The organism is Streptomyces inusitatus, assembly GCF_014651115.1.
In the GTDB taxonomy this organism is placed as follows: Bacteria; Actinomycetota; Actinomycetes; order Streptomycetales; family Streptomycetaceae; genus Streptomyces; species Streptomyces amakusaensis.
On record NZ_BMWG01000026.1, the window covers coordinates 46,204 to 103,721 of the forward strand.

The following is a 57,518-nucleotide window of genomic DNA, read 5'->3' on the forward strand; positions in this document are numbered from 1 at the left end:
CGGCCCGCCGCCCTCCCGCCCGCCGGGCGAGGGGCGGCGGGCCGTCCCGCGGCTGTCAGCCCGTGAGCCCCAACTCCCGGGCGATCAGCATTCTCTGGACCTCGCTCGTGCCCTCCCCGATCTCCAGGATCTTGGAGTCGCGCCACATCCGCGCCACCGGGTACTCGTTCATGAAGCCGTATCCGCCGTGGATCTGGGTGGCCTCCCTGGCGTTGTCCACCGCGACTGTCGAGGAGTAGAGCTTGGCGACCGCCGCCTCCTTCTTGAAGGGCTCGCCCCGCACCAGCCGGGAGGCCGCGTCCCGCCAGCCGACCCGGGCCATGTGCGCGCGGGTCTCCATGTCGGCGATCTTGAACTGGATGGCCTGGTTCTGGCCGATCGGCCGGCCGAAGGCGTACCGCTCCCTGGCGTACTTCAGGGACTCGTCCACACACCCCTGGGCCAGGCCCGTCGCCAGCGCGGAGATGGCGATGCGGCCCTCGTCCAGGATGCGCAGGAACTGGGCGTACCCCCGGCCCTCCGCGCCCACCAGATTGGCCAGCGGCACCCGTACCCCGTCGAAGGACAGCTCGCGGGTGTCGGAGGCGTTCCAGCCGACCTTGGAGTAGGCGGGGGCGACGGTGAGGCCGGGGGTGCCGGAGGGGACGATGACCGAGGAGATCAGCGGTTTGCCGTCGGGGGTGCGGCCGGTGACGGCGGTGACGGTCACCAGGGCGGTGATGTCGGTGCCCGCGTTGGTGATGAAGCTCTTGGAGCCGTTGATCACCCACTCGCCGGCGGCCTCGTCCCGTACGGCGGTGGTCCTGATGCCGCCCGCGTCGGAGCCCGCCCCCGGCTCGGTCAGCCCGAACGCGCCGAGCGTCTCGCCGGAGCAGAGCCGGGGCAGCCACCGCCGCTTCTGCTCCTCGGTGCCGAAGCGGAAGATCGGCATCGCGCCCAGCGAGACCGCGGCCTCCAGGGTGATCGCCACCGATGAGTCGACGCGCGCCAGCTCCTCCAGCGCGATGCCGAGCGCCAGATAGTCCCCGCCCATCCCGCCGTACTCCTCGGGGAAGGGCAGCCCGAACAGCCCCATCCGGCCCATCTCGGCGACGATCTCGTAGGGGAACTCATGGCGCTCGTAGAACGCGCCGATCTTCGGCGCGATCACCTCGTGGGCGAACGCCTCGACGGTGCGCCGGAGTTCTTCGTGTTCCACGGTGAGCCGGTGGTCCAGGGACATGGGGGTCACTCCTTGTGGGAGAGCGCGCGGACGGTACGGGAGGGGCTGGGGCGGCCCAGCCGCCCGGCGAGCCATACGCTGGTCGCGATGAGGCCGCCGAGGTCGACGCCGGTCTCGATGCCGAGCCCGTCGAGCATCCACACGAGGTCTTCGGTGGCGAGGTTTCCGGTGGCGCTCCTGGCGTACGGACAGCCGCCCAGGCCGCCCGCCGAGGCGTCCACGGTGGTGACGCCGCACTCCAGCGCTGCGAGGGTGTTGGCCAGGGCCTGGCCGTAGGTGTCGTGGAAGTGCACCCCGAGCGCGGAGAGCGGCACGCCCGCCCCGGTCACCCCGGTGAGCAGGGCGCGCACCTGGCCGGGGGTGCCGGTGCCGATGGTGTCGCCGAGGGAGAGTTCGTCGCAGCCCAGTCCGTACAGCCGCCGGGCGGCCTCGACGGCCTGGTCGACGGGGACCGGGCCCTCCCAGGGGTCGCCGAAGCACATGGAGAGATAGCCGCGCACATGGACGCCCTCGGCGCGGGCGCGGGAGACGACCGGCGCGAACATGGCGAGCGACTCGTCGACCGTGCGGTTGAGGTTCCTCTTCGCGAAGGTCTCGGTGGCGGAGCCGAAGACGGCGATCCGGCGGGCCCCGAGGGCCAGGGCGCGCTCCAGCCCCTTCTCATTGGGCACGAGGACGGGCAGCGCGGTGTCCGTCAGACCGGCGAGCCGCGGGAAGAGGTCCTCGGCGTCGGCGAGCTGGGGCACCCAGCGGGGGTGGACGAAGCTGGTGGCCTCGACGGTCCTCAGTCCGGCGGCGGCCAGCCGGTGGATGAACTCGGCCTTGACCCCGGTGGGGACGACCGTCTTCTCGTTCTGGAGGCCGTCGCGGGGGCCGACCTCATGGATCCGGACCCGGGCCGGGAGATTCGGCGCGGGCACCCGCATGGGCAGTCCGTCAGTCACGGCGGGCCTCCTCCTGTGGGGCGGCGGGGGTGACCACCGCGAGCACCTGGTCCATGGCGACGGTGGCCCCGGGGGCCACATCTAGCTCGGTGACGGTCCCGGCGTGCGGCGCGGAGATGACGTGCTCCATCTTCATCGCCTCCACGACCAGCAGACTCTGCCCGGCCGCCACCTCGTCCCCGACGGCCGCCTTGACCACGGTCACGGTCCCCGGCATGGGCGCGGCCAGGGTGTCGGCCCCCGGGCGCGCCCCGCCGCCGAGGGAGGCGGCGACCGGGTCGTGGTCGCGCACCCGCCAGGCGTCGCCGTCCCGGCCGAGCCAGTCGCCCGCGCGGTGGAAGGAGTGGGTGAGGCCGTCCACGGTGACGGTGACCGTGTCCGGGGTGATCTCGAACAGGGCGGGGGCCCGGTGAGTGACGGGAGCCGAACCCGCGATCTCCAGCGGGAAGGCGGGCGGGGCCGGTTCGCCGCCGAGCCGCCAGCCGCCGGAGGCGGAGAAGGGGTCGCTCCAGCCGCTCGCGTCCGGCACGGGGGCCAGCGCCGCCTGCCGGACGGCCGCCGCCGCCGCGTAGACCTCCTCCGGCACCCCGTCCGGGGTCAGCCCGGCGGCCTCGCGCTCCACCAGGCCGGTGTCCAGGCGTCCGGCGACGACCTCGGGGTGGGCCAGCAGTCTGCGCAGAAAGCCCGCGTTGGTGGGGACGCCGAGGGTGACCGTCTCGGCGAGGGCCGCGCGCAGCAGCCGCAGCGCGGTGGGCCGGTCCGGGCCGTGGGCGATGACCTTGGCGAGCATGGGGTCGTAGCGGCTGGAGACCTCGGTCCCCTCGCCGAGACCGGAGTCGGTGCGCACCCCGGGGCCGTTCGGCTCGCGCAGCGCCAGCACCCGCCCGCCGGAGGGGAGGAAGCCCCTGGCGGGGTCCTCCGCGCAGATCCGGGCCTCCACGGCGTGGCCGCTGAAGCCGATGTCCCGCTGGGCGAAGGGCAGCCGCTCGCCCGCCGCCGTCCGCAGCTGCCACTCCACCAGGTCCAGGCCGCGCCGCCCGGCGATCGACACGGTCAGCTCGGTGACCGGGTGCTCGACCTGGAGGCGGGTGTTCATCTCCATGAAGCAGTACGCGGAGGGGTCGCCGCCGGGGACGATGAACTCGACCGTCCCCGCGCCGGTGTAGCCGCAGGAGCGGGCGGCGCGCACCGCCGCCTCGCCCATCGCGGCGCGGGTGGCCTCGTCCAGCAGGACGGAGGGGGCCTCCTCGACGACCTTCTGGTGTCTGCGCTGGAGGGAGCACTCGCGCTCGCCGAGGTGGACCACCTGGCCGTGGGCGTCGGCGAGCACCTGGATCTCGATGTGCCGGGGGCTCTCGATCCACCGCTCCACCAGCAGGGTGTCGTCGCCGAAGGAGGCGAGGGCCTCGCGCCGGGCGGTCGCGATCTCCTCCGCGAGCGCGGACTCGGCGCGGATCAGCCGCATGCCCTTGCCGCCGCCGCCCGCGGACGGCTTGAGCAGCACCGGCATGCCGATCTCCCGGGCGGCGGCGGCCAGCTCGGCGTCGCTCAGCCCGGAGCCGGTGGAGCCGGGCACCACGGGCACCCCGGCGGCCCGGACGGTCTCCTTGGCGCGGATCTTGTCGCCCATGAGGGAGATCGCCTCGGCGGGCGGGCCGATGAAGACCAGGCCGGCCGCCTCGCAGGCCCGGGCGAACTCCGCGTTCTCCGCGAGGAAGCCGTAGCCGGGGTGGACCGCCCGCGCCCCGGTCCTGGCGGCGGCGTCCAGCAGCCGCCGGATGGAGAGATAGCTCTCGGCGGCGGCGGGCGGGCCGATCCGGACCGCCGTGTCCGCCTCGCGTACGTGCCGGGCCCCGGCGTCCGCGTCGGAGAAGACGGCGACCGAGCGCACCCCCATCGTCCGCAGGGTGCGGATCACCCGGACGGCGATCTCGCCCCGGTTCGCCACAAGGACGGTGTCGAACATCGTCATCCCTCTCGATCCCTCTCGATCCCTCTCGATCCCTCACATCCGGAAGACGCCGAAGCCGGGTTCGCCCAGCGGGGCGTTGGCGCAGGCCGTCAGGGCCAGACCCAGCACCTGACGGGTTTCCAGCGGATCGATCACCCCGTCGTCCCAGAGCCGGGCGGTGGCGTAGTAGGCGCTGCCCTGGCTCTCGTACTGGGCGCGGATCGGGTCCTTGAACGCCTCCTCGTCGGCCGCCGGCCACTCTTCGCCGCGCGCCTCGAACTGGTCGCGCTTGACGGTGGCGAGGACGGACGCGGCCTGCTCGCCGCCCATGACCGAGATCTTGGCGTTGGGCCACATCCACAGAAAGCGGGGGGAGTAGGCGCGGCCGCACATCGAGTAGTTCCCCGCGCCGTAGGAGCCGCCGACGACGACCGTCAGCTTGGGCACCCGGGCGCAGGCCACGGCGGTGACCATCTTCGCGCCGTGCTTGGCGATGCCGCCCGCCTCGTAGTCCCTGCCGACCATGAAGCCGGAGATGTTCTGGAGGAAGAGCAGGGGGATGCCGCGCTGGTCGCACAGCTCGATGAAGTGCGCGCCCTTCTGGGCGGACTCGGAGAACAGGATGCCGTTGTTGGCGACGATCCCGACCGGGTGGCCGTGGATCCGGGCGAAGCCGGTGACCAGGGTCTGCCCGAACTCGGCCTTGAACTCGGCGAACCGGGACCCGTCGGTGATCCGGGCGATCACCTCCCGGACGTCGTAGGGCGTACGGGGGTCCACCGGCACCGCGCCGTACAGCCCGGCGGGGTCGGCGGCGGGCTCCTCGACGGGCTCGACCGTCCAGGGCAGCGGGCCGCGCGCGGGGAGGGTGGCCACGATGTTCCGTACGATCCGCAGCGCGTGGGCGTCGTTCTCGGCGAGGTGGTCGGTGACGCCGGAGACCCGGGAGTGGACCTCGCCGCCGCCCAGCTCCTCGGCGGTGACGACCTCGCCGGTCGCGGCCTTCACCAGGGGCGGGCCGCCGAGGAAGATCGTGCCCTGGTTCCGCACGATCACCGCCTCGTCGCTCATCGCCGGGACATAGGCGCCGCCCGCCGTGCAGGAGCCGAGGACGGCGGCGATCTGCGGGACACGGGCCCCGGAGAGCCGGGCCTGGTTGTAGAAGATCCGGCCGAAGTGGTCGCGGTCGGGGAAGACGTCGTCCTGCATCGGCAGGAAGGCGCCGCCGGAGTCGACGAGATAGACGCAGGGCAGCCGGTTCTCCAGCGCGATCTCCTGGGCGCGCAGATGCTTCTTGACCGTCATCGGGTAGTAGGTGCCGCCCTTGACGGTGGCGTCATTGGCGACGATCACGGTCTCGCGCCCGCTGACCCGGCCGATCCCGGCGATCACACCGGCGGCCGGGGCCTGGTCCTCGTACATCCCGTGGGCGGCGAGGGGGGCCAGCTCCAGAAAGGGCGAGCCGGGGTCCAGCAGGGTGTCCACCCTCTCGCGCGGGAGGAGCTTGCCGCGCGCGGTGTGCCGGGCGCGGGCCTTCTCGCCGCCGCCGAGTCTGGCCCGCGCGAGCTTGCCGCGCAGGGTCTCGGCCAGCTCGCGGTGGGCCGCCTCATTGGCCTGCCAGGCGGCCGAGGCGGGGTCTGCCGCGCCGGTGAGCACGGGTGCCTGCTGCATCGCGTCACTCCTGTTAATGAGCGTTAACGAATGCCTTCAGGTTAACGAGCGCTAACAGGCTTGTCTAGAATCGGATTCCATGAGCACCAGGACGGATGCGCCCACCCGCCGGGAGCAGATCCTCAGGGAGGCGGCCCGGCTCTTCGCCGAGCGCGGTTTCCACGGCGTCGGCGTCGATGAGATAGGGGCCGCCGTCGGCATCAGCGGCCCGGGCCTCTACCGCCACTTCGCGGGCAAGGACGCCATGCTCGCGGAGCTGCTGGTGGGGATCAGCGAGCGGCTGCTGAGCGGCGGACGGCTGCGGGCGCGGGAGTCGGCCTCGGACCCCGGGGCGCTGCTCGCCGCGCTGATCGACGGCCATATCGACTTCGCCCTCGACGACCGCCCCCTGATCACCCTCCACGACCGCGAGCTGGACCGGCTGCGGGACGCCGACCGCAAACTGGTGCGCCAGCTCCAGCGCCAGTACGCCGAGCTGTGGGTCACCGCCGTGCGCTCGCTGTACCCCGAGGTCCCGGAGGCCGAGGCCAGAGCGGCCGTCCACGCCGTCTTCGGGCTGCTGAACTCCACCCCCCACCTCGGCTCCCGCGAGGGCGGCCCGCCCACCCGCGCGGCGATGGAATCACTGCTCCGCAGGCTCGCCCACGGAGCCTTCGACTCCCTGGCCCGCCCCTGAGCCTCCCCCCGGCCGCCCCCTGAGCCTCCCCGGCCGCCCCCGAGCGCCCGAAGCCCGCCCCGCGCCCCCGGGGCGGCGGCGGCACAATGGTGCCCATGCCGATACCGAGCCGTGCCGCCCTCGTCGACCACCTCGTCCGCACACGTATCGCCGGGAACGTCGCCACCCCCCGCGACAACAACCTCTCCCACTACCGCAAGCTCGCCAACGGCGACCGCCACTACTGGCTGGGCCTGGAGCTGGGCGACCGCTGGACCGATGAGCAGGACGTCCTGGCGGTGATGGCCGAGCGGTGCGGAGTCATCGACGACCCCGGCCACCGCGCGGGCCAGGACACCATCGACCCCGAGCTGACGGTCGACGCCCTGGAGCGGCTCGCCGCCCGGCTGCGCAAGGCCGCCGCCGGGCGGGAGCGGGTGCTCTTCGCCACCGGGCACCCCGGCGGACTGCTCGACGTCCACCGGCGGACCGCCGACGCGCTGCGCGCCGCCGGCTGCGAGATCGTCCGCATCCCCGGCGGACTGATGGCCGACGAGGGAATGGTCTTCCAGTTCGCCTCCGTCGCCGTCCTGGAGCGCGGCGCGACCCTCTGGCACACCCACTCCCCGGCCCCGATGGCCGCCATCCTCGACGGCCTGGAGCGCGAGGGCAGACCCCAGCCCGATCTGGTGGTCGCCGACCACGGCTGGGCCGGCTGCGCCGGTCAGCGCGGGCTGGACGCCGTGGGGTACGCGGACTCCAACGACCCGGCGCTCTTCATCGGCGAGGCGGAGGGCACCCTCCAGGTGACCGTCCCGCTGGACGACCATGTCACCGACCCCCGGTTCTACGACCCGATGACCGACTATCTGCTGGACGCCGCCGGTCTGCTCTGACCCGGGCTTTGGCCTCCGGGCTTCGGGCTCCGGCCCCAGGGCGCCGGCCGGGCTCCCGCCCAGGAGCCCCGGGCCTCGGTCAGGCACCCGCGCCGGGTTCCGGCCGGCTGGTCCGGGGCCGGTCGCCCGGACCGGCCGACGGGCCCCGAGCCGGGCCGCGCCGCCCCGGGCGTCGGCCAACCCGCCCGCCGCCGACGGCTCAGCGGTCCGGCTCCCGCTCAGGCCCCAGCCCCGGCGTGGGGTCCAGATACACCCGGCGGATCGCCGGGAAGCGCTCCCGGAGCTGCTCCTCCGCCTCCTCGCACGCCCACTCCACCTGCCGGGCGCTGGACGCGTCCCGGAAGTCGACCTTCGCGGCGATCAGGATCTCCCGGGGCCCCTGGATCAGTGTGGTCAGCTCCAGCACCGCCACGATGTGCGGCACCGAGAGGATCTCCTCGCGCACCTCGTCCCGCATCCGGGGCGGCAGCGGCCTGCCGATCAGCAGCCGGGCGTTGCTGCGGCCCAGCACCCAGGCCACGTACACCAGCACCAGCCCGATCAGGATCGAGGCGACGCCGTCGTACACCCCCGAGCCGGTGAGCTGCCCGCCCAGCAGCCCGCCCGCCGCCAGCAGCAGCCCCGCCAGCGCCGCCGTGTCCTCCAGCACCACCGCCTTCACCGCCGTGTCCGGGGTGAGCCGCAGATAGCGGCCCACCGGCGCGCCGAGCAGCGCCGCCTCTGCCCGCGCCTGCCGGACGCCAGTGCGCAGCGAGTACCCCTCCAGGGCGAAGGCGACGGCGAGCACCAGGTACGAGACCAGCGGATCGCCCGGCTCCTCGCCGTGGGTGAGGGTGTGGATCCCGTCGTACACGGCGAAGACCGCGCCGCCGACGAAGGTCGCGACCGACGCCAGGAGCGCCCAGATGTACCGCTCGGGGCCGTGGCCGAGGGGATGATCCTCGTCGGCGGGCCGCTCGCCGCGCCTGATCGCGGTGAGCAGCATCAGTTCGGTGACGGTGTCGGCGACGGAGTGGGCGGCCTCCGAGAGCATCGCGCTGGAGCCGCTGACGACGCCCGCGACGGCCTTCGCCACCGCGATGCCGAGATTGGCCAGACCGGCGATGACCACCGTGGAGGCGCTCTCGGCGGGCGGCTTGGGCGTGATGTCCGTTTCACTCATGGAGCGGACGGTATGCTCGCCCGCCGCCGCCAGGTCACAGCACTAGGGAGTGTCGCGGCGGGGCACCCTGATCACGCCCTCCTGGACCACCGAGACCGCCAGCCGTCCGTCCTGGGTGTGGATCCGGGCCTGGCCGAGGCCGCGCCCGCCCGAGGAGGTCGGCGACTCCTGGTCGTACAGCAGCCATTCGTCCGCCCGGAAGGGGCGGTGGAACCACATCGCGTGGTCCAGCGACGCCCCCACCACGTCGCCCACCGCCCAGCCGCCCCGGCCGTGGGCGAGCAGCACCGGGTCCAGCAGGGTCATGTCGGAGACATAGACGGCCAGCGCCGCGTGGAGCAGCGGGTCGTCGGCCAGCTTTCCGCGGGCGCGGAACCAGACCTGGGAGCGGGGCTCGCGCGGCTCGCCCACGGCCGCGTAGGGCGGGGCCGCCGCGTAGCGCAGATCGACCGCCGCGCGGGCGCTCAGCAGCCGGTCGGCCATCGCGGGGTCGCGGAAGTTCGCCGCGTACGAGGGCAGTGCCTCGGCCGCCGTCGGCAGCGTCTCGGGGTCGGGCGCGGCGGGCGGGGCGAACTGGTGCTCCAGGCCGTCCTCGTACGCCTGGAAGGACGCCGACAGATGGAAGACGGGCCGGCCGTGCTGGATCGCGACCACCCGGCGGTTGGTGAAGGAGGAGCCGTCGCGGATCCGGTCGACCGTGTAGACGATCGGCGCGCCGGGGTCGCCGGTCCGCAGGAAGTACGCGTGCAGGGAGTGCGGGGCGCGGTCGGCGGGGACGGTGCGCCCCGCCGCCGCGAGCGCCTGCGCCGCGACCTGTCCGCCGAAGACCCGGGGCACGAAGACCGGCCCCCGGCGGCCCCGGAAGATGTCCCGCTCGATCCGCTCCACGTCGAGCAGATCGAGCAGTTCGTCGAGTGCCGTGCGCAAGGCGGTTACAGACCCATGGACTTGGCGATGATCGACTTCATGACCTCGCTGGTCCCGCCGTAGATCCGGTTGACGCGGTTGTCGGCGTAGAGCCGGGCGATCGGGTACTCGTTCATATAGCCGTAGCCGCCGTGCAGCTGAAGGCACTTGTCGATGACCCGGTGCGCCACCTCGGTGCAGAACAGCTTCGCGGACGCCGCCTCGGCCGCCGTCAGCTCGCCCGCGTCGTGCGCCTGAAGCGCCCGGTCCACGACCGCCTCGGCGGCGTCGGTCTCGGCCTTGCAGGCGGCCAGCTCGAACTTGGTGTTCTGGAACGAGGCCACCGGCTGTCCGAAGACCACCCGCTCCGCCACATAGGCCTGGGTGAACCGGATCGCGGCGGCGGCCTGGGCGTACGCGCCGACCGCGATCGCCAGCCGCTCCTGCGGGAGGTTCTGGCCGAGGTAGGAGAAGCCCTTGTTCTCCTCGCCGAGGAGGTCCCCGGCGGGGACGCGGACGTCGGAGAAGGACAGCTCGGCGGTGTCGGAGGCGCGCAGCCCCAGCTTGTCGAGCTTGCGGCCGACCGCGTACCCCGGCAGCGTCGTGTCCACGACGAAGAGCGAGATGCCGTGCCTGCGGTCCTGCTCGGTGGGGGCGGCGGTGCGGGCGCAGACGATGACGCGGTCGGCGTGGACGCCGCCGGTGATGAAGGTCTTCGCGCCGTTGAGGACGTAGTGCGTGCCGTCCTCGGAGAGCTTGGCGGTGGTCCGCATGCCCGCGAGGTCGGAGCCGGTGCCGGGCTCGGTCATGGCGATGGCGTACATGGTCGCGCCGGAGGCGAAGCCGGGCAGCCAGCGCTTCTTCTGCTCCTCGCTGCCATAGGCGAGGAGATAGGGCAGGCAGAGCGCGACATGCACGCCCGAGCCGCCGAAGGAGACGCCCGCCCGGGCGGTCTCCTCCGTGATGACGGCCTGCCACTTGAAGGACTTCTGGCCCGAGCCGCCGTACTCCTCCGGCACCTCGATGCCGAATATGCCCAGCTCGCCGAGTTTGCCGTAGAAGTCGCGGGGCGCCTGGCCCGCCGCGCACCACTCGTCGTACACGGGGACGACCTCGGCCTCGATGAAGGCGCGGACGGTCTCCCGGAATGCCTCGTGGTCCTCGTTGTACACGCTGCGGCGCACGGACGCCTCCCTTGAAGTCCTGTGACCTGTGAAGTCCTGGCGGAGAAGACTGAATCGCTAAGCGCTTGCTCAGCTAAAAGTTACCCGCTGGTCATCAGGGCTGTCCAGGCTTGTCCGAACAGGGGGACGGTCCGGGCCCGGGGCTCCTCAGGTCTCCGGGGTGACCCGCAGCGCGAACCACAGCTCCATCCGTACGTCCGCGTCGTCCAGGTCCTCGTCCAGCAGCGCCGCGCAGCGCGCGATCCGCTGCCGGACCGTGTTCCGGTGCACCTGCAGCGCCGCCGCCGTACGGTCCCAGCCGCCGTGCAGCGACAGCCAGGTCCGCAGGGTCTCCAGCAGGGCGGGGGAGCCCGCGAGCGGCGCGAGGCGCAGCCGGGCGTGCGCGGCGGCCTCCTCGGGCGCCAGCAGCGCGGCCAGCCCGCCGCCCCGGTGTCTGACCAGCTCCGCGCGGGCGGCCGTGGCCCGGCGGAGCGCCCGCGCCGCCTGGGCGTCCGCCGCGGTGAGCTCCGCCGGGCCCACCGGATCGCTGACCCCGAGCGTCCACCCGGGCTGCGGGGTCACGTCCCGGTCCGCCGGGACCAGTACGCGTACGGTCCCGTCCTCCGCCGGGTCCACCAGCGCGCTGCCGAGGGCCGCGCCGAGCGCCGTCGCGGCGAAGGGCGTACGCGGGCCGCCGCGCCCGTGCACCACCGTCCACCGCTCCGTCCCCAGCGGAGCCGCCGCCTCGGCGGGACCGGCCCCCAGCAGCAGCCGCACCAGCGCCGCGCTCCGCCCGGCCCCGTCGAGCCCCTGGTGCTCCGCGGTGAGCAGGGAGAGCAGGACGACGGCCACTCCGGCCACCGTGTGGTCCCCCGCCTCCCGGGCGGGCGTCGCGAGCCCGAGCGTCAGGCCCTGGCCGCCCCCGAGCGCGTAGGCGGCCAGGCCGATCCCCTCGACGGTGTCACTGGCGGTCGCGGGCGCGCCGCCGCCGGCGGGAGCCGCCGGGGGATTCACCACGCGGGCGAGGCGCACCAGCGCCGACCCGACCGCCGCGGGCGGCCGGGGACCGGCCGCCGACAGCTCCGCGCCCTCGCGGGTCAGCAGCACCGCGCGGCCGCCCAGCCGCGCCGCCAGCTGGCCGATGACCGCCGGTACCGGATCCGGGCGGGCCGCGGCGCCCGCCAGCCCCTGCTGGGCCCGGGCCACCCGGCGCAGCTCCCGGTGGCGGGCCTCGGCCATCAGCCGCCACACCGCCCGGGCCACCGCCGTGAACGTGGTCCTCGGCGGCACTTCGAGCAGCGGCAGCCCATGCCGGTCACAGGCCTCCGCGAGGCCCGCCGGGACCCTGTCGTACACCGGTGTGACGCCGAAGCCGAGCGCCGCCGCCCGCGCCGCCACGAGCCGGGCGACATAGGCGTCCGGGTCGCGCAGCTGCACCCCCGCGCTCAGCAGCAGCTCCCCGCCGAGCAGATACGGATAGGGGTCCGCCATCTCCGAGGCGTGCACCCAGTGCACCACCGTGCCGGGCCCGCCGGTTCCGCCGGTTCCGCCGGGCCCGCTTGTCGCCGACGGTCCCGCGATCTGACGCAGCCCCAGCTCCTCGCTCTCCAGCAGCGCGGCCAGCGGGACCGGCGGGGTGGGCGGGGCCGCCGTGGCATCAGACATGGACGGACCATCCCTTTCATCCAGCATCAATGGATGAAACGTACACTTCAGCGGCGCTTTCCGGCCACCTACCGTCAGGGGGCGGTGAGACCCGGGCGAACGCGGTGACCACCGCTCTCCACCCAAACTCTGACTACAGTCGGAAAAAGCGACGAAGCGCAGGAAAGAAGGCATTCCATGAGCAGCATCGAGCAGCCGCGCGGCCCCATCGACTCCTCCCGCGTCCCCCGGTACGCGGGCCCCGCCACGTTCGCCCGGCTGCCCCGCCTCGACGAGGTCGGCCGCGCCGACGTCGCCGTCGTCGGAGTGCCCTTCGACGCCGGGGTCTCCTACCGCCCCGGCGCCCGCTTCGGCGGCAACGCCATCCGCGAGGCCTCCCGGCTGCTGCGCCCCTACAACCCCGCCCAGGACGCCTCCCCCTTCGCCCTGGCCCAGGTCGCCGACGCGGGCGACATCGCCGCCAACCCCTTCGACATCCACGAGGCCGTCGAGACCATCGAGGCCGCCGCCGACGACCTCATCGGCACCGGTGCCCGGCTGATGACCCTCGGCGGCGACCACACCATCGCCCTGCCGCTGCTCCGCTCGGTCGCCCGGAAGCACGGCCCGGTCGCCCTGCTCCACTTCGACGCCCACCTGGACACCTGGGACACCTACTTCGGGGCCGAGTACACCCACGGCACCCCCTTCCGCCGCGCCGTCGAGGAGGGCATCCTCGACACCTCCGCCCTCTCCCACGTCGGCACCCGGGGACCCCTCTACGGCAAGCAGGACCTCACCGACGACGAGAAGATGGGCTTCGGCATCGTCACCTCCGCCGACGTCTACCGGCGGGGCGCGGACGAGGTCGCCGACCAGCTCCGCCAGCGCATCGGCGACCGGCCGCTGTACATCTCCATCGACATCGACTGCCTCGACCCCGCGCACGCCCCCGGCACCGGCACCCCCGAGGCCGGCGGCATGACCTCCCGCGAACTCCTGGAGATCCTGCGCGGCCTCTCCTCCTGCAACCTGGTCTCGGCGGACGTCGTCGAGGTCGCCCCCGCCTACGACCACGCCGAGATCACCTCGGTCGCCGCGTCCCACACGGCGTACGAACTGACTACGATCATGTCCCGCCAGATAGCCGCCGAGAGGGCAGTCCAGTGACCCACGACCACGATGTGGTGCTGCGCCCCACCGCCGCGCAGACCGAGGCCGCGCTGAACCCGCCGCCCGGGCGCACCGGCGGCGACCTGGTGATCGAGACGCTCCAGGGCCTCGGCGCGACCACCGTCTTCGGGCTCCCCGGACAGCACGCGCTCGGCATGTTCGACGCCCTGCGCCGCTCCTCGCTCAGCTACGTCGGGCTGCGCACCGAGAACAGCGCGGGCTTCGCCGCCGACGCCTACGGCCGGATCACCGGCGAGGTCGCCCCGCTGCTGCTCTCCACCGGGCCCGGCGCGCTGATGTCGCTCGCCGCGCTCCAGGAGGCAGCCGCCGGATCGGCCCCGGTGCTCGCCATCGGCAGCCAGGTCCCCACCGCCGGGCTCGGCGGCGGCCGGCACGGCTATCTCCATGAACTCCGCGACCAGCGGGCGTCCTTCCGCGACATCGTGAAGTCCACCCACACCGCCCGTACGCCCTCCCAGATCCCCTCCGCGACAGCGGCCGCCTGGGAGTCGGCGCTGACCGCCCCGCACGGACCGGTCTGGGTGGAGATCCCCCAGGACGTCCTGCTCGCGCCGACCGTGCTGCCCGTGGTCACGGCCATGGACGCCACCCCCGACGACGTCCTGCCCCGCCCCGAGCTGACCGCCCTCGCCGCCCATCTGCTGGCCGGGGCGGAGCGCCCGGCGATCGTCGCGGGCGGCGGAGTCGTACGCTCCGACGCCTCCGGCAAGCTCCGCGCGCTCGCCGAGCGGATCAACGCGCCCGTCGTCACCACCTTCGGCGGCAAGGGGGCCTTCCCCTGGACGCACCCGCTCTCGCTCCAGTCCTGGCTGGAGGACCGCCACACCACAGACTTCCTGGAGGACGCCGACGTCCTGCTGGTGATCGGCTCCGGCCTCGGCGAACTCTCCTCGAACTACCACACCTTCGCCCCGCGCGGCCGGGTGATCCAGATCGAGGCGGACGCCGGCAAGCTGGAGTCCAACCACCCGGGCATCGGCATCCACGCGGACGCCCGCATCGCCCTCTCCGCCCTCCTGGAGACCGTCGACGCCCGTCCCGACGCCACCGCGCCGGAGCGGGTGCGCACCCTCCTCGCCCAGGTCCGGACCCGTATCGAAGCCCAGGACCTCACCCTGGAGCGGCAGGTCCTGGACTCGGTCCGCATGGCCCTGCCCGACGACGCCCCCAGCTTCTGGGACATGACGATCCTCGCCTACTGGGCCTGGTCCGCCTTCGACGCCCGCCGCCCCAACACCATGCACTCCGCCCAGGGCGCGGGCGGCCTCGGCTACGCCTTCCCCGCCGCCCTCGGCGCGGCGGAGGCCGACCCCACCCGCCCGGTCCTCGCCGTCTCCGGCGACGGCGGCGCCATGTACTCGATCGCCGAACTCGCCACCGCCAAGCAGTACGGCTACCCCGTGACCTGGCTCATCGTCGACGACGGCGGTTACGGCATCCTGCGCGAATACATGACCGACTCCTTCGGCGAAGCCACCGCCACCGAGCTGACCCGCCCCGACTTCACCGCCCTCGCCCACTCCTTCGGCGTCGACGCCGTCCGCACCGACCCCGACCGCCTCACCGAAGACCTCGCCAAGGCCCTCGCCACCCCCGGCCCCTCGGTCGTCGTGCTGCCCGCCCTGCTGAAGATGTTCGCCCCGACACATCTCTGACCGGACCGGGTCCACCCGTCGCGCCGGTCCCGTCTCAGCCCGGCGCGACGAACCCCGACTCGTACGCCGCGATCACCGCCTGCGTACGATCCCGCACCCCCAGCTTCGCGAGCACCGCGCTCACATGGCTCTTCACCGTCTCCGTCCCCACGATCAGCCGCTCCGCCATCTCCGCGTTGCTCATCCCCCGCGCCATCAGCCGCAGCACCTCCCCCTCCCGCTCGGTCAGCGCCGCCCGCACCATCGCCGCCCGCGCCTCCCCGCTCCCGTACTCGGCCGCCAACGCCCGCACCGCCGCCGGGAACAGCAGCGAATCCCCCTCCGCCACCAGCCGCACCGCGTGCACGATCTCCGCCGGCCTGGCCCGCTTCAGCAGAAACCCGGCCGCCCCCGCCCGCAGCGCCGCGTACACGTACTCATCGTTCTCGAACGTCGTGACCACCAGGATCTTCGGCGGCCGCTCCACCGACGCCAGCACCGCCCGCGTCGCCTCGATCCCGTCCAGCAGCGGCATCCTCACATCCATCGCCACCACATCCGGCCGCAACCCCCGCACCAACGGCACCACCGCCGCCCCGTCGGCCGCCTCCCCCACCACCACGATGTCGGACTGCGCCTCCAGCACCGCCCGCAACCCGGCACGCACCAGCGGTTCGTCGTCCACGAGCAGTACGGAGATCGCCATCCGGGCAGCCTAGGGCCGTCCGCCTGTCTCTCGGGCCTTCGAGGGTCCGGACCTTCGCGGGTCGGCCTTGCCTCCGCTACCCCGCGCCCAGGAGCTGGAGAATCCCGTTCACCGCTTCCACGATCGGCACTCCCAGCGCCCCGGCGGTCGCGGCGACGCCGGCGATGGCCATCAGGGCGTGTGTGCGGACCTGCGTCGGGACCACGGCGTCGGGGGCGAGGACCGGCAGCGATTCGTCGATCGTCCGCGCACCCGGAGGCGAGACCTCCGCGCGCAGGTCTCGGATCTGCGCTGTCAGCGCCTCTATCGCGGAACGCAGTTCAGGGCTCATGGAGACCGGAGCCGCGTTCTTCACGATGCCGGTGTTGTTGGTGCCGCCGTACATATTGACGTTGTCGCTGTCGCCGAAGTGGTAGTTGTCGCCGCTCATGACTTCGCCATCCCCACGTTGCCCGATCCGCCGTACATATTGACGTTGTCGCCGAAGTGGTAGTTCCTGGGATTGATCAGAAGCGTCTCGACCTTCACCTGGAACTCGGTCTCAGGGTTCTCGATCCAGTTCACGACCTGGTCGACCAGCTCATTGAGATGCTGGGTGTTCTTGCTGGTCACCAGGGCCGTCGAAGCACCGGATGTCTCGACGGCCAGCGCCCAGTGGGAGGCGGCGGTCAGGACCGTTCCCAGGGCCCCGACGCAGTAGACCAGCGACGCGAGGGCGCCGAACCAGACGAGTCGGGTGACCGTCGGGGAGGGGCCCCCGTCGCTGGCGATGCCGACGGCTCCGTTGAGGATCGTCAGGGCGAAGGCCACCGACAGGACGATCCCGACCCGCTTGAGGAAGAGCATGGCCGCCTCACCGCGCCGTGGGGTGAGCAGGAATGTGTACACCCGCGTGATGTTCTGGATCGGGTATGCGGCGCCACCCACCCACAACAGCCTTTTGCTGGTACGCAGTTCGACACCGCCCGCCAGATGCGGGGGGAGCGTCGGCCGGGGCGGCGGAGCGACTCGGTTGTGCCAGGGCCTGTCGCCGCCGGACGCCTTGGGCCGTAACGCCGACGGCGGTGGCTGCTGTCGCGCTGTCTCCGGGTTCTCGGGTGTGTCCATGCTCTGTCGATGCCCCCTGGGGTGTGTGACGCCCGTCACTGGGGGGTGAACTTTAGTGGGCGGAAGCGAACACCGCCGCCCCTTTCCGGGCATTCGAACGCGAGCCCGATGCCTCTCAGTTCCTCAATGGGAGTTTCGAAGAGCTTCACCGAAAGGGTGAATCTGGCGCGAACCTGACTGTGCGCAGGTGTTTGCGCGGTAGCCGCGGAGTAATCTTAGATCGTTCAACTACCCTGAAATGAAAGGGAGAGCCAAAGATGAAGATCCTCTTCGCCATCCGCGACGCGTCTTTCGCCAGGAAGAGCCTGAAGGCCAGCTCCTGGTACATCTGGTACTGAGTCGGCCGATCAGCGCCTCCGGTATCTGATCTGAACAGCTGATCCGCCTCCGCCCCCTCGCGACCTCCGCCGAGAGATCGGGCCCGGGCGGGAGCGGGGCGGGGGCGGTGACCGACCCCGGCAAAGTCTCGGAGACATCACATGACGTTCTCCCCCGCCTCCGCCCGCTCGCGAACCACCGTCCTCTCCCCCCGGCTTGAGGCCCTCCTCAGGGACCATCTGGGCAAGGACGCGGTCCGGCTCGAACCCGACACGATCGGGGTCGCCGGGCCCGAACTCATCGACCGGGTCCTCGCCGCCCGGCGCGCCACCGAGATCGAACGGCCCACCTTCAAGCCCCTCCACGGACGCTCGATCACCCGCACCGAGGCCTCCTCGGTCACACGGACGATCGGCGACGACGTCCGTGAGGCGCTGAAAGCCCCGCTGCCGCCGAACATCGACCTCTCCGGCCCCTGGCCCCTCACCGGACACCTCTTCCTGCGCGACCTCATCCTCGGCCGGGACCCCCGCCGACTGACCATCCTGATGAGCCGCAACCTCGAACTGACCCCCCTGCTCACCTGGTTGGTGATCTCCGCCGCCGCCGCACTGCCCGGCGGCCCCAGGCCCACCGACGACCTCACCGAACTCGGCAGACTCGCCGCGAAGGCAACCGGCTACCAGAACCGGCGATACGCACTCGGCATGTATCGCCGAGCCGCCGCGCCAGTCTGCTTCACCATCTCCACCCTCGTCGCGAACGCCCTCTGGCTGGGCTCCCCCTTCGACGACAGCACACCCAACCGGAACATCATCTTCGAGTCCCTGCGCCTCCTGCCCCCGTCATGGAACATCCTCCGCCGCGCCTCACCCGAGTACCCCCCACTCGACCCCCGCATCGGCCCGGACGACGACATCCTCGTCCTGCCACTCCTCTCCCATCGCGACCCCGCCCTGTGGGACTCCCCGAACGACTTCCGCCCGGAGCGCTGGGACCACCTCGACCCCGACAACACCCCCGGCTACCTGCCCTTCGGACACTCCTCCGAACGCTGCTGGGGCCGCCACATGGTCATGCCCCTCGCCGAACTGCTCCTGGACCGGATCCGCGAAGCCGGCCTGACCGTCGACCCCGGCCAGCGAACCGCCAAAGTGCCCCTGCTCGGCCTGCTCGGCGTCAGCGAGGTCCGCGTCCGTACGGGGCCCGGTCGGCGTTGAGGCGGACGAGACCGCCTTCGGCACCGCAGTCGAGATCGCGGGCACTGCCTGCCTGACTGCCGGCCGCGACGCTGCGGACGCGTTCACCGTGTCGTCCTGGGCAGCGGGAAGGGCGATTCACGCATACGGGTGCCCCCCTGCCTCGACCCGCCTGGCCGCGAAGTCCAGCGGCAGCCTCACCCGTACCCGCCACTCCCCGCCCTCCGCCCCCGCCGTGGCGCGCCCGCCGAGCAGGGCGGCCCGTTCGCGGATGCCGCGCAGCCCGCCGCCGGGGGCGGCCGGGGGCCGGGTGGTGGGGAGGGGGTTGGTCACTTCCAGGTCGAGGCGGCCGTCGGCGATCGTGATGTGTACGCGGATCGGCGCCGGGCCCGCGTGGCGCAGCACATTGGTGAGGGACTCCTGCGCGATCCGGTAGCCCTCCCGGGAGACGGGGCCCGGCACCAGGGAGAGCGGGCCGCTCACGGAGGCGTCGACGGTCGCGCCGGAGGCGCGGGCGGATTCCAGCAGCCGGTCCAGGTGGGCGAGGGTGGGGCGGGCGGGGACAGGGCCGCCGGACTCGCGGAGGATGAGGAGGACGCGTTCCAGGTCCTCCAGGGCGGCGCGGCCGGTCTCCTCGATGGCGGCCAGGGCCCGTACGGTGAACTCCTCGTTCTTCGCGGCGCGGGCGGCGCCCGCCTGGACCACGGCCACGGTCAGCGCGTGCCCGATGGAGTCGTGCAGCTCGCGGGCGATCCGGTTCCGCTCCAGCAGGAGTTCCGTGCGCTCCTCCAGCGCGGCGAGGCGCTCCGCGCCCGAAGGCCCCAGCAGCCGCCGGGCGATCGCGGTGATCAGCGCTCCGAGGCCCGCCACCGCAGCGAGCAGGGCCACCGTGGGCAGGGGGGCGAGCAGGGCGTACCACCAGTGCCCGCCCGGCAGGCTCCACGGGAGGGCGCCCATCGCGACGGGGTCGGCCCCGCTCGACGCTCGGGCGAGGGCGAACGAGAGTCCGGCCAGGGCGGCCGTGAGGTAGGCGGTGAGCAGCCCGAGGGCCAGGCGGACCTCCATCCAGAGCGCCGTGCGCCAGCGGTCGGCCCAGTTCGCGGACGGCGCGGCGGCGATCCTCGACGCGGACTCCCGGTGGCTGTCCCCGGTCAGGAGCAGCCGTGCCTGAAGGCCCTCGACCAGGCGCACAGCCGGTATCAGCCCCACCAGGCCGACGAGGGCGAAGGGGGCCAACCGCCCCTCTTCGTCGATGAATTCCCACACTCCCCAGACGACCGCGCCGATGAACAGATGCAGCCAGCGGGTGTAGGTGACCGAACGGATCAGCGGGTGCGGCGACAGGGCGGGCATCGCGCCATCGTGTCAGCGGCCCGGCGCTCGCGGCTCCCCCGCGCGGGGGAGGGGCCGTCCCCGTACGGGGGAGGCGCCGGGGGTTTTGGGGCGGCCAGGCTGCTGCCATGACCAGTATCGACGTAGCCGATCTCACCAAGGAGTACGGTCCGGTCCGCGCCGTGGACGGGCTGACCTTCGCCGTACGCCCGGGCCGGGTCACCGGCTTTCTCGGGCCCAACGGCGCGGGCAAGTCCACCACTCTGCGCCTGATCCTGGGCCTGGACCGCCCCACCTCCGGCACCGCCACCGTCGGCGGGCTGCCGTACCGCGCGCTGGACGAACCCGCGCGCCGGGTCGGCGCGCTGCTCGACCCGGGGGCCGCACCGGGCTCCCGTACCGGCCGCGACCATCTGCGCGTCCTCGCGGCGGCGGGCCGGATCCCGGCGCGCAGAGTGGCCGAGGTGCTGGAGCTGACGGGGATCGCGGGCGCGGCGGACCGCCGGATCCGGAGCTTCTCGCTCGGGATGCGGCAGCGGCTGGGGATCGCGGCGGCGCTGCTCGGCGACCCGGAGGCGCTGCTGCTGGACGAGCCGTCGAACGGGCTCGACCCCGAAGGCATCATCTGGCTCCGGGGGCTGCTGCGCGAGCTGGCGGGGGAGGGCAGGACGGTCCTGGTCTCCAGCCATCTGATGGGCGAGACGGCCGAGTTCGCCGACCATCTGGTGGTGCTCGGCGGCGGCGGACTCCTCGCCGACGCCGGGACCGGCGCGCTCATCGAGGCCTGGACCACGCCCCGGGTACGGCTGCGGACCACGGAGGCGGAGGGGGAGCGGCTGCGCGCGCTGCTCACCGAGCACGGTTACGCGCCCGTCCTCGCCGCCGAAGGCCGCTGGACGGTCAGGGGCGCACGGGTGACGGACATCGGTCCGCTCATGGCGCGGGCGGGCCTGCCCGTACTGGAACTCACCGGGGAACAGGGCACCTTGGAGGAGGCGTATCTCGCGCTGACCGCCGGGGCACCGGAGTTCGCCGCCGCTCACCCCCGGGAGGTCTGATCGTGTCCGTGTCCGTGTCCGTGTCCGTGTCCGTCACCGCCTTCACCGCTTTCGCCGCCGTGCTCCGCTCCGAGTCGCTGAAGATCCGCTCGGCGCGCTCCCTCGGTCTCACCCTGGCCCTGGTCTTCGCCGTCACGGCGGGCTTCTCGGTGCTGATGAGCACCTCGCTCGGCCCCGAGGAGCAGGCCGCGCCGGACTTCGACCCGCTGGAGTCCGCGTACTTCGGCCTCAACTTCGGCCAGGTCGCGGCGGTCTGCTTCGGCGCGCTGGCCGTCGCGGGGGAGTACCGGGGCGGCGCGCTCCGGGTCTCGCTGACCGCCGTACCGCGCCGGGGCCGCTTCTACGCGGCGAAGCTGGCGGCCGTCGCCGTCCCGTCGTTCGCGGTGGGCCTGGTCACCGGCGCGGTCTGCTTTCTGGCGGGGCAGCCGCTGACGGCCGGGGGAGGCATGGGCCCCGGCGACCCGGGCGCGGTGCGCGCCATGGTGGGCTGCGGTCTGTATCTGACGCTGATCACCCTGCTCGCGGCCGGTCTCGCGACGCTGCTGCGCGGTGCGACCGCCGTGCTGGGGCTGCTTATCCCGCTGCTGATGATCGTGCCCTTCGTCATCAGGGGCGAAGGGCTGATCGAGTACCTCCCCGACCGCGCGGGCCGGCAGATCCTCTTCCAGGACCCGGTGGGCTCCCTGGGCCCCTGGACCGGCCTCGCCGTACTGGCTCTCTGGACCGCCGCCTCCGTCTGGGCGGGGTGGGAGGCGCTGCGCCGCCGGGACGCCTGAACGCCCCGGCCCCGGCCTCGGCTCCGGCCCCAGCCCCGGCCCCGGTCAGCGGGCCTTCAGCTCCGCCCAGACCGTCTTCCCGCCGCCGCGCGCCCGCTCGCCGCACCCCCAGCGCTCGGCGAGCGCGCCGACCAGCGCGAGCCCCCGGCCGTCCTCCTCGTCGGACGCCGCCTTCCTCGGCGCGGGGCGGCGGTCGTCGGCGTCGGCCACCTCCAGGCGGAGCACTCCGTCGCCGAGGGAGATCCGTACCCCGATCCCCCGGCCGTCCGGGGAGGGGGCGGGGGCGTGGCGGACGGCGTTGGCGACCAGCTCGGAGAGGAGCAGCGACGCGTCGTCGGCGGTCTCACCCGCGATGCCCCAGTCGGCGAGCCGCTCCCGGAGCAGGGCCCTGGCCCGAGCGGCGCTCCGGGGGGAGTGGGGGAGCGGCCAACCGGCCTCGACGGTGTGGGTGACGGACACGGAAGCCTCCACAGGATCGCGGTATGGACTGACGCATCTCTAGAGATGATCCGAGTGAAGCGCCCCTCACGCTCCGGAGTCAAGTCGTCTCTAGAGATGTTCGATTGCGCGTGTCGCCGTGGAACGTCGAACAGGTTCACAGGGCCTGCCTAGGATGGGCGGAGATGATCCGGGAGGGGTCCCACATGGGAAGCCAGGGCGGCGGCCGACAGCCCAAGTACCAGCGCATCGCCCTCGAACTGAAGGCCGCCATCGAGACCGGGGAGTACGGCCCGGGCGACCGGTTGCCCGGTGAGAACGACCTGATGGCCGCGCACGCCGTCGCCCGGATGACCGCCCGGCAGGCGATCGGGGTGCTGCGGGCGGAGGGGCTGGCCGAGGCGAGGAAGGGGGCGGGTGTCTTCGTCCGCGAGTACCGGCCGATCCGGCGGCGTGGAGTGCAGCGTCTGTCGGCGGGGCTGTGGGGCGAGGGCCGCTCGGTGTGGTCGATGGACGCCGAGGGGTGGGATCTGAAGCTGGACTCGGTCTCGGTGGCCGAGGAGAGTCCGCCGGAGGCGATCAGGTCGCTGCTCGGTCTCGCCGAGGGCGTGCCCGTGTGCATGCGGCGCAGAAGGTACGCGCTCAATGGGCGGCCCGTCATGCTGGCCACCTCCCATCTCGACGCCGGACTCGTCGCGGGCACGGCGATCACCGATATCGACACCGGCCCGGGCGGCATCTACGCCAGGCTCGGCGAGATCGGCCATCGGCCGGTCCGCTTCCGCGAGGAGGTCCGCTCGCGGATGCCCGCCCCGCTGGAGACCGAGCGGCTCTCGCTCCCGGCGGGCACTCCCGTGGTCCTGGTCCGCCGCACGGCCTTCACCGAGGACGGCACCGCCGTCGAGGTCAACGACATGGTCCTCGACTCGTCCGCCTACATCCTGGAGTACGACTTCACTCCCTGAGTGAATCGAATTCCGAGCCCGCCGGAAGCCGGTCCTGTCGAACGTCCGCGCGTTCACAGGCAGGCGTGCGTCAATGGCCCTTCAACCAAGGGGGCCTCATGACACACCGGTTACCGCGCACGGCGGCACTCCTCCTCGCCGCTCTTCCGCTCGCCCCGCTGCTCGCCGCCGCCCCGGCGGCAGCGGCCCCGGCCGCTCCCCGGGCCGCTCCCGCTCCCGCCGCCACCGCCGCCGTCGCCGATGATCTGGAAGTCGCCTGCACCTCCATGGACGTGGACCTCGCCTACCGCCTGGGGCGGGACATACTTGCCGCCGTGGGTGACCGCGCCTCGACCACCGCCGTCCATGTCCACGACCGGATCAGCGACACCAGTTGCGAGGTGAGCGCGGACCGGCCCTACGACTCGGCGAGCGTCGTCAAGGTCACCGTGCTCGGCGCGCTGCTGCTGGACGCGCAGGAGCGGGGGCGGAAGCTGACGGCGGGGGAGCGCTCGCTGGCCCGGGCCATGATCACCGCGTCCGACAACGCCTCCACCTCGGCGCTGTGGCAGCGGCTGGGCACCGGCCGGGTGCAGCGGTTCCTGGACGCCGCGGGGATGCGGGCGACCACCCCGGGCGGGGGCGGTTTCTGGGGGCTGACGCAGGTGACCGCGCGTGACCAGGGCACTCTGCTCGCGCTGCTGACCGGGGAGAACGACGTACTCACCGACGCCTCCCGGCGCTATGCGCTGAAGCTGATGAGCGAGGTGATCCCGTCCCAGCGCTGGGGCACCCCGGCCGGCGCTCCCGCCGGGGCGGCCGTCCATCTCAAGAACGGCTGGCTGCCCAGGGCGACCCACGGCTGGCGGGTGCACAGCCTCGGGGCCTTCACCGGCACCGGGCGGAACTACACGATCACCGTCCTCACCGAGGACAACGCGGTCATGAACGACGGCGTGACGACCATAGAGGCCGTCTCCCGCGCCGTTCACCAGCACCTCTGACACCTCCCGTCCCATGCGGGTCACCGGTACGTAACCGTTCGGGCGGGTCCGGAATTGTCGTACAACCATCCCGTCTCCCGTGAGTCATGAGTGGTGGGTGCACATGAATGGGGCGCCCGCATCAGGCACCAGGGGATGGGGAATCCTCCATGACGCACCACCGAACAGCCGCGCCCGGGCGCGCCGTCGCCGCGGTCCTCGCGGCGGCCGTACTCCTGCCGACCGCCGTGGCCGCCGCACCCGCTGCCGCCGCCGCGCCGAAGGTCGGCTGTACGTCGAAGAAGGCGGGGCTGGCCGCCAAGATGACGAAGGACCTCACCGCGGCCCTCAAGAGCCGCAAGGGCACCATCGCCTTCCAGGTCGACGACACGGTGACCGGGACGAGCTGCGCGTACCGCGCGACCCAGAAGTTCGACTCGGCGAGCGTCGTCAAGGTCACCGTCCTCGGCGCGCTGCTGCTGGACGCGCAGAAGAAGAAGCGGAAGCTGACCTCGCAGGAGCAGAAGCTCGCCAAGGCGATGATCACCAAGTCGGACAACGCCTCCACCTCCACCCTGTGGAAGCAGCTCGGCATGACCAAGATCAAGAGCTTCCTCAGCGGCGCGGGGATGACCCAGACCACCCCCGGGGCAGGCGGCTACTGGGGCCTCACCCAGATCACCGCCCGGGACGAGCAGCGGCTGCTGGCACGGCTGACCGCCAAGAACACCCTGCTCAACGACGACTCCCGGGCCTATGCCCGCAAGCTGATGCGCGAGGTCGTCCCGTCCCAGCGCTGGGGCACCCCGGCCGGCGCGCCGGCCACCGCGACCGTGCAGGTCAAGAACGGCTGGCTGCCCCGGAAGACCCACGGCTGGCGGGTGCACAGCGTCGGGGCCTTCACCGGCAAGGGCCACGACTACACGATCACCGTCCTCACTCAGGGCAACAAGTCGATGAACGACGGGGTCAACACCATCCAGGCCGTCTCCCGCGCCGTCCACAAGGCCCTCAACCCCAAGGCGCCCGCGCGCACCGCCTTCGCGCCCCCCGCCATACCGACCGAATCCGTCCCGGCCACCCCCGAGCGCGCCGCCTCCCCCGATGCCCGGGCCTCGGTCCCGGCCTTGGACTAAACGCCACCTTTGTTAAGGCGGGATGAAATCCGCCGCTCAGCGCGTTGGTGCCTTCCGGTGGGACAGAACCGACGGGAGGCACCACGTGGCGGCTGCGAAGGCGGCGGAACGGACAGGGAGCGCGGGGAACGCCGGGAGCCCTGACGGCCCCGGTCGCGGCTGGGCACGGCGGCTGAGCGGTTACGCGTGGCGATATCGCCGCAATGTGATCCTCGCCCTCGGCTCCTCCCTGGCGGGCATGGCCGTCATGGCCCTGGTCCCCCTCATCACCAAAGTCGTCATCGACGACGTCATCGGGGACGGCACCCGCTCCCTCGCCGTCTGGACCGGTCTGCTGCTGGCCGCCGCCGTCGTCGTCTACGTACTGACGTACATACGCCGCTACTACGGCGGCCGGCTCGCCCTCGACGTCCAGCACGATCTGCGCACCGACATGTACGCGACGATCACCCGGCTCGACGGCCGCCGGCAGGACGAACTCTCCACCGGGCAGGTCGTCGGCCGCGCCACCAGCGACCTCCAGCTCATCCAGGGCCTGCTCTTCATGCTCCCGATGACCATCGGGAACATCCTGCTCTTCCTCATCTCCCTGGTGATCATGGCGTGGCTCTCGCTGCCGCTGACCCTGATCGCCCTCGCCGTCGCCCCCGCCCTCTGGTGGATAGCCGACCGCAGCCGCCACCGTCTCCACCCCGCCACCTGGTACGCGCAGAGCCAGGCCGCCTCCGTCGCCTCCGTCGTGGACGGCGCGGTCTCCGGCGTACGCGTGGTCAAGGGCTTCGGCCAGGAGGAGCAGGAGTCCGGCAAACTGCGCGCGGCGAGCCGCAAGCTCTTCGCCGGACGGCTGCGCACCATCAAGCTCAACGCCCGCTACACCCCCGCCCTCCAGGCGGTGCCCGCGCTCGGCCAGGTCGCCATGCTCGCCACCGGCGGCTGGCTGGCCACCCGGGGGCAGATCACTCTCGGCACCTTCGTCGCCTTCTCCGCCTATCTCGCCCAGCTCGTCGGCCCGGTGCGGATGCTCGCCGTCGTCCTGACCGTGGGACAGCAGGCCAGGGCGGGCGTGGACCGCGTCCTGGAGCTGATCGACACCGAGCCGACCCTCCGCGACGGCACCAAGGAACTCCCCGCCGACGCTCCGGCCACCGTCGAGTTCGACGCGGTGACCTTCGGCTACGACCCGGAGCGGCCGGTCCTCGAAGGGTTCTCGCTGGAGATCGGCGAGGGCGAGACCGTCGCCGTCGTCGGCGCGTCCGGCAGCGGCAAGTCCACCGTCTCGCTGCTGCTGCCCCGCTTCTACGACGTGACCCACGGCGCGGTCCTCGTCGGCGGCCACGATGTGCGCGAGCTGACCACCGACTCGCTGCGGGCCGCCATCGGGCTCGTCCCCGAGGACAGCTTCCTCTTCTCCGACACCGTCCGCGCGAACATCGCGTACGGAAAGCCGGACGCCACCCGGGAGGAGATCGAGACCGCCGCGCGCGCCGCCCAGGCGGACCGTTTCATCTCCGAGCTTCCCGAGGGGTACGACACCGAGGTCGGCGAACAGGGCCTGTCCCTCTCCGGCGGCCAGCGCCAGCGCATCGCGCTCGCCCGGGCCATCCTCACCGACCCCCGTCTCCTCCTCCTCGACGACGCCACCTCCGCCGTCGACGCCCGGGTCGAGCACGAGATCCACGAGGCCCTGCGCACGGTCATGACCGGCCGCACCACCCTGCTGATCGCCCACCGCCGCTCCACCCTGAACCTCGCCGACCGGATCGCCGTCCTGGACGGCGGCAGGCTCGCCGACATCGGCACCCACGAGGAGCTGACCGCCCGCTCCGCCCTCTACCGCAAGCTGCTCACCGACCCGGACGAGCTGGGCGCGGTCTCCCCGGGACACACCCCGCCGCGGCCGGGCGCGCCCGACGACGACCGCACCGTGCGCGAGGAGCTGGACGCCGAGTTCGACGCCGAGCACGGGATCACCCCCCGGCTCTGGGTCCGGGGCGAGAGCGTCCCCGAGTCCGCCGCCCCCGGAGCCACCCCCGAGCTGCTCGCGCAGGTCGAGGCGCTGCCGCCCGCCGACGCCACCCCCGATGTGGACGAGACCCGGGCCGCCGCCGGGCCCGAGCGCTCCCGCGGCGAGGGCGGCGGGCTGCGGATGCTGCTGCGCGGCTTCGGGCTGCCGCTGCTGGCGAGCCTGCTGCTGGTCGCCGTCGACGCGGGCATGGGCCTCCTCCTGCCCGTACTGATCCGGCACGGCATCGACCAGGGCGTGGAGCAGGCCGCCCTCGCCGCCGTGTGGACCGCCTCGCTGCTGGCGCTGCTCACCGTGGTGGTGCAGTGGATCGCCCAGACCGGCGAGATCAGGATGACCGGCCGCACCGGTGAGCGGGTGCTGTACTCCGTACGGCTGCGGATCTTCGCCCAGCTCCAGCGGCTGGGGCTCGACTACTACGAGCGCGAGCTGACCGGCCGGATCATGACCCGGATGACAACGGATGTGGACGCCCTGTCCACCTTCCTCCAGACCGGTCTGGTCACGGCCTTCGTCTCGGTGGTCACCTTCCTCGGCATCATGGCGGTCCTGGTCGTCATCGACGTCTCGCTGGCGCTGGTCGTCTTCGCGACGCTGCCGGTGCTGATCGTCGGCACCTGGTTCTTCCGCAGGCAGAGCGTGAAGGCGTACGAACTCGCCCGCGACCGGGTCAGCACCGTCAACGCCGACCTCCAGGAGTCCGTCTCCGGGCTCCGGATCGTGCAGGCGTTCCGCCGCGAGGAGGAGGGCAACCGCCGTTACGCGGCGGGCAGCGACAGCTACCGGCGGGCCAGGGTCAAGGGCCAGTGGCTGATATCCGTCTATTTCCCCTTCGTTCAGCTGCTGGCCTCGGTGGCCGCCGCCGCCGTGCTGATCGTCGGGGCCAACCGGATCGAGGCGGGCACCCTCACCACGGGCGCGCTGGTCGCCTATCTCCTCTACATCGAGCTGTTCTTCGCCCCGGTGCAGCAGCTCTCCCAGGTCTTCGACGGCTATCAGCAGGCCGCCGTCTCGGTGAAGCGCATCCAGCAGCTGCTGGCCGAGGAGACCTCCACCCGGCCCGCCGGGCACCCCGCCGACGTCCCCTCCCTGCGGGGCGAGATCGTCTTCGAGGACGTCGACTTCGCCTACGGCGACAAGGAGGCCGCGCTGCGGGGCATCGACCTCCGCATACCCGCCGGACAGACCGTCGCCTTCGTCGGGGAGACCGGCGCGGGCAAGTCGACGCTGGTCAAGCTGGTGGCGCGGTTCTACGACCCCACCCGGGGCCGGGTCACCGCCGACGGCACCGATCTGCGCGAGCTGGACATGACCGCCTACCGGCACCGGCTCGGGGTCGTCCCCCAGGAGTCGTATCTCTTCGAGGGCACCGTCCGCGACGCCATCGCCTACGGCCGCGCCGAGGCGAGCGACGCCGAGGTGGAGGCGGCGGCCCGCGCCGTCGGGGCCCACGACATGATCGCCACTCTCGACGGCGGCTATCTCCACGAGGTCGCCGAGCGCGGGCGCAATCTCTCGGCCGGTCAGCGCCAGCTGATCGCGCTGGCCCGCGCCGAACTGGTCGACCCCGACATACTCCTTCTGGACGAGGCGACCGCAGCGCTGGACCTGGCGACCGAGGCCCAGGTCAACCAGGCCACCGACCGGCTCACCGGCCGCCGCACCACCCTGGTCGTCGCCCACCGCCTCACCACCGCCGCCCGCGCCGACCGGGTGGTGGTGATGGCCGACGGCAAGGTCGCCGAGGACGGCACCCACGCCGAACTCCTCGCCAGGGGCGGCCGTTACGCCACCCTGTGGCGCACCTTCACCGGCGCGGACGAGCGCCCGCCCGAGGACGTCCCGGCGGCCGTGGCCGGCTGAGGCCCCCGCCCCCGCACTGCTCCGCCGGGGTGAGTTCGCCGGGTGACGGGCCAACCAAACGCCTCGCCGGAGCGTGTACGAAGGTACGGGGATCGAGGCGAGGGGGCGGCGATGACGCTGAGCGGGCCGAGTACGGGACATACGGGACGGGCCACGGAGCACGGAGTGACACGGGGGACGGCGGAGCCGGAGCCGGAGGCGGGGGCGGCGGAGGCGGTACGAGGAGCGGCCCGGCGGGCGGTGTCCCGCTCGGGCCGCCGCCGGTTCGCCCGGCTCCTCGCCGTACTCCTCTCGCTGGTGACCTTCGCGCCGGCCGGCCCGGCCGCCGCCGCGACCCCGTCGATCAGCGTGAACCCCTCCTCCGTCTGCACCGGAAGACCGGACAGGGTCCTGGAGTTCTCCACCGGTGAGCTGCGCGTCTACAAGAACCGCCGGTACGCGTGCGCCGTCACGATCGCGAAGAACCCCGGTCCGCGCCGGAAGATGTCCGTCTCCATCCAGGCGCGCGGCGGACACCCCCGGGTGGACGAGGGCCGCTTCACCCACCGGGCCGGACCGGTCACCGTGCACGCGCTCAACCGCTGTGTACGGGCCTCCGGCAAGGTTTCCGGAGTGGGACGTTCCACCGGTTGGATTCTCTGCTGACCGCCTTGTGGTCTTTCACCCCCATCTGTCACCTGAATTCATGTGAGTTGCAGATATTAGGGGCTGGCGGGTCGGGTGTGACCACCGCTAGGTTCGCCGCGACCCACATGAAGAAGTCAGGGGAGGGTTCATGCGCAAGGCGCTCACAGGGGTGCTGTCGTTCGCGATGCTCATCGGCACCGCGACCGCGGCCGGGGCGGCCACCGAAGCGGCCACCGCCGCTCAGTCCGAGACCGGCACACAGGCCGGACAGCGGGCGGCACAGCAGGACATCAAGGACCGGATCCTCGCGATACCGGGGATGAGCCTGGTGGAGGAGAAGCCCCACCCGGGCTACCGCTTCTTCGTCCTCAACTACACCCAGCCGGTCGACCACCGGAACCCCGGCAAGGGCACCTTCCAGCAGCGGATCACCCTGCTGCACAAGGACACCACCCGTCCCACCGTCTTCTTCACCTCCGGCTACGGGCTGAACACCAACCCGCGCCGCAGTGAGCCCACGGCGATCATCGACGGCAACCAGGTCTCCATGGAGTACCGTTTCTTCACGCCGTCCCGCCCGAGCCCGGCCGACTGGTCCAAGCTCGACATCTGGCAGGCCGCCAGCGACCAGCACCGCATCCACAAGGCGCTGAAGGGCATCTACGACCGGAAGTGGCTGGCCACGGGCGGCTCGAAGGGCGGGATGACCGCCACCTACTTCGAGCGCTTCTACCCGGACGACATGGACGGCATCGTCGCCTACGTCGCCCCGAACGACACCGTGAACCACAGCGACAAGGCGTACGACCGCTTCTTCGAGCGGGTCGGCACCCAGGAGTGCCGCACCAAGCTCAACAACGTCCAGCGCGAGTCGCTGATCCGCCGCGGGCCGCTCCAGGAGCTGTACAAGAAGCAGGTGGCCGCGAACGGTTACACCTTCAACACCATAGGCTCGCTGGACAAGGCGTTCGAGGCCGTCGTCCTCGACTTCACCTGGGGCTTCTGGCAGTACCGCAAGGAAGCCGACTGCGCCGCGATCCCGGTCGCCGCCAACACCACCGACCAGGAGCTGTTCGACCTGGTCGACGACATCTCCGGCTTCTCCTTCTACACCGACCAGGGCCTGACCCCGTACACGCCGTACTACTACCAGGCCGGTACGGAGATGGGCGCGCCGGACATCAAGCAGCGCCACCTCAAGGGGCTGAGCCGGTACGGGTACCAGCCGCCGCGCAACTTCGTCCCGCGCGACATCGAGATGACGTTCAAGCCGAAGGCGATGAAGGACATCGACCGCTGGGTGCGCCACGACGGTACCCGGATGATGTTCGTCAACGGAGCGAACGACCCGTGGAGCGCGGAGCCGTTCCGCCTCGGCAAGGGCAGCCGTGACAGCTATGTCTACACGGTCCCCGGAGCCAACCACGGTGCCAATGTGGCCGGTCTGCCCGCCGCCGAGAAGGCCGCCGCCACCGCCTCGATCCTGAAGTGGGCGGGCGTCGCCCCGGCCGCCGTCCAGAAGAGCGAGACGAAGGCCAAGCCGCTCGCGCGCTTCGACGCCAAGCTCGACAAGCGCGAAGTGCGCAAGGAGTCGGCCCTGCGGCCGTAACCCTTCCCCGGGCCGCGCCCGCCGCCGCTCATACGCGGCGGGCGCAGCCCACCGGGCTCTCCCCGGGCAGCCGTACATACAGGGCGGTGCCGGCCGGGCACCGCGCCCTGTCCGGGTGGGCCGAACCGATCGTGTACTCGGGCTCGTACGCCCCCGAGCCGTCGCAGGCGGTCTCCTTCACCCGGCCGTCCCCGGTGCGGCGGACACAGTCGCCGACCACGGTGTGCGGGCCGCCGCCTCCGCCAGGGTCTCCCGGATGCGGTGCCTCCAGATTGCGCATGCAGGCGTATCCCTCGCCCTGGCCGTCACCGCCGCCCGTCTCCCGGCTCTTGGAGACGCTCAGTACGAAGTCCGTGGTGAGCGGGCACGCGGGCCCGTCGGCCGGCCGCCCGTCGTACCGGGCGATCACCCGGGCGACCGCCTCCGCCCGGGTGCAGAGCGTCTCCCGGGGGTTGTGACCGCGCGAGCCGCACTCGTCGACGTCCAGCAGCACCGGCCCGTGCCCGCCGTCCGGCGGCGCGGCGGACCGCCCGGCGGACCGGTCGCCGTCCGACGAACAGCCGGCCGTCAGCATCAGCGCGCCGAGCAGCGCACCGAGCAGCGCGCCCCTGGCGACGGAACGCCGATGTGCCACAGCAAACCCCCCTGAACCTCCGGCCGCCGTCGGCCGGTCGGTCCAGGGTGACCCGGCACAGGCATCTCACGCCAGTGGCACAAGGTGCCAAAGGGGCTGCCTTTCCGCTCGCTCAGTCGTGGTAGCGGAGCCCGTGCCCGGCCGGGAAGAGCACCGCCGTCGGAGTGTCGGCCCGGAGCACCGGAACCGGCAGCTTCCCCTCCGGTTCAATCCGTCCCGCGATGACCCGCGCGGCGGCCCTCAGCTCCACCGCCGACCAGCCGTACGAGGCCAGCGCGGCGGAGACATCGCCGAGCCGCGCGATGTCGTACGGATTGCGCAGAGCCAGCGTGATCACGGGAACGCCGGTCGCCGCCAGCCGGGAGACCAGGGTGCGCTGACTGCTCGCCGCGTCCACGTTGTAGGTGGTGACGAGCACCGCGTCCTGGCCGGCCGCCGCCGCGACCGCCTGGTCGATCTGGGCCGGGGTGGGGGCCTTCTCGAAGGGCAGCGCGGTCGGGGTGAAGCCCAGTTCGGCGAAGGCCTTCCGCAGCGCGGCGACGGGCCGTTCGTTCTGCCGTACGGCCGGGTTGGGGTCGCTTCCGACGATCAGCAGATTCCGCTGCCGCCGCCGGCTCAGCGGCAGCAGCTCCGCCTTGTTGACCAGCAGTGTCGTGGTCCGCTCGGCGATCTCCGCGGCGGTGTCGAGATGCTCGGGGATCCCGACGGTACGGTCCACCCCGGGGTGGGTGACATAGGGGTCGCGGAGCAGCCCCAGCCTGTCCTTGAGCCGCAGGATCCGCAGGATCGATTCGTCGAGGCGGTCCTCGGTCAGCTCCCCGCCGAGCACCGCGTCGCGCACCGCGTTCCAGGCGAGCGCCAGATTCTCCGGGTAGAGGAGCTGATCGGCCCCCGCCTTCAGCGCGAGCACCGGCACCCGGGCCTCGCCGTACTTGGTGAGCACCCCCTTCATATTGAGGGCGTCGGTCACCACCACACCGTCGAAGCCGAGTTCGCCCCGGAGGATCCCGGTGAGGATGGCGGGGGAGAGGGTCGCCGGGTCCTCGCTCGCGTCCAGCGCCGGGAACTGGATGTGCGCCGTCATGATCGAGTCGATCCCGGCGGCGATCGCGGACCGGAACGCGGGGGCGTCGATCCGGCTCCACTCCTCCCGGGTGTGCAGGATGCGCGGGAGGGCGGTGTGGCTGTCGACGCTGGTGTTGCCGTGTCCGGGGAAGTGCTTGGCGCAGGCCGCGACGCCCGCGCTCCGGTAGCCGCGCACCTGGGAGGAGACCATCCGGGCGGCGGCGTTCGGGTCGGAGCCGAAGGAGCGGACGTTGATGACCGGGTTGGCGGGGTTGACGTTGACGTCGGCGACCGGGGCGTAGTTCTGGTGGATGCCCATCGCCGCGAGTTCGGCCCCGGCGATCCGCCCCGCGCTGCGGGCGTCCTTGCGGGAGCGGCCGGCCCCCAGGGCCATCGCGCCGGGGAACTGGGTCACCGGATCGCCGATCCGGGTCACCGCGCCGTGCTCCTGGTCGACGGAGATCAGCAGCGGCAGGGGAGTGGGCTGGGCGAGCCCGGCGCGCTGGATTCCGTTGGAGAGGTCGGCGATCTGATGGGGCTCCCGGACGTTGTCCGCCCAGGAGAAGTAGATGATGCCTCCGACGTGGTACCTGGCGACCAGCTCGGCCGCCGAGCGGACGCCGAAGTCCCTCAGGTTCAGTTCGGCGTACCCCTGCTCGGGGTCGGTGGCGGAGTGCCCCCACACCCGTGAGACGAAGAGCTGGCCGACCTTCTCCTCCAGGCTCATCCGGGAGATCAGCCGCTTGAGCCGGTCGGTGTGCCGGCCGCTGTCGACGGCGGAGACAGCGGCGGCGGACGGGCCCGCCGCGACGGCGGCGGTGGCGGCGGTGGCTGTGGTGGCGGCGAGGAGGGTGCGTCTGGAGAGGCTCCGGTCGTTCATGGTGCTCCTTCCGGCCTTGCCCAATAAGCGAGTTGAAGGAAACTTCCAAGAACAAACGGATAACCGGAAAATAACTACCAGGTCAAGGGTCCGGCACCGGAAACCGTGCGCGCCGCGCGAAAGGTCACCGGTACGGCGGGGGGTATGCCCGCGTATGGCCCGCCGCCGGGGCCGGTGCCGGAGCCGCCTCCGCGCCCGCCTCCGCAGCCCGCCACCGGGGCCGGGCGCCGGGGCCGCGCGCCGGGGCCGCGCGCCGGGGGTCGGGTCGGCCCCCGGCCTCCGGCGCCGACCCGAGCCCTCACCCCGACCCGTACATCTCCCTCATCACCCGCACCGCCGCCACGATCGACGGCCGTCTCGAAGCCCCCACCCGCCACAGCGCGTACACCCGCCGCCTCGGCACCGGATCCAGCTCCACCGCCACCACCCCGGCGGGCAGCGGACCCCGGCCCATCCGGGGGATCACCGCGATCCCCAGCCCGGCCGCCACCAGTGCGAGTTGGGTGTGGTTGTCCTCCGCCAGATGCACCAGATCCGGTTCGCACCCCACCGAGCGCAGGGTGCGCAGCAGCCAGTCGTGACAGACCGTCCCCGGCGGCTGGCTGATCCAGCGCTCCCCCGCCAGCTCCTCCCGCCGCACCGCGCCCCGCCCCACCAGCCGGTGCCCCTCGGGGAGCAGCAGATCGCACAGATCGTCCCCGATGCGCACCTGCTCCACCCCGTCCGGCGCGGGCAGCGGCGCGATGTCCCAGTCGTGGGCGACCGCCAGATCCGTCATCCCCCGGACCACCAGATCGACCGAGAGATGCGGATCGACCTCCGTCAGCCGCGCGTCCAGCCCCGGATGCAGCCGCCCCAGCTCCGCGAGGACCCCCGGCAGCAGCCCTCGCGCCGCCGAAGAGAACGCCGCGATCGTCAGCCGTCCCGTCGGCCGCCCCCGGCGCTCCTCCAATCTGACCTCGGCCCGCTCCACGATGACCAGCAGCTCCTGCGCCGTCGCCGCCAGATGACGCGCCTCGTCGGTGAGCGCGATCCCCCGCCCCCGCCGCTCCAGCAGTGTTGTACGCGTCTCCCGCTCCAACTTGGTGATCTGCTGCGACACCGCCGACGGGGTGTATCCGAGCGCGGTGGCCGCGGCGGCCACCGAACCGTGCACCGAGACCGCGTGCAGCGCCCGCAACCGCCCCAGATCGAGCATCCCCGCCCCCATTCATTAGCAGCGCTGAACCCCACCAGGTAGGAATCCGTGCTGGTACTACATGGTTATCCCAGCGATTCTCGGTTCATGCGCCCCCTTCACACCACCCTCGCCGTTCTGGTCGCCGCGGTCTGGGGGGTGAACTTCGTCATCATCGAGATCGGCCTCGACCACTTCCCGCCGCTTCTCTTCTCCGCCCTGCGCTTCCTGGTCGCGGCCCTGCCCGCGGTCTTCCTCGTCGGCCGCCCCAAGGTCGCCTGGAAGTGGATCGTCGCGGTGGGGTGCACGCTCGGCGTGGCGAAGTTCGGTCTCGTCTTCGTCGGCATGGACCAGGGGATGCCGGCCGGACTCTCCTCGCTGGTCCTCCAGATCCAGGCCGTCTTCACCGCCGTGTTCGCCGCCGCCCTCCTCGCGGAACGCCCGGACCGCGTCCGCGTCCTCGGCATGGCGATCGCCCTCGCGGGCATCGTCCTCGCCGCCGTCGACGAGGGAACCTCCGGGCCGCTGCTCGCCTTCGGCCTGGTCGTCGCCGCCGCGGCCTGCTGGGGCCTCTCCAATGTGCTCACCCGCAAGGCGTCCCCGCCGGACGCCCTGAACTTCATGGTCTGGGTCTGTGTCGTCCCCGTACTGCCCCTGCTCACCCTCTCGCTCCTCATCGAGGGGCCGAGCGCCGATCTTGAGGCGCTCCGCTCACTGGACCCGGGCGGCGCGGGGGCGCTGATATTCGTGGCCTGGGTCTCCACCGTCTTCGGATTCGGCGCCTGGGGGTATCTGCTGCACCGCTACCCCGCCTCGGTCGTCGCCCCGTTCTCGCTGCTCGTACCCGTCTTCGGGATGTCCTCCGCCGCCCTGTTCCTCGGCGAGCCGATCGGCCCGCTCCGCTGGGCCGCCGCGGTGCTGCTGATCGGCGGGGTCGCCCTCAGCACCCTGCGGCGAGCAGCCGCTCCAACTGCCTCCGGCCCGGTGCCAGCAGCTCCGGCAGCTCCGCCGCCGCCGGATGCCAGCGTTTCTCGTACTCCCAGCTCAGCCAGGTCCCGGGAGTGAGCGTGGCCAGACACTCCGCCAGCGGGACCGTGCCCGCGCCGAGCGGCAGCGGGGTGAGATCCTCGCGCGAGGCCACGTCCTTGACCTGCACATAGTCAAGGAAGGGGGCGAGAGCGGCATGAGTGGCGGCCGGGCTCTCGCCGTTCAGCCACGGGTGCAGCACATCCCAGATCGCGCCCGTGCGCCGATGATCCCCCGGCCCCAGCACCCGCGAGACCGCCGCGCCGGTGGGGTGCGAGTCATGGGTCTCCACCAGGATCCGTACGCCCGCCCCGGCCGCGATCCGCCCGGCGGCGGCCAGCCTGCGGACGGCCCTCGCGTCGGCGGTACGGGGCTCCTGCCCCCGCCCGCCGGGGAACACCCGCACCCGGCGCGCGCCCAGATCCCGGGCCAGCCCGACCAGCTCCCCGATCTCCCCGAGCACCCGCCCGTCCTCCCCCTCCGCCGCGATCCCCACATACCCGCAGACCGCGACCACCTCCACCCCCGCCCGCCCGAACTCCTCCACCACCCGCCCCCGCTCCCGCCCCCCGAGCCCCGTATGCACCACCTCATCCTCCGCGACCCGCAGCTCCACCCCCTGATACCCACACTCCACCGCGAGCCCCACCACTTCCCCCACCGAACACCCCGGCACCCCCAACGTGGAAAACGCGAACTTCATCCTTGACTCCCTGCCAGTCACATTCGAGGACAGCTTCGATGCCCGCACTGAACCAGGGTGGCCAAATTCCAACTGCCTCCCCCATCAGGTACGCCAATTCCAGCCCGTCTGGGGGTCCCCCCGGCGGAGCCAGGGGGAGATTGAGGACAGCCCCGAGGCCCTGGCCCCGCACGGATCCAGGGTGGCCAATTCCAGCCTCACCTCCGGACCCCCGTCGACCCCCTCACCACCAACTCCCCCTCCACCCCCACCCTCCCTCCCACCGGCGCGGCCTCCTTCCCCATCACCAGCCGCCCCGCCCTCGCCCCCGCCTCGGCCAGCGGCAGCCGTACGGTCGTCAGCGCGGGCCAGGTATCCACCGCGAACGGCAGATCGTCGAATCCGGCCACCGAGACGTCCTCCGGGATCCGCAGCCCCTTCTCCCGCAGCGCCGCGCACACCCCCAGCGCCACGGTGTCGTTCGCCGCGAGGACCGCCGTCAGCCCGGGTTCCCGCGCGAGGAGCTCCACGGTCGCCGTGTAGCCGGAGCTCCGCGCGTAGGAGCCGTGGACCGTGAGCCGGTCCTGCGGCTCGTCGATCCCCGCCGCGAGCAGTGCCGCCCGGTGTCCCTCCAGCCGGTGCCGGGTGGTGGTGCGCTCCGGCGGCCCGGCGACGTATCCGATCCTGCGGTGGCCGAGACCGAGCAGATGCTCGGTCAGCCGCCGTGCCCCGCCCCGGTTGTCGAAGGCGAGGGTGGCGAGCACCTGATCGCCGTCCGGCATGGGCGGCCGGCCGCACAGCACCACCGTGGTCCCGGCGCGCGCCAGCTTCCCGAGCTTCGCCGACATCGCGGCGATGTGCCCGGGGTCCTCCAGCGCGCCCCCGGTGAGCACCACGGCCGCCGCCCGCTGCCGCTGGAGCAGGGTGAGATAGGTCAGTTCGCGCTCCGGGGACCCCTCGGTGTTGCAGATCACCGCGAGCTTCTCGCAGCCGGCCCGGGCCGAGCCCCCGGGCCCGCTGATCTCCGTCTGCGCCGCTCCGGCCATGATCCCGAAGAAGGGGTCGGCGATGTCGTTGACGAGGATGCCGACCAGATCGGAGGTGGCGGCGGCGAGCGAGCTGGCCGGCCCGTTGAGCACATAGTCCAGTTCGTCCACCGCGCGCAGCACCCGCTCCCGGGTGTCCGCCGCGACCGGATAGTTCCCATTGAGCACCCGGGACACGGTGGCCGGGGACACCCGGGCGCGTGCCGCGACATCCGCCAGGGTGACTGTCATCGTTTCCTCCGGGGGGAGTTGGGCCGGGACCCTTGTCCGGCCAATGTCGGCAGGCTAGCGTCATACCCCTTAGAAAGCGCTTGCTGTCACGATCTCGCCATAAAGGGCGAGCCGCAGGGAGGCGACCCTCATGCCCCCGACCCCGAACCAGCCCCCGTCCCCGCCCCCGGCACAGCCCTCGGTCGACCGGCGCAGCACCGTACGCATCGCGATGAACGGCGTCACCGGGCGCATGGGCTACCACCAGCATCTGGTCCGCTCGCTGCTCGCCATTCGCGCGCAGGGCGGTCTCGACCTCGGCGACGGCCGCGTCCTGTGGCCCGAACCCGTCCTCGTCGGCCGTCGCGCCGACGCCCTGCGCGCCATCGCCGAACGCCATGGTCTGGCCCACTGGTCGACCGATCTGAACGCGGTGCTCGCCGCGCGCGGCGAGGACGCGGTGGACGTCTACTTCGACGCCCAGGCCACCGCTGCCCGCCCGGACTCCCTCCGCCGGGCCATCGCGGCGGGCAAGCACGTCTACACGGAGAAGCCGACCGCCCGCGGTCTCGCGGACGCCCTGGAGCTGGCCCGGCTCGCCGAGGCCGCCGGGGTCCGGCACGGAGTCGTCCAGGACAAGCTGTTCCTGCCGGGCCTGCTCAAGCTGAAGCGGCTGATCGACGGCGGCTTCTTCGGCGAGATCCTCTCCGTGCGCGGAGAGTTCGGCTACTGGGTCTTCGAGGGCGACTGGCAGGACGCCCAGCGCCCGTCCTGGAACTACCGCGCGGAGGACGGCGGCGGGATCACCATGGACATGTTCCCGCACTGGGAGTACGTCCTGCACGAGCTGTTCGGCCGGGTGACCAGCGTATTCGCGCACACCGCCACCCATGTCCCCCGGCGCTGGGACGAGCGCGGCAAACCGTATCCGGCGACCGCCGACGACGCGGTGTACGCCCTCTTCCGGCTGGCGAACGGGACGGTGGCGCAGATCAACTCCTCCTGGGCGGTCCGGGTGATGCGCGACGAGCTGGTGGAGTTCCAGGTCGACGGGGTCCACGGCTCGGCCGTCGCGGGCCTGCGCCGCTGCCGGGCGCAGCACCGCTCGGCCACCCCCAGACCGGTGTGGAATCCGGACCTGCCCGCCGCCGAGGCCTTCCGCGACCAGTGGCAGGAGGTGCCGGACAACGGCGATTTCGAGAACGGCTTCAAGGCGCAGTGGGAGCTGTTTCTGCGCCATGTGGCGCTGGGCGGCCCCTACCGCTGGGATCTGCTGGCGGGCGCGCGCGGGGTGCAGCTCGCCGAACTGGGGCTGCGGTCCGCCGCCCGGGGCCGCCGCTTCGATGTGCCGGAGCTGGCGCTGTGACCCTCCGGCTGCCGCTCGCGGACGGCAGATCGCGTACGTATGTCCCGCGCGCCGATCCGCTCCGCCTCACGCCCCGCGCGCGCCCCGCCCTCTCCCGTACCTTCTTCGCCGCCGCCCATGTGGTGGCGGACCGCTTCGCCGCCGCGGTCCCCGGCGCGCCCGCCGCCGTCGACTGGGACGCGACGCTCGCCTTCCGCCGCCATCTGTGGTCCCGCGGACTGGGCGTGGCGGAGGCGATGGACACCGCGCAGCGCGGCGCGGGCCTGGACTGGGCCTCGGCCCGGGAGCTGATCCGCCGCTCGGCCGCCGAGGCGCGCGCGGCGGGCGGCGCGATCGTCTGCGGCGCGGGCACGGACCAGCTCGCCGGGGGCACGGACCGGCTCGGCGCGGGCACGGACCGGCTCGGCGCGGGCGCCGGGCTCGACGGCGTCCGCCGCGCGTACGAGGAGCAGTTGGCGGTCGTGGAGGAGGCGGGCGCGCGCCCGGTGCTGCTGGCGTCCCGGGCGCTCGCGGCGGCGGCCCGCTCCCCGGAGGACTATCTCGACGTCTACGGCGGTCTGCTGCGCCAGTCGAGCCGCCCGGCGGTGCTGCACTGGCTCGGCCCGGCCTTCGATCCCGCGCTCGACGGCTACTGGGGGAGCGCGGATCCGGATCTCGCCGCCGGGACCCTCCTCGATCTCGTCGCCGCCCACCCCGGCAAGGTCGACGGCGTCAAGATCTCGCTGCTCGACCCCGGACGGGAGATCGCGCTGCGCCGGCGGCTCCCGCCGGGCGTACGGTGCTACACCGGCGACGACTTCCACTACCCGGAGCTGATCGCGGGCGACGAGCAGGGCTTCAGCCACGCCCTGCTGGGGATCCTCGACCCGCTGGCGCCGCTCGCCGCCGAGGCCGCGCACGCCCTGGACACGGGCGGTCCCGGGGCCTTCCGCGCCCTGCTCGACCCGACCGTCGCCCTCGCCCGCCATCTCTTCGAGCCGCCGACCGGCTGCTACAAGACAGGCGTGGTGCTGCTGGCGTGGCTCGCCGGGCATCAGCCGCACTTCACGATGGTCGGCGGACTCCAGTCGGCCCGCTCGCTGCCGCATCTCGCGCGGGCGTACGAACTCGCCGACGGGCTCGGTCTCTTCCCCGATCCGGAGGCGGCCGAGTCGCGGATGCGCGCCCTGCTCGCCGTGTACGGGATCGACGGGTGAGCCGGGTGAGCGCCGCTGTGCCTCTGGCGCGCCTCAGCGTCAATCAGATGACCGTACGACAGCTCTCGCTGCCCGAACTCGTCGACGGCTGCGCCCGGCTGGGCGTCCCCGGCGTCGGGCTGTGGCGCGAACCGGTGCGCGCGTACGGGGTGCGGGCTGCCGCCCGGCTGGTGCGGGACGCCGGGCTCGCCGTCACCACCCTGTGCCGGGGCGGCTTCCTCACGGCCGTCGACCCGGCGGGCCGGGCGCGCGCCCTGGACGACAACCGGGCCGCGATCGAGGAGGCGGCGGCCCTGGGCACGGACACCCTGATCCTGGTCTCCGGCGGGCTGCCGCCCGGCGGCCGGGATCTGGCCTCCGCGCGGGAGCGGGTCGCGGACGCGCTGGCGGAGCTGGTCCCGTACGCGGTGGAGCGGGGTGTGCGGCTGGCGATCGAACCCCTGCACCCGATGTACGCGGCGGACCGCTGTGTGATCTCGACTCTCGCGCAGGCGCTCTCCGTCGCCGGGCGGTTCCCCGCCCCGGGCGTGGGCGTCGCGGTGGACACGTACCACGTCTGGTGGGACGACACCGCTCCCGCCGCGCTGGCCCGCGCGGGGGCGGCGGGCCGTGTCCACGCCTTCCAGCTCGCTGACTGGGTCACCCCGCTGCCGGCCGGGGCGCTGACCGGCCGGGGGCAGCTCGGTGACGGATCGATCGAGCTGTGCCGCTGGTGGGACCGGGTGGAGGCGGCGGGCTACCGGGGGCCGGTCGAGGTGGAGCTGTTCAACGAAGGGCTGTGGGCGCGCGAGGGAATCGGCGTACTGGAAGAGACGGTTGCCCGCTTTTCGACCCTGTTCGCCGCCCGGTGAGAGAGGCTCCCGGAAATTAGTCAGAAAATATTTTCGGAAGGTGACATAGATCCACGGCCCCACGACGTCTGAGAGATGAACACGTTCGGACGGAGCACCGCCCCCGGGACCGCTGGAGGAAGAGAATGAGAGCGACGAGGCTCGCCTCTGTCAGGGATCCCATGGTGCGGACGGCGTGACACGAGGACGGTGAACAGCGGCCCTGACGTGAGGACTCGGCAGTGAAGACGAGCGCGGAGGTCGAGTTCAAGGCGTTCGTCGTCAGCCGCTGGCCGCGCATGCTGCGGACCGCGCGCCTTCTCACGGGCAACCACCACGACGCCGAGGACCTGGTGCAGGCCGCCCTGGCCAAGGCGTATGTGAAGTGGGAACGGGTGCGCCGGGCCGACGACATGGACGCCTACGTCTGGCGAATCATGATCAACGCCAATGCGGACCGGCTGCGGCTGATCCGGGTCCGGGAGTGGCTGACCTCCGGATTCCCGGAGGCCGAGGCCCCGGACCGTACGGACTGCATCGCCGAGCGGAGCGCCCTGACCGAGGTGCTCCAGGAGCTGCCGCCCAGGCAGCGGGCGGTGGTGGTGCTTCGGTACCTGGAGGACCGGAGCGAAACGGAGGTGGCCCGGATGCTCGGAACACGCGTGGGGACGGTGCGCAGCCATACCGCGCGGGCCCTGCGCAGACTCCGCGAGCAGCTGAGTGTCACAGAAGCTTGGGCGGGTCTCCCGCCGGCCCGCACGGGGGTCGGGCCGGCGCCGAGGGAGGCCCGTCCATGAACGACGGCATGCGCGCCGAGGCGGTGGAGGCGGTCGAGGCGGAGCTGAGGAAGGCGCTCCGCGGAGAGGCCGACGCCGCGCCGCAGGAGCACGCCCCGGTCGACGCGGTGCTGAACCGGGGGCGCGAGGAGCGCCGGCGGCGGTCCGAGACGAGGATGGGGGTGGTGATGGTGGCGGGGGTGATGGCCGTGGTGGTGCTGGCGGTCTTCGGCAACCGCGACCCGGACGAGGACCACCTGGCCGCCGGCGCGTCGCCGGACACCGAGGTGACGTCCTCAGCCCTGCCCGCCCGCCCGGCCGCGCCGCCCGTGCGGACGGTCGCCCCGTACGAGTCCCTCGACATCGGACGGGGGATGCGGCTGGCCCTGGTGCCGGACGGAAAGCACTTCTACGCCCTCGGCAAGAACGAGGCCGACATCGCCGAGCAGACGGAGCGGGCCCGCAGCGCGACGAGCGGCATGCTGATGATCAACACTCTCCATCCGTACTACACCGAGCACCAGCCGAACGAAGCACGGCTGGTGAGCGGGGTCTTCAGGACGGAGAGCGAGCCGGAGCGGGTCGAGGTCTGGATCGAGCGGCGCGACAAGGTTCACACGGCGCAGGTCGTGCGGCTGCGGGACGACACCAGCTGGGGCGCCTTCTATGTCTTCCTCCCCAAGCGGACCGGCTCGTTCGAGTACGGGGTCGTGGCGTACGCGAAGGACGGCAGCGTCATGGCGGCGGGGGAGGGCAGCCACACGGTGAGCGGGACTCGCTAGTCGTGGCAACCGCCCGGTCGGCGCAACCTTTTGGCGGCCGGTCGGGTCTTGACTCTCGTCAGGGCTTCACGGGGGAACGGTTCGGGGGGACCGCGTGGACCTGACGGGGCGGGGGAAGAAGGAGGAGCCCGGTCAGCACCGACCGGGCTCCCTCTTTGCGTCCCGCCCTCCTGTCCGGCTCCGTCTCCTGGACCGGGGGTTGTCCACAGGCGGTCGCTTGTCCACAGGCGGCGCGGAATGTCCGACCTCGGCGGTAGCGTCGGGGCATGTCCAATCTGGCAGTGCTCGAAGGCGTCCTTGAGCGGATCACCTACGCCAACGAGGAGAACGGGTACACGGTCGCCCGGGTCGACACCGGCCGCGGCTCCGGCGATCTTCTGACGGTCGTCGGCTCGCTGCTCGGGGCCCAGGTCGGCGAGTCGCTCCGGATGGAGGGCCGCTGGGGCTCCCACGCTCAGTACGGCAAGCAGTTCACCGTCGAGAACTACACGACGGTCCTGCCCGCCACGATCCAGGGCATCCGCAGATATCTCGGCTCCGGCCTGATCAAGGGCATCGGCCCCAGGATCGCTGAGCGGATCGTCGAGCACTTCGGCACCGACACCCTCGACATCATCGAGCGGGAGCCCAAGCGGCTGGTCGAGGTCCCCGGGCTCGGCCCCAAGCGCACCAAACTCATCGGGGCGGCCTGGGAGGAGCAGAAGGCCATCAAGGAGGTCATGGTCTTCCTCCAGGGCGTCGGCGTCTCCACCTCCATCGCCGTGCGGATCTACAAGAAGTACGAGGACGCCTCCATCTCCGTGGTGAAGAACCAGCCCTACCGGCTGGCGGCCGACGTCTGGGGCATCGGCTTCCTCACCGCCGACCGCATCGCCCAGGCCGTGGGCATCCCCCACGACAGCCCCGAGCGCGTCAAGGCGGGCCTCCAGTACGCCCTGTCGCAATCCACCGACCAGGGACACTGCTTCCTCCCCGAGGAGAAACTGATCGCGGACGGGGTGAAACTGCTCCAGGTCGACACCGGCCTGGTCATCGACTGCCTCGCCGAACTGGCCGCCGACGAGGAGGGCGTGGTCCGCGAGACGGTCCCCGCGCCCGACGGCGGCGAGCCGCTCACCGCCGTCTATCTGGTCCCCTTCCACCGGGCGGAGATATCTCTCTCGGCCCAGCTGCACCGGCTGCTGCGCGCCCCCGACGACCGGCTGCCCGCCTTCCAGGACGTCGCCTGGGACAAGGCGCTGACCTGGCTCGCCGAGCGCACCGGCACCGAGCTGGCGCCCGAGCAGGAGGCGGCGGTCCGGCTCGCGCTCACCAGCCGGGTGGCGGTGCTCACCGGCGGCCCCGGCTGCGGAAAGTCCTTCACCGTACGGTCGGTGGTCGAGCTGGCCCGGGCCAAGCGTGCCAAGGTCGTGCTCGCCGCCCCCACCGGGCGCGCCGCCAAGCGGCTCTCCGAGCTGACCGGGGCCGAGGCGTCCACCGTCCACCGGCTGCTGGAGCTGAGGCCCGGCGGGGACGCGGCCTACGACCGGGACCGGCCGCTCGACGCGGACCTGGTGGTGGTCGACGAGGCGTCGATGCTCGATCTGCTGCTCGCCAACAAGCTGGTCAAGGCGGTCGCGCCGGGGGCCCATCTGCTGCTGGTGGGCGATGTCGACCAGCTGCCCAGCGTGGGCGCGGGCGAGGTGCTGCGCGACCTCCTCGCGGAGGGCGGCCCGGTGCCCAGCGTCCGGCTGACGAAGATCTTCCGGCAGGCCCAGCAGTCGGGAGTGGTCACCAACGCCCACCGGATCAACTCCGGCGAACAGCCCATCACCACGGGCCTCACCGATTTCTTCTTCTTCGCCGAGGAGGAGACGGAGGACGCGGGACGCCTCACGGTGGATGTGGCCGCCCGTAGGATTCCGGCCAAGTTTGGCCTCGATCCCCGGCGAGACATCCAGGTTCTGGCCCCTATGCACCGGGGCCCGGCGGGCGCGGGCACGCTGAACGGCCTGCTTCAGCAGGCGATTACGCCCGCGCGCCCCGACCTGGCCGAGAAGCGTATGGGCGGCCGGGTTTTCCGTGTCGGCGACAAGGTGACCCAGATCCGCAACAACTACGAGAAGGGGGAGAACGGCGTCTTCAACGGCACGGTGGGCGTCGTCACCTCGCTCAATGTGGACGATCAGCGGCTGACCGTCCTCACCGACGAGGACGAGGAGATCCCCTACGACTTCGACGAGCTGGACGAGCTGGCCCACGCGTACGCGGTCACCATCCACCGTTCCCAGGGCAGCGAGTACCCGGCGGTGGTGATCCCGGTCACCACCGGGGCCTGGATGATGCTCCAGCGCAATCTGCTCTACACGGCTGTCACCCGCGCCAAGAAGCTCGTGGTGCTGGTCGGCTCCCGCAAGGCGATCGGACAGGCGGTGCGCACGATTTCCGCAGGCAGACGCTTCACGGCGCTCGATCACCGGCTCTCGGGCGGCTGAGCGGCGGCGTCGGCGCGAGGCCTTCCGGCCGCTTCCGGGCGCGGTTTCCGGCTCCGCCGGGCGAGGGAAGCGCTCCGTCCCGGGCGTGGGAAATGACACCCCGACTTCCGGAATCAGGGCGAACGGGGCAGGATGAGCAGGTTGGCGGCACTGAGTGCCGCCAAAGGGCCCAACGGTCGACCCCGAGTGCACTCTCCTGAGCCGGATGGGGGATGGTGGAGACAGTCAGGGCACCTCGAAGAAGAGGCACTACGTCGGTGAGGGATGACGTGAGCGAGAACTCTGTAGTACTGCGGTACGCGGATGGTGAATACACCTACCCGGTGACTGAGAGCACCGTCGGTGACAAGGGCTTCGACATCGGCAAGCTCCGAGCCCAGACCGGTCTGGTGACCCTGGACAGCGGCTACGGCAACACGGCCGCCTACAAGTCCGCGATCACCTACCTCGACGGCGAGGAGGGGATTCTGCGTTACCGCGGATACCCCATCGAGCAGCTGGCCGAGCGGTCCAGCTTCCTTGAGGTGGCCTACCTGCTCATCAACGGCGAGCTTCCGACCGTCGACGAGCTGTCCGCGTTCAAGGGCGAGATCACGCAGCACACGCTGCTGCACGAGGACGTCAAGCGGTTCTTCGACGGATTCCCGCGCGACGCCCACCCGATGGCCATGCTGTCCTCGGTGGTCAGCGCGCTGTCGACGTTCTACCAGGACAGCCACAACCCGTTCGACGAGAAGCAGCGGCACCTCTCCACGATCCGGCTGCTCGCCAAGCTGCCGACGATCGCGGCGTACGCCTACAAGAAGTCGATCGGCCACCCCTTCGTCTACCCGCGCAACGACCTCGGGTACGTGGAGAACTTCCTGCGCATGACCTTCTCGGTCCCCGCGCAGGAGTACGACCTCGACCCGGTCGTGGTGGCGGCGCTCGACAAGCTCCTGATCCTGCACGCGGACCACGAGCAGAACTGTTCCACCTCCACTGTCCGCCTGGTGGGCTCCTCGCAGGCGAACATGTTCGCCTCGATCTCCGCGGGCATCTCCGCGCTGTGGGGTCCGCTGCACGGCGGTGCCAACCAGTCGGTGCTGGAGATGCTGGAGGGCATCCAGAACTCCGGCGGCGATGTCGACGCCTTCATCCGCAAGGTGAAGAACAAGGAGGACGGCGTCCGGCTGATGGGCTTCGGCCACCGGGTCTACAAGAACTTCGACCCCCGGGCCCAGATCATCAAGGCCGCGGCGCACGACGTCCTCTCGGCTCTCGGCAAGTCCGACGAGCTGCTCGACATCGCGCTGAAGCTGGAAGAGCACGCCCTGTCCGACGACTACTTCGTGGAGCGCAAGCTCTACCCGAACGTCGACTTCTACACGGGCCTGATCTACCGCGCCATGGGCTTCCCGACCGAGATGTTCACCGTGCTCTTCGCGCTCGGCCGGCTCCCCGGCTGGATCGCCCAGTGGCACGAGATGATCAAGGAGCCGGGTTCCCGCATCGGCCGTCCGCGCCAGATCTACACGGGTGTCGTCGAGCGCGACTTCATCCCGGTCGAGGCTCGCTGAGCCGCTCGCCCCGAGGTCACCGGAGGCTTCGGCCTCCGGCGGCCCGTGTGCGGCTCTGTGCCGGGCGGGCATCGCCCGCCGGGCCCCGGAACACCCACCGGGCCCACAGCGCCCCGCAGACGACGAAAGCGCCCCGCCACCGATCCCCCCACGGGTCGGCGCGCGGGGCGCTTTCCATATCCCCGGAGCGGATTCCCCCCACGGGATCCGGCCGGGCGTCTGTTGCGCCGCAAGCTTCTCACGCGGTCTGCCGGGGTACGTACGCACGGGAGGGCCGCTCAAAGCTCCCCGGGCACGTGCCCCGGCCAACGCTTGCCTTTGGAACGTCCCCCAAGACATTCCATGAACGTCCCCCAAGACGTCCTGGCATCAGCCACTAAGACTCGCGAGGAGCCCGAATGGTTACCCCCAAATATCTGTGATCTAGGTCTCTTTGTGAAGGTCTTGTGCGTCACATGTAGCCCCGCCGGAGGTGGCGGGTGCTGGCCGTCCGTCCCCGCAAAAATGGACGAAAAGGCCACGGTTAATCTGGCGATCATGCCGTTGATCAGGGGCGATGCCGCAAGTGCTGTGGTTGAGTCGTCTCGGTAGAACGGCTGAAAAAGATTCCTCACAGGGGCGGCGGGAGTCCGCCGTGCGAGACAGGTCACGTCTCCGGGGCCCCTCCGCGAGCGTTCCGCGGCCCCGTGCCGGGCCCTGCGCCCGACTCTCCCGTCCGACTCTCCCGTCCGGGGATCTTCCGGCCGGGTTCTCGCGGCTCACGCGCGAAGCCGGGCCGCGCGGGACCGATTTAGGACGGTCGGGCGCGACCCGGCTCGCGGGTGCGGGGTGCGGGGGCGGTCAGGCGGCCTGGCCGACCAGTTCGTAGCCGGCCTCGTCGACGGCGGCGCGCACGGCCGCCTCGTCCAGCGGGGCCTCGGAGACCACGGTCACCCGGCCGGTCGCGGCGACGGCGGTCACCGAGGTCACGCCGGGGATCGTGGAGACCTCGGACGAGATCGCGCCCTCGCAGTGGCCGCAAGTCATCCCGGAGACCTCGTAGACGGTGGTGACGGCCGCCTCGGGCGCGGCCTCGGCCGAGCCGCCGCCACAGGAGCCGCCGCCGCAGCAGCCGGCGGCGGGAGCGGTCTCGGTGATCTCGATCTCGGTCTTCGCGGTCATGTCGGTCTCCTCGCGGGGCAGGTGAGGCGCGCCGCAGCGGCGCACATCTGGCGTGCCAGAGGCCTCCGGGACGCCCGGGGCTCTGTGACACCGACTATACAATACCCCTAGGGGGTATCAAGAGGGCTCTTCGGCGTGTCCTGCTCCGGTCCGCGGGCGGCGCGCGCCCGGGCGACGGCGCAATTGCCCTCGGCGTCTTCCGGGAAGAGCGGCTCCAGATAGCGGAACAGCACTTTCTTGATCTCCCGGACATAGCCCTGCCGCTCCTCGCCCTGGTGGGCCAGGGCCAGATCGAGCCCGGCCTTGAAGATGGTGAACGTGGTGTTCGCGACGCGGGACAGCTCGGCGGGCGGGGTGTCGGGCAGATAGCCGCCGAGGATCTCCTCGATCCGGGTGAGCAGCCCCTCGTGGATCGCCTGGAACTCCTGGGTGATCTGGCCCGGGGCGTCGGGGCCGTGGATCAGTACCGCGAAGGCCGGATTCTCGTAGTTGAACACGAAGAGCGGATCGAGCACCGAGTCCAGCAGCTCCTCCAGCGGCAGATCGAGTTCGGCGGCGATCAGGGCCGTCCCGTGGGACTCGCGCCACCGCTCCAGGAGCCGGCCGCCCAGCTCTATGGCGATGGCCTCCTTGTTCGGGAAGAACTGGTAGAGCGTGCCGGGGGAGACGCCCGCCTCGCGGGCGATCGCGTTGGTGCTGGCCGCGGTGTAGCCGGTGGCGGTGAAGACGGTCGCGGCGGCGTCCAGGAGCTGGGCGATCCGGCGTTCCCCGCGCGCCTGGCGGCGGCGCGGTCTGGCGGGCGCCGTCTCGTCGGGGGCCGATTCGGGGGCGGGCGCTTTCTCGGTCATGGGTGCTTCCTCGTCGCGTGCGCTGCTCCGGGCCCGGGCGGTCCGGGCGTTCGGGTGGTCCGGGGTGTCGGTGCCGCCCGAGCTGTCCGAGCTGTCCGAGCTGTCCGGAGGGTGTTGTGCGGTCGGCTCCGGCACTGAAATCCCCAGCTTCCTGGCGCGGTTGACAAACGCGAGTGCTCGCTCGCATTCTTGGTTAATGCGAGCGATCGCTCGTGTTTGCCAAAGTCTATGGCAATGGCCGACCCATGCTGCCTGAGCGGAAGCCCGCGCGTGGGCCACGGTGAATGGGGACACCGCACCATGTCCGAAGTCAACAGCCCGCCGAAGCCCCCGGGCCGGACCGGAGGATGGACGCGCCTGGTCACCGCGCGCCCCAGACTCTCCCTGCTCGTGGCCCTGGTGATCACGGCGCTCGCCGTGTTCGCGGGCAGCGGGGTCGCCGACCGCATGGGCAGCGGCGGCTGGACGGACCCGGCCGCCGAGTCCACCTACGCGACCGAGGCGCTCCAGCGGGAGTTCCCCGCCTCCCAGCCCAATCTGATCCTCCTCGTCGACGCGGGGGACGGCGTCGGGCGGGCCGGGGTGGACAGCCCCGAGGTCGCCGCCGAGGGCCGGCGGCTCGCGGAGCGGCTCGCCGCCGAGGAGGGCGTCACCGGCGTCGGGTCCTACTGGGGCACACCCACCCCCGCGCTGCGCTCCGAGGACGGCAGGCAGGCGCTGATAGCCGCCCGGGTCCAGGGCGACGAGAAGGCGACCCACGAGGTGCTGGAGCGCATAGCGCCCGACTACCGGGGGACCCACGGCCCGGTGGAGGTCACGATCGGCGGCCCGGTCGCCGTGCAGTACGAGATGACGAGCATCGTCATGGAGGATCTGCTGCTGGCCGAGCTGATAGCCCTGCCGGTGACGCTGATCCTGCTGGTCATGGTCTTCGGCAGCGCGGTCGCGGCGGTCCTGCCGCTGGGCGTCGGCATCGTCGCCATCCTGGGGACCAACGCGGTGCTGCGCGGCCTCACCGAGGTGACCGAGGTATCCGTCTTCGCCATGAATCTCACCACCGCGCTCGGCCTCGGACTCGCCATCGACTACGCCCTGTTCATCGTGCGCAGATTCCGCGAGGAGCTGGCGACGGGCGCCGAGGTCCGCGACGCGGTCGGGACCACGCTGCGCACGGCGGGCCGCACCGTGCTCTTCTCCGCGCTCACGGTCGCGGTGTCGCTGGCCGCGATGATGGTCTTCCCGATGTACTTCCTGCGCTCCTTCGCCTACGCGGGCATCGCCGTGGTGATCCTCGCCGCCGCCGCGGCGCTGATCCTGCTCCCCGCGGCGCTGATGCTGCTGGGCCACCGGGTCAACGCCCTGGATCTGCGCCGACTCCTCGGCCGCCGCCGGGCGGCCCGGGCCGGGAAGGGGACCGAGCCCGCCGACGGCCCGGCGGAGAGCCCGGCGGAGAGCGGGGCGGGCTGGGGGCGGTTCGCGGGTCTGGTGATGCGCAGGGCCCCGCTCTTCGCCTTCTCCACCATCGCCGCCCTGCTCCTGCTCGGCCTGCCCTTCCTCGGCGTCAAGTTCGGCACCCCGGACGACCGCCAGCTCCCCTCGACCGCCGAGTCCCACCTCGTCCAGCAGCAGATCCGGGACGGCTTCCCCGGCAGCCCCGACGGCGGCATCGAGGTGCTCGTGGAGCGCGGGAGCGGCAAGCCCGTCGCTCCCGCCGACTACACGGAGTACCGCGAGCGAATAGCCGCCCTGCCGGGCGTGCTGAGGGTCGACGGGCCCATTACCCCCGGCGGGGCAGGGGCGCCCGGCGAGATCGCCTACTTCACGGTGCAGCCCGAGGGCGAGGCGGTGGGCGAGGGGGCCCAGCGGCTGGTGCACGAGCTGCGCGAGGTGCCGGCTCCGTTCGACACCTCGGTCACCGGGCGGGCGGCCGCCCTGGAGGACTCCAAGTCCGCGATCGCGGACGGGCTCCCCCTGGCGCTGGGCATCATCGTGGTGGCCACCCTGCTGCTGGTCTTCCTGCTCACCGGCAGCGTGCTGATACCCCTTCAGGCCGTGGTGCTCAACGCGCTGAGCCTGACCGCCATGTTCGGAGCCATGGTCTGGGTCTTCCAGGACGGCAATCTCTCCGGGGTGCTGGGCTTCACCGCCACCGGGGACATCGAGACCAATCTGCCGGTGCTGATGTTCTGCATCGCCTTCGGCCTCTCCATGGACTACGGAGTCTTCCTGCTCTCCCGGATCAAGGAGGAGTACGACCGGACCCACGACCACGACCAGGCGGTGCGCTTCGGCCTCCAGCGCACGGGCGGGCTGATCACGGCCGCCGCCGTGATCCTCGCGGTGGTGATGGTCGCCATCGGCACCTCACGGGTGACCAACACCAAGATGCTCGGGCTGGGCATCGCGCTGGCCGTGCTGATGGACGCCATGGTGGTGCGCGGGCTGCTGGTGCCCTCGGTGATGAAGCTGATGGGTTCCTGGACCTGGTGGGCCCCCGCCCCGCTGCGCCGCTTCCACGAGCGGTTCGGTCTGAGCGAGGGCGAGTCGTCGCCCCGCCCCGCGCCGACCGCCGACCCGGCCGCCGGTGCCACCGGCCCCGCCCCCGCCGCCGAGCCCGAGCCCGAGCGGGACAGGGCCGGGGTGTGAGCGGCTGAGAAGCCCGCCGCGCGCGGCTCCGCCACTCCGGGGGGACGGCGGAACCGCGCGCGGCGACGACCGGATCAGTCTCTTCTGCCCCTGTTCCCCGGACGGCCCGCGACCCAGACCCGGATGGTCTCCGCGTACCAGAAGGGCTTGCCCGCCTCCACCCGGTCGGGCGGCGGGAGGAGGCCGTGTTTGCGATAGCTGCGGACGGTGTCGGGCTGCACCCGGATATGAGCGGCGATGTCCTTGTACGACCAGAGCCTTCGGTCTGTCATCTGTGCGACACCTCTCCCTGCGCGCGCGGCAGCGGCGGCCTGGGAACCGCCGGAGGACCCGCCGTGCGAGCGCTGGCGATCACTGAGCCTGCGCCCGCCCGGCGTCGGTGGGCAGAGGGAGGACGGTGATGTTGAACGCCTGTGACGGAAGACCCGCGCGATCAAGACACGTGTGATGAGCGGGCGACAACCATGACGGATCCGGCACCTGCCCCTCAGACCCCGCAAGAGCGCAGGAATCTACGCGTGCGCTCGGCGATGGGGAAGGGCTTCTCCGGCGGACAGGGATACATGTCCTGCTCCACGATGGCGAAGAGATCGACGTTCAGCGCCGCGGCGGCCTTCAGCACGGGCTCCAGATCGGGCACCCCGGCGGGCGGTTCGCACATCACCCCCCGCCCCACGGCGGGCCCGAAGGGCAGCTCGTCCGCGACGACCCGGGCGAGCACGGCAGGGTCCACCTGCTTCAGATGGAGATAGCCGATCCGCTCCCCATAGGTCTCGATCAGCTTGACGCTGTCCCCGCCGCAGTAGGCGTAGTGACCGGTGTCCAGACAGAGCGAGACCAGCCCGGGATCGGTGGCGTCGAGGAACCGGGCGACGTTCTCCTCGCTGTCGATGTGCGTGTCCGCGTGCGGATGGACCACGATCCTCAGCCCGTACCGCTCACGCACCTCGCGCCCCAGCCGCTCCGTCTGAACGGTCAGATCGCGCCACTGTGCGGGTGTCAGCGTCCGGGGCTCCAGCACCCGGCCGGTCTTGTCGTCCCGCCAGAAGGAGGGGATGACGACCAGATGCTCCGCGCCCATCGCCCGGGTGAGCGCCGCGATGTCCGCGACATGCGCCCAGGTCTTCTCCCAGACCGCCGGACCGTGGTGCAGCGAGGTGAAGACCGTCCCCGCCGACACCTTCAGCCCGCGCCGGGCGGTCTCCCGCGCCAGCACGGCCGGATCGCCGGGGAGATAGCCGTGGGGCCCCAGCTCGATCCACTCGTAACCCGCCTCCGCGACCTCGTCGAGAAAACGCCGCCAGGGCACCTGAAGAGGATCATCGGGAAACCACACCCCCCAGGAGTCGGGGGCCGAGCCGACCCGGATGCGGTGCGGGGAGGGGACGGGGGAGGTCATGCGCCCGAGCTTTCCGGCCGCCGCGAAGGGGTGTCAAGCACTCGTCCGAATGTAAGGACAAAATGTTGACAGGGCTCGGGAGAGAGCATTAGACCTGAGGAGAGCCGGGCGTCGAACCGAAGGGACGCACATGACACAGCCGTACGACCCTCAGCCGTACGACGTGATCACGATGGGCCGGATCGGGGTGGACCTGTATCCGCTCCGCACCGGGGTGCCCCTGGCGCGGGTCGAGACCTTCGGCAAGTTCCTCGGCGGCTCGGCCTCCAATGTCGCTGTGGCCGCCGCCCGGCTCGGCCGCCGCACGGCGCTGATCACCCGTACCGGCCAGGACGCCTTCGGGGAGTACCTCCACGAGGCGCTGGCCGGATTCGGCGTGGACGACCGCTGGGTGACGCCCGTGCCCGCCTACCCGACCCCCGTCACCTTCTGCGAGATCTTCCCCCCGGACGACTTCCCGCTCTACTTCTACCGGCTGCCCAAGGCCCCCGACCTGGAGATCCACGAACACGAGCTGGATCTGCCGGCCGTCCGCGCCGCCCGGGTCTTCTGGATGACCGGAACCGGACTCTGCGCCGAACCCAGCCGGAGCGCCACACTGGCCGCGCTCGCCCACCGCGACCGCGCCGGGATCACGGTCTTCGACCTCGACTGGCGGCCGATGTTCTGGCCGGACCCCGACACGGCCCGGCCGTACTACCGGCAGGCGCTCGGCCACGCCACCGTCGCCGTCGGCAATCTGGCGGAGTGTGAGATCGCCACCGGCGAGCGCGAACCGGAGGCGGCGGCGCGCGCGCTGCTCGCCGCCGGGGTGGAGCTGGCCGTCGTCAAACAGGGCCCCAAGGGCGTCCTCGCCCTCCACCGCGACGGCACCCGGGCCGAGGTCCCGCCGGTCCCCGTCGACGTGGTCAACGGCCTCGGCGCTGGCGACGCCTTCGGCGGAGCGCTCTGCCACGGACTCCTCGCGGGCTGGGAGCCGTCGCGGATCATGGAGTACGCCAACGCGGCCGGGGCGATCGTCGCCTCCCGGCTCGCCTGCTCGGCCGCCATGCCGTACCCGCCGGAGGTCGAGCAGGTCCTCTCCGGCGGCCCGATCCCGCCCGGCCCGCCCCTCCCCTCCGACGACGACACCGCCGTACCCACCGACACCGCCGACACCGGCGCCGGTGCCGGGGAGCCGTCGTGACCAGGGTCGACATCGCCGAGCTGGTCGGCATCCGCAGCCGCCACCCCGGGGCCGGCGCCGAGGCGGCAGGCCTCCCGTGACGGCCGGCCCCGCCCCACGGACGCGGCGGGCGGCCTGGTGTTCTTCTCGCCGACCACCCCGGCCGCGGCGCGCTCGCCGTCGGCGACAGCCGTCTCGCCATGGCCAACCGCCTCGACCTCCTCGAACGGCTCTGCCTCGCGCTCTCCCGCCCCGGCGTCGACGGCGTCCTCGCCACCGCCGACATCCTGGACGACCTCCTCCTCCTCGGCGCGCTCGACGACAAGATCGTCGTGGGCTCCATGAACCGGGGCGGCCTCGCGGGCGCCTCCTTCGAGCTGGACGACCGCTTCACCGGCCACCGCGCCCAGGATCTCGCCCGCCTCGGCTTCGACGCGGGCAAACTGCTGCTGCGCATCGACTACCAGGACCCGGGCTCCCTCGACACCCTCCACTCCACCGCCCGCGCGGTGGACGAGATGGCCGAGCGTCGGCTCCCCGTCTTCGTCGAGCCGTTCATCTGCCACCGGATCGACGGACGCCTCCGCAACGACCTCCGCGCCGAGGCCGTCACCCGCTCCATCGCCATCGCCTCCGGACTGGCCGGCACCTCCGCCTACACCTGGCTGAAGGTCCCCGTCACCGAGAACCCGGACGACATGGCGGCCGTGATGGAGACATCCACCCTCCCCGCCGTGATTCTCGGCGGAGAGATCGGGGACGATCAGCACGGGGCATATGAGAAATGGCGGAGCGCCCTTCAACTCCCCACCGTCCAGGGGCTGGTGGTGGGCCGCTCGCTGCTCTACCCGCCCGGCGGGGACGTCGCCGGAGCGGTCGACACGGCCGTGGGGCTGCTGTAGGGACAAGGGATTGAAAAACAGGGCGGAGGACCGGCACACCGCCGCGCCGGACCACCGGGAACGGGCACAGGGGTATACGGAGAGGTCATGAGCACCGACGAAACGCGTCACCCGGCCGACGACGGCCCCCGCCGTCTGCATCTGCGCGCCGGCACCGCGGCGGCCGGCCCGTACGCCCTCAGCATCGACCCCCGGCGGGCCGGCTGGACCCACTCCTCCCTCCGGGTGCTGGAGCTGGCCCCCGGCGAGTCCCACACGCTGGCCACCGGCGACAGCGAGTGGATCGTGCTGCCGCTCAGCGGCGGCTGCGTCGTCACCACACCCGACGCGACTTTCGAACTCCTGGGCAGGGAGAGCGTATTCGGCCAAGTCACCGACTTCGCCTATCTCCCCCGAGACGCCCAGGCACAGATCGCCTCCGGCGCGGGAGGCCGCTTCGCCCTGGCAGGAGCGAAGTGCGAGCGACGACTCCCCGCTCGCTACGGCCCCGCGCCGGAGGTATCCGTCGAACTGCGCGGCTCCGGCGACTGCTCGCGTCAGGTCAACAACTTCGCCGCCGCCGACGCCTTCGACTGCGACCGGCTCATCGCCGTGGAAGTCCTCACCCCCGGCGGGAACTGGTCCTCCTACCCGCCGCACAAGCACGATCTGCACCGGCCCGGCGTCGAGTCCGAGCTGGAGGAGATCTACTACTTCGAGATCGAGGGCGACGGCGTCGGCTACCACCGGGTCTCCCCCTCCCGCCCCGGCGGGGCCGATGTGCTCGCCGAGGTGCGCACCGGGGACGCCGTCCTCGTCCCCGACGGCTGGCACGGCCCCTCCATCGCCCCGCCCGGCCGCGCCATGTACTACCTCAATGTGATGGCGGGCCCGGGCGACACCCGGGAGTGGCTGATCAGCGACCACCCCGAGCACGGCTGGATCCGCGACACCTGGCCCGAACAGCCGGTCGACCCCCGGCTGCCGCTCTCCCCGGCCGCCACCGCCGGACAGGACCGTCGATGAGCACCCGCCGGCTCACCGTCGCCCAGGCGCTGATCGCCTTCCTCGCCCGCCAGCACACCGAGCGGGACGGCCACCGCCAGCGGCTGATCACCGCCGCCTGGGGGATCTTCGGCCACGGCAATGTGGCAGGCATCGGCCAGGCCCTCCTGGAGTCCGGCGCGGGCCCCCGCCCCGACCGCCCGACGCCCGTCGGCACCCCGCGACCGGCCTCCGGGGCCCCGACGCTCCCGTACCTCCAGGGCCGCAACGAACAGGCCATGGTCCACGCCGCCGTCGGCTACGCCCGCCAGCGCCGCAGGCTCTCCGCGCACGCCGTCACCACCTCCATCGGCCCCGGCGCGACCAACCTCGTCACCGGCGCGGCGCTCGCCACCGTCAACCGGCTGCCCGTACTGCTCCTCCCCGGCGACGTCTTCGCCACCCGCCCCGCCGACCCCGTACTCCAGCAGCTCGAACTCCCCCACGCGGGCGATGTCTCCGTCAACGACGCGCTCCGCCCGGTCTCCCGCTACTTCGACCGGGTCACCCGCCCCGAGGCGCTGATCCCCGCCGCGCTCCAGGCGATGCGCACGCTCACCGACCCCGCCGAGACCGGCGCGGTGACCCTCGCGCTGCCCCAGGACGTCCAGACCGAGGCGTACGACTGGCCCGAGGAGTTCTTCGCCGAGCGGATCTGGCGGGTCGACCGCCCCCGCCCCGACCTCCGGGCGCTCGACGAGACCCGCCGGGCGCTCGCCGCCGCGCGCCGACCGCTGATCGTCGCGGGCGGCGGCGTCCACCACAGCGAGGCCGAGGACGCGCTGCGCGCCTTCGCCGAAGCGACCGGCGTCCCCGTCGCCTCCACCCAGGCGGGCAAGGGCTCCCTGCCCCACGACCACCCCTGCGACGTCGGCGGCATCGGCCACACCGGCACCGCGACCGCCGACGAACTGGCCCGTACGGCCGATCTGGTGATCGGCGTCGGCACCCGCTGGTCCGACTTCACCACCGCCTCCGCCACCCTCTTCCAGAACCCCGAAGTCCGCTTCATCAACATCAACATCGCCTCCTTCGATGCCCACAAGATGGCCGGGCTCTCCGTCCTCGCCGACGCCCGCGCCGCCCTCACCGAGCTGACCACCGCCGTCCCTGAGGGCGTACCGCGCGTACCCCCGTCGTACGAGGCCGAGTACCGGGCGGGCAAGGAGCGCTGGGAGCGGCTCGTCGACCGGGCGTACGCGGCGGACGACCCGGCCGCCCGGCCCACCCAGCCGCAGGTGCTGGGCGTCCTCGACTCCCTCGTCACCGGCGAGGACATCGTGATCAACGCGGCGGGCTCGCTCCCCGGCGACCTCCACAAGCTGTGGCGCGCCCGCTCGGCCGACCAGTACCACGTCGAATACGGCTACTCCTGCATGGGATACGAGATCCCGGCGGCCGTCGGGGTGCGGATGGCCGCGCCCGGCCGGCCCGTCTGGGCGCTCGTCGGCGACGGCACGTATCTGATGAACCCCACCGAGATCGTCACCGCCGTCCAGGAGAACATCCC

At 72.3% G+C, this 57,518-nt stretch carries 47 protein-coding genes and 2 pseudogenes (1 of these 49 running past the window's edge); 27 read left to right on the forward strand and 22 right to left on the reverse strand.

What is annotated here, in order from left to right; genetic code table 11:
- Positions 1 to 55: 55 nt before the first annotated feature.
- From IE247_RS29225 to IE247_RS29240, 4 genes are read right to left on the reverse strand one after another with little or no spacing between them, the layout of a single operon-like run.
- A complete protein-coding gene (locus IE247_RS29225) occupies positions 56 to 1,222 on the reverse strand; it encodes an acyl-CoA dehydrogenase family protein (RefSeq protein WP_190126328.1) in 1,167 nt (388 codons plus the stop codon).
- Between the two features lie 5 nt (positions 1,223 to 1,227).
- Entirely contained in the window at positions 1,228 to 2,148 is a 921-nt protein-coding gene (locus IE247_RS29230) for a hydroxymethylglutaryl-CoA lyase (protein ID WP_190126371.1), read from the reverse strand.
- Positions 2,149 to 2,158: 10 nt separating this feature from the next.
- Positions 2,159 to 4,138 (reverse strand): ATP-binding protein, encoded by a 1,980-nt coding sequence (locus tag IE247_RS29235; RefSeq protein ID WP_190126329.1) that lies wholly within the window; start codon positions 4,136 to 4,138, stop codon positions 2,159 to 2,161.
- Positions 4,139 to 4,171: 33 nt separating this feature from the next.
- Positions 4,172 to 5,788 (reverse strand): carboxyl transferase domain-containing protein, encoded by a 1,617-nt coding sequence (locus IE247_RS29240; RefSeq protein WP_190126330.1) that lies wholly within the window; start codon positions 5,786 to 5,788, stop codon positions 4,172 to 4,174.
- A 79-nt stretch (positions 5,789 to 5,867) separates the two neighbouring features.
- On the opposite strand from IE247_RS29240, the gene IE247_RS29245 reads away from it, so the two are divergent.
- On the forward strand, positions 5,868 to 6,464 hold the full coding sequence (locus IE247_RS29245) for an SACE_7040 family transcriptional regulator (protein ID WP_190126331.1): 597 nt from the start codon (positions 5,868 to 5,870) through the stop codon (positions 6,462 to 6,464).
- 95 nt (positions 6,465 to 6,559) lie between these two features.
- Positions 6,560 to 7,339 carry a phosphatase gene (locus IE247_RS29250; protein WP_190126332.1) on the forward strand — a complete coding sequence of 260 codons (780 nt, stop codon included), beginning with the start codon at positions 6,560 to 6,562 and terminating at the stop codon, positions 7,337 to 7,339.
- Between the two features lie 199 nt (positions 7,340 to 7,538).
- Here the strand turns inward: IE247_RS29250 and IE247_RS29255 are convergent, their stop codons facing one another.
- The 4 genes from IE247_RS29255 to IE247_RS29270 all read right to left on the reverse strand — a co-directional run bounded on the left by IE247_RS29255 (position 7,539) and on the right by IE247_RS29270 (position 12,235).
- Positions 7,539 to 8,501: a cation diffusion facilitator family transporter gene (locus tag IE247_RS29255; RefSeq protein WP_190126333.1), complete on the reverse strand. Its 963-nt coding sequence runs from the start codon at positions 8,499 to 8,501 to the stop codon at positions 7,539 to 7,541.
- A 42-nt stretch (positions 8,502 to 8,543) separates the two neighbouring features.
- Positions 8,544 to 9,428, reverse strand: coding sequence for an acyl-CoA thioesterase (locus tag IE247_RS29260; RefSeq protein WP_190126334.1), 885 nt, complete (start codon positions 9,426 to 9,428; stop codon positions 8,544 to 8,546).
- A 5-nt stretch (positions 9,429 to 9,433) separates the two neighbouring features.
- On the reverse strand, positions 9,434 to 10,591 hold the full coding sequence (locus tag IE247_RS29265; RefSeq protein ID WP_190126335.1) for an acyl-CoA dehydrogenase family protein: 1,158 nt from the start codon (positions 10,589 to 10,591) through the stop codon (positions 9,434 to 9,436).
- 147 nt (positions 10,592 to 10,738) lie between these two features.
- Positions 10,739 to 12,235, reverse strand: a complete 1,497-nt coding sequence (locus tag IE247_RS29270) for a PucR family transcriptional regulator (protein WP_190126336.1) — start codon at positions 12,233 to 12,235, stop codon at positions 10,739 to 10,741.
- A gap of 177 nt (positions 12,236 to 12,412) precedes the next feature.
- Between IE247_RS29270 and speB the strand changes: the two genes are divergently transcribed.
- Together speB and IE247_RS29280 are read left to right on the forward strand one after the other, a co-directional pair.
- Positions 12,413 to 13,384 (forward strand): agmatinase, encoded by a 972-nt coding sequence (gene speB, locus IE247_RS29275; protein ID WP_190126337.1) that lies wholly within the window; start codon positions 12,413 to 12,415, stop codon positions 13,382 to 13,384.
- Positions 13,381 to 15,063, forward strand: a complete 1,683-nt coding sequence (locus tag IE247_RS29280) for a thiamine pyrophosphate-binding protein (RefSeq protein WP_190126338.1) — start codon at positions 13,381 to 13,383, stop codon at positions 15,061 to 15,063. The genes speB and IE247_RS29280 overlap by 4 nt, the downstream gene beginning before the upstream one ends.
- 34 nt (positions 15,064 to 15,097) lie before the next feature.
- Here the strand turns inward: IE247_RS29280 and IE247_RS29285 are convergent, their stop codons facing one another.
- The 3 genes from IE247_RS29285 to IE247_RS29295 form a co-directional block, all read right to left on the reverse strand.
- Positions 15,098 to 15,748, reverse strand: coding sequence for a response regulator transcription factor (locus IE247_RS29285; RefSeq protein ID WP_190126339.1), 651 nt, complete (start codon positions 15,746 to 15,748; stop codon positions 15,098 to 15,100).
- 76 nt (positions 15,749 to 15,824) lie between these two features.
- Positions 15,825 to 16,178, reverse strand: a complete 354-nt coding sequence (locus IE247_RS29290; protein WP_190126340.1) for a hypothetical protein — start codon at positions 16,176 to 16,178, stop codon at positions 15,825 to 15,827.
- Positions 16,175 to 16,720 carry a DUF6232 family protein gene (locus IE247_RS29295; protein ID WP_190126372.1) on the reverse strand — a complete coding sequence of 182 codons (546 nt, stop codon included), beginning with the start codon at positions 16,718 to 16,720 and terminating at the stop codon, positions 16,175 to 16,177. Before IE247_RS29295 ends, IE247_RS29290 begins: the two co-directional genes overlap by 4 nt.
- A gap of 392 nt (positions 16,721 to 17,112) precedes the next feature.
- Between IE247_RS29295 and IE247_RS35095 the strand changes: the two genes are divergently transcribed.
- Entirely contained in the window at positions 17,113 to 17,193 is an 81-nt protein-coding gene (locus tag IE247_RS35095) for a tryptorubin family RiPP precursor (RefSeq protein WP_373305625.1), read from the forward strand.
- Between the two features lie 141 nt (positions 17,194 to 17,334).
- Positions 17,335 to 18,393, forward strand: a complete 1,059-nt coding sequence (locus tag IE247_RS29300) for a cytochrome P450 (RefSeq protein WP_190126341.1) — start codon at positions 17,335 to 17,337, stop codon at positions 18,391 to 18,393.
- Positions 18,394 to 18,510: 117 nt separating this feature from the next.
- Here IE247_RS29300 and IE247_RS29305 read toward each other — a convergent pair whose 3' ends face one another.
- Positions 18,511 to 19,725 (reverse strand): sensor histidine kinase, encoded by a 1,215-nt coding sequence (locus IE247_RS29305; RefSeq protein ID WP_190126342.1) that lies wholly within the window; start codon positions 19,723 to 19,725, stop codon positions 18,511 to 18,513.
- Between the two features lie 107 nt (positions 19,726 to 19,832).
- Here IE247_RS29305 and IE247_RS29310 point away from each other — a divergent pair, with 107 nt between their 5' ends.
- Both IE247_RS29310 and IE247_RS29315 read left to right on the forward strand, forming a co-directional pair.
- Entirely contained in the window at positions 19,833 to 20,762 is a 930-nt protein-coding gene (locus IE247_RS29310; protein WP_190126343.1) for an ABC transporter ATP-binding protein, read from the forward strand.
- Positions 20,763 to 20,764: 2 nt separating this feature from the next.
- On the forward strand, positions 20,765 to 21,538 hold the full coding sequence (locus IE247_RS29315) for an ABC transporter permease subunit (RefSeq protein ID WP_229869423.1): 774 nt from the start codon (positions 20,765 to 20,767) through the stop codon (positions 21,536 to 21,538).
- A 45-nt stretch (positions 21,539 to 21,583) separates the two neighbouring features.
- Here IE247_RS29315 and IE247_RS29320 read toward each other — a convergent pair whose 3' ends face one another.
- Positions 21,584 to 21,997, reverse strand: coding sequence for an ATP-binding protein (locus IE247_RS29320; protein WP_190126344.1), 414 nt, complete (start codon positions 21,995 to 21,997; stop codon positions 21,584 to 21,586).
- Positions 21,998 to 22,182: 185 nt separating this feature from the next.
- On the opposite strand from IE247_RS29320, the gene IE247_RS29325 reads away from it, so the two are divergent.
- The 6 genes from IE247_RS29325 (at position 22,183) to IE247_RS29350 (ending at position 31,161) form a co-directional block, all read left to right on the forward strand.
- On the forward strand, positions 22,183 to 22,941 hold the full coding sequence (locus IE247_RS29325) for a GntR family transcriptional regulator (protein WP_190126345.1): 759 nt from the start codon (positions 22,183 to 22,185) through the stop codon (positions 22,939 to 22,941).
- 98 nt (positions 22,942 to 23,039) lie between these two features.
- On the forward strand, positions 23,040 to 23,924 hold the full coding sequence (locus tag IE247_RS29330; RefSeq protein WP_190126346.1) for a serine hydrolase: 885 nt from the start codon (positions 23,040 to 23,042) through the stop codon (positions 23,922 to 23,924).
- A gap of 149 nt (positions 23,925 to 24,073) precedes the next feature.
- A complete protein-coding gene (locus IE247_RS29335) occupies positions 24,074 to 25,039 on the forward strand; it encodes a serine hydrolase (protein WP_190126347.1) in 966 nt (321 codons plus the stop codon).
- Between the two features lie 22 nt (positions 25,040 to 25,061).
- Positions 25,062 to 28,925, forward strand: coding sequence for an ABC transporter ATP-binding protein (locus tag IE247_RS29340; protein WP_190126348.1), 3,864 nt, complete (start codon positions 25,062 to 25,064; stop codon positions 28,923 to 28,925).
- A gap of 165 nt (positions 28,926 to 29,090) precedes the next feature.
- Entirely contained in the window at positions 29,091 to 29,570 is a 480-nt protein-coding gene (locus IE247_RS29345; protein WP_229869424.1) for a hypothetical protein, read from the forward strand.
- A 130-nt stretch (positions 29,571 to 29,700) separates the two neighbouring features.
- Positions 29,701 to 31,161: a S28 family serine protease gene (locus IE247_RS29350; protein WP_190126349.1), complete on the forward strand. Its 1,461-nt coding sequence runs from the start codon at positions 29,701 to 29,703 to the stop codon at positions 31,159 to 31,161.
- 28 nt (positions 31,162 to 31,189) lie between these two features.
- On the opposite strand, the gene IE247_RS29355 is transcribed toward IE247_RS29350, so the two are convergent.
- The 3 genes from IE247_RS29355 to IE247_RS29365 form a co-directional block, all read right to left on the reverse strand.
- Entirely contained in the window at positions 31,190 to 31,795 is a 606-nt protein-coding gene (locus IE247_RS29355) for a hypothetical protein (protein ID WP_229869425.1), read from the reverse strand.
- A gap of 112 nt (positions 31,796 to 31,907) precedes the next feature.
- Entirely contained in the window at positions 31,908 to 33,740 is a 1,833-nt protein-coding gene (locus tag IE247_RS29360; RefSeq protein ID WP_190126350.1) for a glycoside hydrolase family 3 protein, read from the reverse strand.
- A gap of 298 nt (positions 33,741 to 34,038) precedes the next feature.
- The gene (locus IE247_RS29365) at positions 34,039 to 34,938 is read right to left on the reverse strand and encodes a LysR family transcriptional regulator (protein ID WP_190126351.1); all 900 of its coding nucleotides are present in this window, start codon (positions 34,936 to 34,938) and stop codon (positions 34,039 to 34,041) included.
- 87 nt (positions 34,939 to 35,025) lie between these two features.
- On the opposite strand from IE247_RS29365, the gene IE247_RS29370 reads away from it, so the two are divergent.
- Entirely contained in the window at positions 35,026 to 35,982 is a 957-nt protein-coding gene (locus IE247_RS29370) for an EamA family transporter (RefSeq protein ID WP_190126352.1), read from the forward strand.
- On the opposite strand, the pseudogene IE247_RS29375 reads toward IE247_RS29370, so the two are convergent.
- Positions 35,876 to 36,646: pseudogene (locus IE247_RS29375) on the reverse strand (sugar phosphate isomerase/epimerase family protein); the annotation flags it as partial. The gene IE247_RS29370 and the pseudogene IE247_RS29375 overlap by 107 nt on opposite strands.
- Before the next feature lie 197 nt (positions 36,647 to 36,843).
- Positions 36,844 to 37,902, reverse strand: a complete 1,059-nt coding sequence (locus tag IE247_RS29380; RefSeq protein WP_190126353.1) for a LacI family DNA-binding transcriptional regulator — start codon at positions 37,900 to 37,902, stop codon at positions 36,844 to 36,846.
- Positions 37,903 to 38,032: 130 nt separating this feature from the next.
- Between IE247_RS29380 and IE247_RS29385 the strand changes: the two genes are divergently transcribed.
- The 7 genes from IE247_RS29385 (at position 38,033) to IE247_RS29415 (ending at position 46,864) form a co-directional block, all read left to right on the forward strand.
- Positions 38,033 to 39,247 (forward strand): Gfo/Idh/MocA family protein, encoded by a 1,215-nt coding sequence (locus IE247_RS29385; protein WP_373305624.1) that lies wholly within the window; start codon positions 38,033 to 38,035, stop codon positions 39,245 to 39,247.
- Complete coding sequence (locus tag IE247_RS29390; RefSeq protein WP_190126354.1) at positions 39,244 to 40,443, forward strand: DUF993 family protein; 1,200 nt, start codon at positions 39,244 to 39,246, stop codon at positions 40,441 to 40,443. The genes IE247_RS29385 and IE247_RS29390 overlap by 4 nt, the downstream gene beginning before the upstream one ends.
- Before the next feature lie 47 nt (positions 40,444 to 40,490).
- On the forward strand, positions 40,491 to 41,294 hold the full coding sequence (locus IE247_RS29395; protein WP_190126355.1) for a sugar phosphate isomerase/epimerase family protein: 804 nt from the start codon (positions 40,491 to 40,493) through the stop codon (positions 41,292 to 41,294).
- 221 nt (positions 41,295 to 41,515) lie between these two features.
- Positions 41,516 to 42,070: a SigE family RNA polymerase sigma factor gene (locus IE247_RS29400; protein WP_190126356.1), complete on the forward strand. Its 555-nt coding sequence runs from the start codon at positions 41,516 to 41,518 to the stop codon at positions 42,068 to 42,070.
- Complete coding sequence (locus tag IE247_RS29405) at positions 42,067 to 42,831, forward strand: hypothetical protein (protein WP_190126357.1); 765 nt, start codon at positions 42,067 to 42,069, stop codon at positions 42,829 to 42,831. Before IE247_RS29400 ends, IE247_RS29405 begins: the two co-directional genes overlap by 4 nt.
- Positions 42,832 to 43,097: 266 nt before the next feature.
- The gene (recD2, locus tag IE247_RS29410; RefSeq protein ID WP_190126358.1) at positions 43,098 to 45,305 is read left to right on the forward strand and encodes an SF1B family DNA helicase RecD2; all 2,208 of its coding nucleotides are present in this window, start codon (positions 43,098 to 43,100) and stop codon (positions 45,303 to 45,305) included.
- Positions 45,306 to 45,574: 269 nt separating this feature from the next.
- A complete protein-coding gene (locus IE247_RS29415) occupies positions 45,575 to 46,864 on the forward strand; it encodes a citrate synthase (RefSeq protein ID WP_190126359.1) in 1,290 nt (429 codons plus the stop codon).
- Between the two features lie 840 nt (positions 46,865 to 47,704).
- Here IE247_RS29415 and IE247_RS29420 read toward each other — a convergent pair.
- Both IE247_RS29420 and IE247_RS29425 read right to left on the reverse strand, forming a co-directional pair.
- Positions 47,705 to 48,025 (reverse strand): heavy-metal-associated domain-containing protein, encoded by a 321-nt coding sequence (locus tag IE247_RS29420; RefSeq protein WP_190126360.1) that lies wholly within the window; start codon positions 48,023 to 48,025, stop codon positions 47,705 to 47,707.
- 107 nt (positions 48,026 to 48,132) lie between these two features.
- Positions 48,133 to 48,873 carry a TetR/AcrR family transcriptional regulator gene (locus IE247_RS29425; protein WP_190126361.1) on the reverse strand — a complete coding sequence of 247 codons (741 nt, stop codon included), beginning with the start codon at positions 48,871 to 48,873 and terminating at the stop codon, positions 48,133 to 48,135.
- 300 nt (positions 48,874 to 49,173) lie between these two features.
- Here IE247_RS29425 and IE247_RS29430 point away from each other — a divergent pair, with 300 nt between their 5' ends.
- Positions 49,174 to 51,519 carry an MMPL family transporter gene (locus tag IE247_RS29430; RefSeq protein WP_190126362.1) on the forward strand — a complete coding sequence of 782 codons (2,346 nt, stop codon included), beginning with the start codon at positions 49,174 to 49,176 and terminating at the stop codon, positions 51,517 to 51,519.
- A 74-nt stretch (positions 51,520 to 51,593) separates the two neighbouring features.
- Here the strand turns inward: IE247_RS29430 and IE247_RS29435 are convergent, their stop codons facing one another.
- Together IE247_RS29435 and IE247_RS29440 are read right to left on the reverse strand one after the other, a co-directional pair.
- Complete coding sequence (locus tag IE247_RS29435; RefSeq protein WP_190126363.1) at positions 51,594 to 51,791, reverse strand: helix-turn-helix transcriptional regulator; 198 nt, start codon at positions 51,789 to 51,791, stop codon at positions 51,594 to 51,596.
- A 215-nt stretch (positions 51,792 to 52,006) separates the two neighbouring features.
- Positions 52,007 to 52,918: a sugar phosphate isomerase/epimerase family protein gene (locus tag IE247_RS29440; RefSeq protein ID WP_190126364.1), complete on the reverse strand. Its 912-nt coding sequence runs from the start codon at positions 52,916 to 52,918 to the stop codon at positions 52,007 to 52,009.
- Between the two features lie 130 nt (positions 52,919 to 53,048).
- On the opposite strand from IE247_RS29440, the gene iolC reads away from it, so the two are divergent.
- From iolC to iolD, 4 genes and pseudogenes are all read left to right on the forward strand, one after another.
- Positions 53,049 to 54,104, forward strand: a complete 1,056-nt coding sequence (gene iolC, locus IE247_RS29445; RefSeq protein ID WP_190126365.1) for a 5-dehydro-2-deoxygluconokinase — start codon at positions 53,049 to 53,051, stop codon at positions 54,102 to 54,104.
- A pseudogene (locus IE247_RS29450) lies at positions 54,101 to 54,985 on the forward strand (Cgl0159 family (beta/alpha)8-fold protein). Before iolC ends, IE247_RS29450 begins: the two are co-directional and overlap by 4 nt.
- A gap of 87 nt (positions 54,986 to 55,072) precedes the next feature.
- The gene (gene iolB, locus IE247_RS29455; protein ID WP_190126366.1) at positions 55,073 to 55,990 is read left to right on the forward strand and encodes a 5-deoxy-glucuronate isomerase; all 918 of its coding nucleotides are present in this window, start codon (positions 55,073 to 55,075) and stop codon (positions 55,988 to 55,990) included.
- Positions 55,987 to 57,518: the 5' portion of a 3D-(3,5/4)-trihydroxycyclohexane-1,2-dione acylhydrolase (decyclizing) gene (gene iolD / locus IE247_RS29460; protein ID WP_190126367.1), read on the forward strand. 409 nt of this gene lie beyond the right edge of the window; 1,532 of the gene's 1,941 nt are visible here — the first part of the coding sequence; it begins with the start codon at positions 55,987 to 55,989; its stop codon lies off the right edge, out of view. The genes iolB and iolD overlap by 4 nt, the downstream gene beginning before the upstream one ends.

Bases quoted from the DNA above. Each gene is read 5' to 3' on its own strand.
- IE247_RS29225 (WP_190126328.1), bottom strand. From the start codon at position 1,222: ATGTCCCTGGACCACCGGCTCACCGTGGAACACGAAGAACTCCGGCGC.
- IE247_RS29230 (WP_190126371.1), bottom strand. From the start codon at position 2,148: ATGCGGGTGCCCGCGCCGAATCTCCCGGCCCGGGTCCGGATCCATGAG.
- IE247_RS29235 (WP_190126329.1), bottom strand. From the start codon at position 4,138: ATGACGATGTTCGACACCGTCCTTGTGGCGAACCGGGGCGAGATCGCC.
- IE247_RS29240 (WP_190126330.1), bottom strand. From the start codon at position 5,788: ATGCAGCAGGCACCCGTGCTCACCGGCGCGGCAGACCCCGCCTCGGCC.
- IE247_RS29245 (WP_190126331.1), top strand. From the start codon at position 5,868: ATGAGCACCAGGACGGATGCGCCCACCCGCCGGGAGCAGATCCTCAGG.
- IE247_RS29250 (WP_190126332.1), top strand. From the start codon at position 6,560: ATGCCGATACCGAGCCGTGCCGCCCTCGTCGACCACCTCGTCCGCACA.
- IE247_RS29255 (WP_190126333.1), bottom strand. From the start codon at position 8,501: ATGAGTGAAACGGACATCACGCCCAAGCCGCCCGCCGAGAGCGCCTCC.
- IE247_RS29270 (WP_190126336.1), bottom strand. From the start codon at position 12,235: ATGTCTGATGCCACGGCGGCCCCGCCCACCCCGCCGGTCCCGCTGGCC.
- speB (WP_190126337.1), top strand. From the start codon at position 12,413: ATGAGCAGCATCGAGCAGCCGCGCGGCCCCATCGACTCCTCCCGCGTC.
- IE247_RS29285 (WP_190126339.1), bottom strand. From the start codon at position 15,748: ATGGCGATCTCCGTACTGCTCGTGGACGACGAACCGCTGGTGCGTGCC.
- IE247_RS29290 (WP_190126340.1), bottom strand. From the start codon at position 16,178: ATGAGCGGCGACAACTACCACTTCGGCGACAGCGACAACGTCAATATG.
- IE247_RS35095 (WP_373305625.1), top strand. From the start codon at position 17,113: ATGAAGATCCTCTTCGCCATCCGCGACGCGTCTTTCGCCAGGAAGAGC.
- IE247_RS29300 (WP_190126341.1), top strand. From the start codon at position 17,335: ATGACGTTCTCCCCCGCCTCCGCCCGCTCGCGAACCACCGTCCTCTCC.
- IE247_RS29305 (WP_190126342.1), bottom strand. From the start codon at position 19,725: ATGCCCGCCCTGTCGCCGCACCCGCTGATCCGTTCGGTCACCTACACC.
- IE247_RS29310 (WP_190126343.1), top strand. From the start codon at position 19,833: ATGACCAGTATCGACGTAGCCGATCTCACCAAGGAGTACGGTCCGGTC.
- IE247_RS29325 (WP_190126345.1), top strand. From the start codon at position 22,183: ATGGGAAGCCAGGGCGGCGGCCGACAGCCCAAGTACCAGCGCATCGCC.
- IE247_RS29330 (WP_190126346.1), top strand. From the start codon at position 23,040: ATGACACACCGGTTACCGCGCACGGCGGCACTCCTCCTCGCCGCTCTT.
- IE247_RS29335 (WP_190126347.1), top strand. From the start codon at position 24,074: ATGACGCACCACCGAACAGCCGCGCCCGGGCGCGCCGTCGCCGCGGTC.
- IE247_RS29340 (WP_190126348.1), top strand. From the start codon at position 25,062: ATGAAATCCGCCGCTCAGCGCGTTGGTGCCTTCCGGTGGGACAGAACC.
- IE247_RS29350 (WP_190126349.1), top strand. From the start codon at position 29,701: ATGCGCAAGGCGCTCACAGGGGTGCTGTCGTTCGCGATGCTCATCGGC.
- IE247_RS29360 (WP_190126350.1), bottom strand. From the start codon at position 33,740: ATGAACGACCGGAGCCTCTCCAGACGCACCCTCCTCGCCGCCACCACA.
- IE247_RS29365 (WP_190126351.1), bottom strand. From the start codon at position 34,938: ATGCTCGATCTGGGGCGGTTGCGGGCGCTGCACGCGGTCTCGGTGCAC.
- IE247_RS29370 (WP_190126352.1), top strand. From the start codon at position 35,026: ATGCGCCCCCTTCACACCACCCTCGCCGTTCTGGTCGCCGCGGTCTGG.
- IE247_RS29380 (WP_190126353.1), bottom strand. From the start codon at position 37,902: ATGACAGTCACCCTGGCGGATGTCGCGGCACGCGCCCGGGTGTCCCCG.
- IE247_RS29385 (WP_373305624.1), top strand. From the start codon at position 38,033: ATGCCCCCGACCCCGAACCAGCCCCCGTCCCCGCCCCCGGCACAGCCC.
- IE247_RS29395 (WP_190126355.1), top strand. From the start codon at position 40,491: ATGACCGTACGACAGCTCTCGCTGCCCGAACTCGTCGACGGCTGCGCC.
- IE247_RS29405 (WP_190126357.1), top strand. From the start codon at position 42,067: ATGAACGACGGCATGCGCGCCGAGGCGGTGGAGGCGGTCGAGGCGGAG.
- recD2 (WP_190126358.1), top strand. From the start codon at position 43,098: ATGTCCAATCTGGCAGTGCTCGAAGGCGTCCTTGAGCGGATCACCTAC.
- IE247_RS29420 (WP_190126360.1), bottom strand. From the start codon at position 48,025: ATGACCGCGAAGACCGAGATCGAGATCACCGAGACCGCTCCCGCCGCC.
- IE247_RS29425 (WP_190126361.1), bottom strand. From the start codon at position 48,873: ATGACCGAGAAAGCGCCCGCCCCCGAATCGGCCCCCGACGAGACGGCG.
- IE247_RS29430 (WP_190126362.1), top strand. From the start codon at position 49,174: ATGTCCGAAGTCAACAGCCCGCCGAAGCCCCCGGGCCGGACCGGAGGA.
- IE247_RS29435 (WP_190126363.1), bottom strand. From the start codon at position 51,791: ATGACAGACCGAAGGCTCTGGTCGTACAAGGACATCGCCGCTCATATC.
- IE247_RS29440 (WP_190126364.1), bottom strand. From the start codon at position 52,918: ATGACCTCCCCCGTCCCCTCCCCGCACCGCATCCGGGTCGGCTCGGCC.
- iolC (WP_190126365.1), top strand. From the start codon at position 53,049: ATGACACAGCCGTACGACCCTCAGCCGTACGACGTGATCACGATGGGC.
- iolB (WP_190126366.1), top strand. From the start codon at position 55,073: ATGAGCACCGACGAAACGCGTCACCCGGCCGACGACGGCCCCCGCCGT.